Origin of the sequence: Carboxydothermus ferrireducens DSM 11255, assembly GCF_000427565.1 — a bacterium.
GTDB lineage: Bacteria > Bacillota > Z-2901 > Carboxydothermales > Carboxydothermaceae > Carboxydothermus > Carboxydothermus hydrogenoformans.
Window position 1 is genome coordinate 15,210 of sequence record NZ_KE386562.1, and the last position, 56,895, is coordinate 72,104.

59 protein-coding genes, 1 tRNA gene, 3 pseudogenes and 3 riboswitches are annotated in these 56,895 nt (G+C 41.8%); of the genes and pseudogenes, 53 read left to right on the forward strand and 10 right to left on the reverse strand.

Annotation, left to right across the window (positions count from 1 at the left end; genetic code table 11):
• Positions 1 to 215 (reverse strand): hypothetical protein (locus CARFE_RS16350; protein ID WP_034542168.1); only part of this gene is annotated, 215 nt, incomplete at its 3' end.
• 613 nt (positions 216 to 828) lie between these two features.
• On the opposite strand from CARFE_RS16350, the gene CARFE_RS0113210 reads away from it, so the two are divergent.
• The 6 genes from CARFE_RS0113210 to CARFE_RS16240 all read left to right on the forward strand — a co-directional run bounded on the left by CARFE_RS0113210 (position 829) and on the right by CARFE_RS16240 (position 4,754).
• A complete protein-coding gene (locus tag CARFE_RS0113210; RefSeq protein WP_028053073.1) occupies positions 829 to 1,032 on the forward strand; it encodes a dehydroquinate synthase/iron-containing alcohol dehydrogenase family protein in 204 nt (67 codons plus the stop codon).
• Positions 954 to 1,124 carry an iron-containing alcohol dehydrogenase gene (locus CARFE_RS16950; protein ID WP_456064306.1) on the forward strand — a complete coding sequence of 57 codons (171 nt, stop codon included), beginning with the start codon at positions 954 to 956 and terminating at the stop codon, positions 1,122 to 1,124. The genes CARFE_RS0113210 and CARFE_RS16950 overlap by 79 nt, the downstream gene beginning before the upstream one ends.
• Positions 1,125 to 1,163: 39 nt before the next feature.
• Positions 1,164 to 1,646 carry a flavodoxin gene (locus tag CARFE_RS0113215; protein ID WP_028053074.1) on the forward strand — a complete coding sequence of 161 codons (483 nt, stop codon included), beginning with the start codon at positions 1,164 to 1,166 and terminating at the stop codon, positions 1,644 to 1,646.
• A gap of 242 nt (positions 1,647 to 1,888) precedes the next feature.
• Positions 1,889 to 2,863, forward strand: a complete 975-nt coding sequence (locus CARFE_RS15285; RefSeq protein ID WP_281170191.1) for an iron-containing alcohol dehydrogenase — start codon at positions 1,889 to 1,891, stop codon at positions 2,861 to 2,863.
• Positions 2,864 to 3,047: 184 nt separating this feature from the next.
• Positions 3,048 to 3,494 carry a MerR family transcriptional regulator gene (locus CARFE_RS15290; protein WP_051250334.1) on the forward strand — a complete coding sequence of 149 codons (447 nt, stop codon included), beginning with the start codon at positions 3,048 to 3,050 and terminating at the stop codon, positions 3,492 to 3,494.
• A 1,104-nt stretch (positions 3,495 to 4,598) separates the two neighbouring features.
• Complete coding sequence (locus CARFE_RS16240; protein WP_154652774.1) at positions 4,599 to 4,754, forward strand: hypothetical protein; 156 nt, start codon at positions 4,599 to 4,601, stop codon at positions 4,752 to 4,754.
• Positions 4,755 to 5,383: 629 nt separating this feature from the next.
• Here the strand turns inward: CARFE_RS16240 and CARFE_RS0113245 are convergent.
• Positions 5,384 to 5,644: a hypothetical protein gene (locus tag CARFE_RS0113245; protein WP_028053075.1), complete on the reverse strand. Its 261-nt coding sequence runs from the start codon at positions 5,642 to 5,644 to the stop codon at positions 5,384 to 5,386.
• A gap of 258 nt (positions 5,645 to 5,902) precedes the next feature.
• Here CARFE_RS0113245 and CARFE_RS16075 point away from each other — a divergent pair.
• The 3 pseudogenes from CARFE_RS16075 to CARFE_RS16890 all read left to right on the forward strand — a co-directional run.
• Positions 5,903 to 6,094, forward strand: a pseudogene (locus CARFE_RS16075) (IS21 family transposase); the annotation flags it as partial.
• A pseudogene (locus CARFE_RS16245) lies at positions 6,089 to 6,229 on the forward strand (ATP-binding protein); the annotation flags it as partial. The pseudogenes CARFE_RS16075 and CARFE_RS16245, both read left to right, overlap by 6 nt.
• A gap of 94 nt (positions 6,230 to 6,323) precedes the next feature.
• Positions 6,324 to 6,479: pseudogene (locus CARFE_RS16890) on the forward strand (tyrosine-type recombinase/integrase); the annotation flags it as partial.
• 189 nt (positions 6,480 to 6,668) lie between these two features.
• On the opposite strand, the gene CARFE_RS0113250 reads toward CARFE_RS16890, so the two are convergent.
• Positions 6,669 to 6,743 (reverse strand) — tRNA-Thr (locus CARFE_RS0113250).
• A gap of 230 nt (positions 6,744 to 6,973) precedes the next feature.
• On the opposite strand from CARFE_RS0113250, the gene CARFE_RS0113255 reads away from it, so the two are divergent.
• The 7 genes from CARFE_RS0113255 to CARFE_RS0113285 all read left to right on the forward strand — a co-directional run bounded on the left by CARFE_RS0113255 (position 6,974) and on the right by CARFE_RS0113285 (position 15,427).
• On the forward strand, positions 6,974 to 8,089 hold the full coding sequence (locus CARFE_RS0113255) for a methyl-accepting chemotaxis protein (RefSeq protein WP_028053076.1): 1,116 nt from the start codon (positions 6,974 to 6,976) through the stop codon (positions 8,087 to 8,089).
• Between the two features lie 147 nt (positions 8,090 to 8,236).
• A complete protein-coding gene (locus CARFE_RS0113260) occupies positions 8,237 to 9,886 on the forward strand; it encodes a long-chain-fatty-acid--CoA ligase (RefSeq protein WP_034542169.1) in 1,650 nt (549 codons plus the stop codon).
• A complete protein-coding gene (locus tag CARFE_RS0113265; protein ID WP_028053078.1) occupies positions 9,883 to 10,893 on the forward strand; it encodes a 2-hydroxyacyl-CoA dehydratase family protein in 1,011 nt (336 codons plus the stop codon). Before CARFE_RS0113260 ends, CARFE_RS0113265 begins: the two co-directional genes overlap by 4 nt.
• Positions 10,893 to 12,107, forward strand: coding sequence for a 2-hydroxyacyl-CoA dehydratase subunit D (locus tag CARFE_RS0113270; RefSeq protein WP_028053079.1), 1,215 nt, complete (start codon positions 10,893 to 10,895; stop codon positions 12,105 to 12,107). Before CARFE_RS0113265 ends, CARFE_RS0113270 begins: the two co-directional genes overlap by 1 nt.
• Positions 12,108 to 12,127: 20 nt before the next feature.
• The gene (locus CARFE_RS0113275) at positions 12,128 to 12,892 is read left to right on the forward strand and encodes an acyl-CoA dehydratase activase (RefSeq protein WP_084138967.1); all 765 of its coding nucleotides are present in this window, start codon (positions 12,128 to 12,130) and stop codon (positions 12,890 to 12,892) included.
• Between the two features lie 12 nt (positions 12,893 to 12,904).
• Positions 12,905 to 14,143: an acyl-CoA dehydrogenase family protein gene (locus tag CARFE_RS0113280; protein ID WP_210432968.1), complete on the forward strand. Its 1,239-nt coding sequence runs from the start codon at positions 12,905 to 12,907 to the stop codon at positions 14,141 to 14,143.
• A gap of 93 nt (positions 14,144 to 14,236) precedes the next feature.
• Entirely contained in the window at positions 14,237 to 15,427 is a 1,191-nt protein-coding gene (locus CARFE_RS0113285; protein ID WP_028053082.1) for an anaerobic nitric oxide reductase flavorubredoxin, read from the forward strand.
• 88 nt (positions 15,428 to 15,515) lie between these two features.
• On the opposite strand, the gene CARFE_RS16780 is transcribed toward CARFE_RS0113285, so the two are convergent.
• Positions 15,516 to 15,644 carry a hypothetical protein gene (locus tag CARFE_RS16780; RefSeq protein WP_257020433.1) on the reverse strand — a complete coding sequence of 43 codons (129 nt, stop codon included), beginning with the start codon at positions 15,642 to 15,644 and terminating at the stop codon, positions 15,516 to 15,518.
• A 189-nt stretch (positions 15,645 to 15,833) separates the two neighbouring features.
• Here CARFE_RS16780 and CARFE_RS15300 point away from each other — a divergent pair, with 189 nt between their 5' ends.
• From CARFE_RS15300 to CARFE_RS0113340, 10 genes are all read left to right on the forward strand, one after another.
• Entirely contained in the window at positions 15,834 to 16,277 is a 444-nt protein-coding gene (locus tag CARFE_RS15300) for a C-GCAxxG-C-C family protein (RefSeq protein ID WP_051250336.1), read from the forward strand.
• Between the two features lies 1 nt (position 16,278).
• Positions 16,279 to 16,725: a ribonuclease HI family protein gene (locus CARFE_RS0113300; RefSeq protein ID WP_028053083.1), complete on the forward strand. Its 447-nt coding sequence runs from the start codon at positions 16,279 to 16,281 to the stop codon at positions 16,723 to 16,725.
• 44 nt (positions 16,726 to 16,769) lie between these two features.
• Entirely contained in the window at positions 16,770 to 16,985 is a 216-nt protein-coding gene (locus tag CARFE_RS0113305) for a hypothetical protein (RefSeq protein ID WP_034542170.1), read from the forward strand.
• Between the two features lie 99 nt (positions 16,986 to 17,084).
• Positions 17,085 to 17,459, forward strand: coding sequence for a carboxymuconolactone decarboxylase family protein (locus tag CARFE_RS0113310; protein WP_011343781.1), 375 nt, complete (start codon positions 17,085 to 17,087; stop codon positions 17,457 to 17,459).
• Positions 17,460 to 17,609: 150 nt separating this feature from the next.
• Positions 17,610 to 18,596 carry an arsenic resistance protein gene (locus CARFE_RS0113315; protein WP_028053085.1) on the forward strand — a complete coding sequence of 329 codons (987 nt, stop codon included), beginning with the start codon at positions 17,610 to 17,612 and terminating at the stop codon, positions 18,594 to 18,596.
• Between the two features lie 87 nt (positions 18,597 to 18,683).
• Complete coding sequence (locus CARFE_RS0113320; protein ID WP_051250337.1) at positions 18,684 to 19,976, forward strand: NfeD family protein; 1,293 nt, start codon at positions 18,684 to 18,686, stop codon at positions 19,974 to 19,976.
• 24 nt (positions 19,977 to 20,000) lie between these two features.
• On the forward strand, positions 20,001 to 20,780 hold the full coding sequence (locus CARFE_RS0113325; protein WP_028053087.1) for a slipin family protein: 780 nt from the start codon (positions 20,001 to 20,003) through the stop codon (positions 20,778 to 20,780).
• Positions 20,781 to 20,996: 216 nt separating this feature from the next.
• The gene (locus CARFE_RS0113330; protein WP_281170192.1) at positions 20,997 to 22,700 is read left to right on the forward strand and encodes a thiamine pyrophosphate-dependent enzyme; all 1,704 of its coding nucleotides are present in this window, start codon (positions 20,997 to 20,999) and stop codon (positions 22,698 to 22,700) included.
• A complete protein-coding gene (locus CARFE_RS0113335) occupies positions 22,697 to 23,248 on the forward strand; it encodes a 2-oxoacid:acceptor oxidoreductase family protein (RefSeq protein ID WP_028053089.1) in 552 nt (183 codons plus the stop codon). Before CARFE_RS0113330 ends, CARFE_RS0113335 begins: the two co-directional genes overlap by 4 nt.
• Before the next feature lie 30 nt (positions 23,249 to 23,278).
• The gene (locus CARFE_RS0113340) at positions 23,279 to 24,499 is read left to right on the forward strand and encodes a phenylacetate--CoA ligase family protein (RefSeq protein ID WP_028053090.1); all 1,221 of its coding nucleotides are present in this window, start codon (positions 23,279 to 23,281) and stop codon (positions 24,497 to 24,499) included.
• 51 nt (positions 24,500 to 24,550) lie between these two features.
• Here the strand turns inward: CARFE_RS0113340 and CARFE_RS0113345 are convergent, their stop codons facing one another.
• Positions 24,551 to 24,967, reverse strand: coding sequence for a hypothetical protein (locus tag CARFE_RS0113345; RefSeq protein WP_028053091.1), 417 nt, complete (start codon positions 24,965 to 24,967; stop codon positions 24,551 to 24,553).
• A 123-nt stretch (positions 24,968 to 25,090) separates the two neighbouring features.
• Here CARFE_RS0113345 and CARFE_RS0113350 point away from each other — a divergent pair, with 123 nt between their 5' ends.
• Both CARFE_RS0113350 and CARFE_RS0113355 read left to right on the forward strand, forming a co-directional pair.
• Positions 25,091 to 25,450 carry an ArsR/SmtB family transcription factor gene (locus tag CARFE_RS0113350; RefSeq protein ID WP_028053092.1) on the forward strand — a complete coding sequence of 120 codons (360 nt, stop codon included), beginning with the start codon at positions 25,091 to 25,093 and terminating at the stop codon, positions 25,448 to 25,450.
• 12 nt (positions 25,451 to 25,462) lie between these two features.
• Positions 25,463 to 27,523 carry a heavy metal translocating P-type ATPase gene (locus CARFE_RS0113355; RefSeq protein ID WP_257020434.1) on the forward strand — a complete coding sequence of 687 codons (2,061 nt, stop codon included), beginning with the start codon at positions 25,463 to 25,465 and terminating at the stop codon, positions 27,521 to 27,523.
• Here CARFE_RS0113355 and CARFE_RS15305 read toward each other — a convergent pair.
• Positions 27,501 to 28,100 carry a M23 family metallopeptidase gene (locus tag CARFE_RS15305; protein WP_051250338.1) on the reverse strand — a complete coding sequence of 200 codons (600 nt, stop codon included), beginning with the start codon at positions 28,098 to 28,100 and terminating at the stop codon, positions 27,501 to 27,503. The genes CARFE_RS0113355 and CARFE_RS15305 overlap by 23 nt on opposite strands.
• 113 nt (positions 28,101 to 28,213) lie before the next feature.
• Here CARFE_RS15305 and CARFE_RS0113365 point away from each other — a divergent pair, with 113 nt between their 5' ends.
• On the forward strand, positions 28,214 to 28,645 hold the full coding sequence (locus tag CARFE_RS0113365) for an OsmC family protein (protein WP_011343789.1): 432 nt from the start codon (positions 28,214 to 28,216) through the stop codon (positions 28,643 to 28,645).
• Between the two features lie 24 nt (positions 28,646 to 28,669).
• On the opposite strand, the gene tatC is transcribed toward CARFE_RS0113365, so the two are convergent.
• Entirely contained in the window at positions 28,670 to 29,401 is a 732-nt protein-coding gene (gene tatC, locus CARFE_RS0113370; protein ID WP_028053094.1) for a twin-arginine translocase subunit TatC, read from the reverse strand.
• A gap of 171 nt (positions 29,402 to 29,572) precedes the next feature.
• Between tatC and CARFE_RS15815 the strand changes: the two genes are divergently transcribed.
• From CARFE_RS15815 to tatA, 13 genes are all read left to right on the forward strand, one after another.
• Positions 29,573 to 30,640 carry an amidohydrolase family protein gene (locus tag CARFE_RS15815; protein WP_051250339.1) on the forward strand — a complete coding sequence of 356 codons (1,068 nt, stop codon included), beginning with the start codon at positions 29,573 to 29,575 and terminating at the stop codon, positions 30,638 to 30,640.
• Between the two features lie 40 nt (positions 30,641 to 30,680).
• Positions 30,681 to 30,881 (forward strand): twin-arginine translocase TatA/TatE family subunit, encoded by a 201-nt coding sequence (locus CARFE_RS0113380; protein WP_011343792.1) that lies wholly within the window; start codon positions 30,681 to 30,683, stop codon positions 30,879 to 30,881.
• Positions 30,882 to 31,475 carry a molybdenum cofactor guanylyltransferase gene (mobA, locus tag CARFE_RS0113385; protein WP_028053095.1) on the forward strand — a complete coding sequence of 198 codons (594 nt, stop codon included), beginning with the start codon at positions 30,882 to 30,884 and terminating at the stop codon, positions 31,473 to 31,475.
• Positions 31,476 to 31,479: 4 nt separating this feature from the next.
• Positions 31,480 to 32,739: a molybdopterin molybdotransferase MoeA gene (locus tag CARFE_RS15315; protein ID WP_011343794.1), complete on the forward strand. Its 1,260-nt coding sequence runs from the start codon at positions 31,480 to 31,482 to the stop codon at positions 32,737 to 32,739.
• Positions 32,705 to 33,196 carry a molybdopterin-guanine dinucleotide biosynthesis protein B gene (mobB, locus tag CARFE_RS0113395; RefSeq protein WP_028053096.1) on the forward strand — a complete coding sequence of 164 codons (492 nt, stop codon included), beginning with the start codon at positions 32,705 to 32,707 and terminating at the stop codon, positions 33,194 to 33,196. The genes CARFE_RS15315 and mobB overlap by 35 nt, the downstream gene beginning before the upstream one ends.
• Positions 33,189 to 34,124 carry a substrate-binding domain-containing protein gene (locus CARFE_RS15320; RefSeq protein WP_051250340.1) on the forward strand — a complete coding sequence of 312 codons (936 nt, stop codon included), beginning with the start codon at positions 33,189 to 33,191 and terminating at the stop codon, positions 34,122 to 34,124. Before mobB ends, CARFE_RS15320 begins: the two co-directional genes overlap by 8 nt.
• A gap of 73 nt (positions 34,125 to 34,197) precedes the next feature.
• Positions 34,198 to 35,535 carry a HAMP domain-containing sensor histidine kinase gene (locus tag CARFE_RS0113405; protein ID WP_161625146.1) on the forward strand — a complete coding sequence of 446 codons (1,338 nt, stop codon included), beginning with the start codon at positions 34,198 to 34,200 and terminating at the stop codon, positions 35,533 to 35,535.
• Positions 35,532 to 36,152, forward strand: a complete 621-nt coding sequence (locus CARFE_RS0113410; RefSeq protein WP_028053098.1) for a response regulator transcription factor — start codon at positions 35,532 to 35,534, stop codon at positions 36,150 to 36,152. Before CARFE_RS0113405 ends, CARFE_RS0113410 begins: the two co-directional genes overlap by 4 nt.
• A 115-nt stretch (positions 36,153 to 36,267) precedes the next feature.
• Positions 36,268 to 36,987 (forward strand): 4Fe-4S dicluster domain-containing protein, encoded by a 720-nt coding sequence (locus CARFE_RS0113415; RefSeq protein WP_245570807.1) that lies wholly within the window; start codon positions 36,268 to 36,270, stop codon positions 36,985 to 36,987.
• Positions 36,988 to 37,001: 14 nt separating this feature from the next.
• The gene (locus CARFE_RS0113420) at positions 37,002 to 40,211 is read left to right on the forward strand and encodes a molybdopterin-dependent oxidoreductase (RefSeq protein WP_028053100.1); all 3,210 of its coding nucleotides are present in this window, start codon (positions 37,002 to 37,004) and stop codon (positions 40,209 to 40,211) included.
• A gap of 12 nt (positions 40,212 to 40,223) precedes the next feature.
• The gene (locus CARFE_RS0113425) at positions 40,224 to 40,670 is read left to right on the forward strand and encodes a hypothetical protein (protein WP_028053101.1); all 447 of its coding nucleotides are present in this window, start codon (positions 40,224 to 40,226) and stop codon (positions 40,668 to 40,670) included.
• Positions 40,671 to 40,839: 169 nt separating this feature from the next.
• Entirely contained in the window at positions 40,840 to 41,886 is a 1,047-nt protein-coding gene (locus CARFE_RS0113430) for a 4Fe-4S binding protein (RefSeq protein ID WP_028053102.1), read from the forward strand.
• 5 nt (positions 41,887 to 41,891) lie between these two features.
• Positions 41,892 to 42,080, forward strand: a complete 189-nt coding sequence (gene tatA, locus CARFE_RS0113435; RefSeq protein ID WP_028053103.1) for a twin-arginine translocase TatA/TatE family subunit — start codon at positions 41,892 to 41,894, stop codon at positions 42,078 to 42,080.
• 93 nt (positions 42,081 to 42,173) lie between these two features.
• On the opposite strand, the gene CARFE_RS0113440 is transcribed toward tatA, so the two are convergent.
• The 3 genes from CARFE_RS0113440 to CARFE_RS0113450 are packed head-to-tail and all read right to left on the reverse strand — an operon-like array spanning position 42,174 to position 44,840.
• Positions 42,174 to 43,295, reverse strand: a complete 1,122-nt coding sequence (locus CARFE_RS0113440; protein ID WP_028053104.1) for an ABC transporter permease — start codon at positions 43,293 to 43,295, stop codon at positions 42,174 to 42,176.
• Positions 43,292 to 44,077, reverse strand: coding sequence for an ABC transporter ATP-binding protein (locus CARFE_RS0113445; RefSeq protein WP_028053105.1), 786 nt, complete (start codon positions 44,075 to 44,077; stop codon positions 43,292 to 43,294). Before CARFE_RS0113445 ends, CARFE_RS0113440 begins: the two co-directional genes overlap by 4 nt.
• Positions 44,078 to 44,090: 13 nt before the next feature.
• On the reverse strand, positions 44,091 to 44,840 hold the full coding sequence (locus tag CARFE_RS0113450; protein ID WP_028053106.1) for an efflux RND transporter periplasmic adaptor subunit: 750 nt from the start codon (positions 44,838 to 44,840) through the stop codon (positions 44,091 to 44,093).
• A 260-nt stretch (positions 44,841 to 45,100) separates the two neighbouring features.
• On the opposite strand from CARFE_RS0113450, the gene CARFE_RS15325 reads away from it, so the two are divergent.
• The 11 genes from CARFE_RS15325 to dmpI all read left to right on the forward strand — a co-directional run bounded on the left by CARFE_RS15325 (position 45,101) and on the right by dmpI (position 56,711).
• Positions 45,101 to 45,460 carry a DUF1847 domain-containing protein gene (locus tag CARFE_RS15325; protein WP_051250342.1) on the forward strand — a complete coding sequence of 120 codons (360 nt, stop codon included), beginning with the start codon at positions 45,101 to 45,103 and terminating at the stop codon, positions 45,458 to 45,460.
• Between the two features lie 127 nt (positions 45,461 to 45,587).
• Positions 45,588 to 46,361: an Mrp/NBP35 family ATP-binding protein gene (locus CARFE_RS15330; protein ID WP_051250343.1), complete on the forward strand. Its 774-nt coding sequence runs from the start codon at positions 45,588 to 45,590 to the stop codon at positions 46,359 to 46,361.
• Positions 46,362 to 46,422: 61 nt separating this feature from the next.
• Positions 46,423 to 47,112 carry an HD domain-containing protein gene (locus CARFE_RS0113465; RefSeq protein ID WP_028053107.1) on the forward strand — a complete coding sequence of 230 codons (690 nt, stop codon included), beginning with the start codon at positions 46,423 to 46,425 and terminating at the stop codon, positions 47,110 to 47,112.
• Positions 47,113 to 47,146: 34 nt separating this feature from the next.
• Positions 47,147 to 48,682, forward strand: coding sequence for a YjjI family glycine radical enzyme (locus CARFE_RS0113470; RefSeq protein WP_210432969.1), 1,536 nt, complete (start codon positions 47,147 to 47,149; stop codon positions 48,680 to 48,682).
• On the forward strand, positions 48,663 to 49,508 hold the full coding sequence (locus CARFE_RS15335) for a YjjW family glycine radical enzyme activase (protein ID WP_034542171.1): 846 nt from the start codon (positions 48,663 to 48,665) through the stop codon (positions 49,506 to 49,508). The genes CARFE_RS0113470 and CARFE_RS15335 overlap by 20 nt, the downstream gene beginning before the upstream one ends.
• An 80-nt stretch (positions 49,509 to 49,588) precedes the next feature.
• Positions 49,589 to 49,673, forward strand: a riboswitch (cyclic di-GMP riboswitch).
• Positions 49,674 to 49,742: 69 nt separating this feature from the next.
• Positions 49,743 to 50,603, forward strand: a complete 861-nt coding sequence (locus CARFE_RS16490; protein WP_034542172.1) for a DUF5666 domain-containing protein — start codon at positions 49,743 to 49,745, stop codon at positions 50,601 to 50,603.
• A 287-nt stretch (positions 50,604 to 50,890) separates the two neighbouring features.
• Positions 50,891 to 52,897 (forward strand): diguanylate cyclase, encoded by a 2,007-nt coding sequence (locus CARFE_RS15820; RefSeq protein ID WP_051250344.1) that lies wholly within the window; start codon positions 50,891 to 50,893, stop codon positions 52,895 to 52,897.
• Between the two features lie 363 nt (positions 52,898 to 53,260).
• Positions 53,261 to 53,345, forward strand: a riboswitch (cyclic di-GMP riboswitch).
• Positions 53,346 to 53,442: 97 nt separating this feature from the next.
• Positions 53,443 to 54,999, forward strand: coding sequence for a methyl-accepting chemotaxis protein (locus CARFE_RS16785; protein WP_051250345.1), 1,557 nt, complete (start codon positions 53,443 to 53,445; stop codon positions 54,997 to 54,999).
• Between the two features lie 63 nt (positions 55,000 to 55,062).
• Complete coding sequence (locus tag CARFE_RS0113500; RefSeq protein WP_028053109.1) at positions 55,063 to 55,350, forward strand: methyl-accepting chemotaxis protein; 288 nt, start codon at positions 55,063 to 55,065, stop codon at positions 55,348 to 55,350.
• Between the two features lie 150 nt (positions 55,351 to 55,500).
• Positions 55,501 to 55,585: riboswitch (cyclic di-GMP riboswitch) on the forward strand.
• A 75-nt stretch (positions 55,586 to 55,660) separates the two neighbouring features.
• Positions 55,661 to 56,476: a methyl-accepting chemotaxis protein gene (locus CARFE_RS16790; protein WP_084138977.1), complete on the forward strand. Its 816-nt coding sequence runs from the start codon at positions 55,661 to 55,663 to the stop codon at positions 56,474 to 56,476.
• A gap of 46 nt (positions 56,477 to 56,522) precedes the next feature.
• On the forward strand, positions 56,523 to 56,711 hold the full coding sequence (dmpI, locus tag CARFE_RS0113515) for a 4-oxalocrotonate tautomerase DmpI (protein ID WP_011343813.1): 189 nt from the start codon (positions 56,523 to 56,525) through the stop codon (positions 56,709 to 56,711).
• Positions 56,712 to 56,895: the final 184 nt, after the last annotated feature.

Consider the following 56,895-nt stretch of genomic DNA (forward strand, 5'->3'; position numbering starts at 1 on the left):
GCGTAATCAAGCTTTTCTCCATGTTCCTTTAGCGTCATTTTAATTTCCGCAATTTCCTCTTTGATTTGCTGGTTGGAAATTTTAAGTTCGTTAACGTCACTTCGTAATTCTTCGACAGCTGCATTAGTATTTCCTACAATCCGGATTAATTCGGTAATCATTCTTGCCATATGGTCTAATTGCGTTTCAAGCCTATTAAATCTTTCTTCGGACATAAAATCACCCGTTCTAAATTAGAATTCTTTTAAAAAAATAATACCATATTTTAAAAAAATTAAAAACAAAAAATTTTTACAGCGAAGTTATGGTTCGTTAAAAAATTAAGCCTCCGGGCGAACCCTGGAGGCGCATTTCCCAAATCTCTTCCGAATATGGCATCAACCCCTCCATCCTAAACCGGTGGAGAAATGTAGCCCTATAAAACTGCCTCCCCTCTTCATCGATAAGCCTAAACCGCTCAAGCTTATACCATCACCCGGTGCCCCCTTCTCCAGAAGAAATCGCCATGAAACACCTAAGCGATTAGGCCCTAATGTAGCGTCAAGATTTCAAATGTCAAAAGGTGTATTGACTTGAAGTTAACTCCAGCATGTACACTCTGATTATGGAGGTAAAATAAACTATGACAATTGCAGAAGGAATTAAAAACTTGATAAGCTGGACATCAAAATTGCAGGATACGAAAATACCGTTTTGGATGTTGAGAAAGAATTATCACAAACGGAGGGATGAATATGAGTTTTAATATGTTTGTACCCACAAGAATATTGTTTGGAATGGGGCAATTGAATAACCTGCATATTCAAAAAATGCCAGGCAAAAAAAGCCATGATTGTGATTTCGGACGGTAAATCCGCCAAAGAAAACGACTACCTGAGCCGTACCGAGGAACAGCTTCGTATTGCCGGGGTGGAGACTGTCGTATTTGACAAGGTAGAGGCAAATCCTGTGAAATCCACTTTAAGGCGGGCGGATCTTTTGCTCGGGAAAATGGTTGCGATTTCATCGTGGCGCTGGGCGGCGGTAGCGTGATTGACGCCGCAACCTATTCCAGATCTAATAGAAGAGAATGTAAAACTCATAAGGGAAGCTCTGGGAGAATAATAGCTAAAAATCATCTCTAAATAATTTTGTTGCAGAAAGCTTAGGAAAGGAGAATAAATATGGTTAAACAAATTCTTATTGCATATTTTACTTGGTCCGGAAACACGCGTAAAATTGCAAATCTAATTCACGGGGAGGTTGGTGGAACTATCTTTGAGATACAACCTGAAGTACCGTATCACAGTTCATACAATGCGGTTGTGGAGCAAGCAAGAAAAGAAATACAGAGAGGTTATAAACCTGCATTAAAATCGAAAATTGATCATATTGAATCTTATGACATAATTTTTATTGGTTCACCCAATTGGTGGAATATGATAGCTCCGCCAGTTGCAACATTTTTATCTGAATATGATTTGTCAGGAAAAATTATCGTGCCTTTTTGTACCCACGGCGGAGGGGGTAAAGGGCGAATGATTAGTGATATTGTGAAACTATGTCCTAAATCAACTATCCTGGAGGAATTTGTAGTATATGGGAGTGGCGCAGGAGACGCTCAAGCTAAGCTGTCCGCATGGCTACGCAAAATAGGCATTATATAAGTTGTTAACGACCTGTAGGAAGGAGGGGTACTATGAAACGAGTTGAAAGAAGTGAAAAGAAATTCAAACAGTTGTTTGGTGACATGGAATTCTTCCGGCGCGAATTTCAAAAAGGTAATTGACTTGGAGTTAACTCTATGCCTTATGATGTCAATATAAAAATATTGAGGAGGTGCTATTATGCTAAACTTTGATTTTTACAACCCAACACGTATTTTATTTGGTAAGGACAGGCTTGAGGTATAGAGCTAAATCCTCGTTGTGAAACATTGGTAAAAGCAGTAGAAATTGTGCGCAATGAGAAAATTGATTTTTTGCTCGCGGTTGGCGGGGGTTCTGTTATCGATGGAACTAAATTTATAGCACTTGCTTCTTGTTACGATGGAGACCCTCGTGACCTGTTGAAATACGGTTTGGCACCTATTCCTTTGGATGTAGTAGGAAAAGCAATTCCTTTAGGTACGGTGCTTACTTTGCCTGCTACCGGCTCTGAAATGAATAACGGAGCTGTAATCAGCTATGGGCACGGAAAATACCCCGTTTTAAGTGAGTTAATTTTCCCTAAGTTTTCGATATTAGATCCGACCATTACTTTTACACTTCCCAAGATTCAGGTGGCCAATGGAGTGATTGACGCATTTGTACATGTAACTGAGCAATATCTCACATATCCTGTGGGTGCCAGGGTCCAGGACCGAATCGCTGAGGGTATCTTGCAAACATTGATTGAAATAGGTCCAACGTCAGTTGCTGAACCCGAAAATTATGAGGCCCGTGCAAATCATGTTTGGTGTGCTACTCTTGCATTGTGTGGGATAGTCGGTGCTGGAGTTCCGCAGGATTGGGCGACTCATATGATCGCACATGAACTTACCGCATTATTTGGTATTGATCATGGACAGACTTTAGCGAACGTATTGCCAGCATTACTAGAGGTACGTCGCGAACAAAAACGCGCTAAACTTCTGCAATATGCAGAACGTGTATGGCATATAGAGAGAGGCAACGAAGAGGAAAAGATAGACCTAGCAATTCAGAAAACCAGAGAGTTTTTTGAAAGCCTTGGTGTAAAAACTCGTTTGTCCCAATATGGCATTGGAGCCGATAAAATACCGGTTATTATTGAACAGCTGAAGACTCATGGGTGGACAGCGCTCTCGGAAACTCAGGATCTTACATTGGACATAAGCCAAAAGATTCTTGAAAGAGCACTGTGATTTTCTTCCATAACTTATGCCCTTTTATGCTGACCAAACAGCTTGCAGTCGAACTCTTAAAAGACAGACGTAAATTACACTCTGTCTCTTTAAATAGTAGTACGGATAGTGCTACTATTTAAAAGCTCTTGACTTGGAGTTAGCTCCAAGCGTTATATAATATCGAACATCGAGGTGAAACCGCATGACGATTGCAGAAGTAAGCAAAAAATTTGGCCTTTCACCAGATACACTCCGTTATTACGAGCGTATTGGGTTGATCCCCAGGGTACATCGCAACGAAAGCGGCATCCGGGATTATACGGAAGAAGACTGCAGATGGATAGAATTCATCAAATGTATGCGTAATGCAGGTGTTCAAGTTGAAGCGCTGATCGAGTATGTCGCGCTGTTTCAGCAAGGCGACGCAACTATCGAGGCCAGAAAACAGATCCTAATCGAGCAGCGCGAGCAGCTCCTTGCCCGCATTGAAGAGATGCAGAAGGCCCTGGAAAGGCTTAATACTAAAATTGAAGAATTTGAAACTAAGATTCTCCCTGCGGAAAACAAACTAAAGAGGTCGGAGAATTTACATAATGTTGTGAACTTGCAAATTAATTTGGCATCCATTTTTCAAAATAAAATAACATAGAAAGAAAACATGTATAAAACTTTAGGATTTACTGCTGAACAAATTGAAATATTAACGGAAGACCCCAATTCATAAGATGGGCGGTTATAAATATTCCCGAATAAATATCACCAATGCCCGGAGAAGATGAAAAATGGCTAAAAGAAAACGGGTATGTTTTAAAAATTTAACAGGAGTCTAAATCCTACTTTAAGCTTTGAGGGTTAAAACGATGTTTAATCTAAGTAATTAAGGTTGAACAATTTTAAGATTGTGAAGTTTTACATCGTGATTTANTAATTTTAAAAGGGCGTAATCAAGCTTTTCTCCATGTTCCTTTAGCGTCATTTTAATTTCCGCAATTTCCTCTTTGATTTGCTGGTTGGAAATTTTAAGTTCGTTAACATCACTTTTAAGTTCGTTAACATCACTTTTAAGTTCGTTAACGTCACTTTTAAGTTCGTTAACATCACTTTTAAGTTCGTTAACGTCACTTTTAAGTTCGTTAACATCACTTTTAAGTCCGTTAACATCACTTTTAAGTCCGTTAACATCACTTCGTAATTCTTCGACAGCTGCATTAGTATTTCCTACAATCCGGATTAATTCGGTAATCATTCTTGCCATATGGTCTAATTGTGTTTCAAGCCTATTAAATCTTTCTTCGGACATAAAATCACCCGTTCTAAATTAGAATTCTTATAAAAAAATAATACCATATTTTAAAAAAATTAAAAACAAAAAATTTTTACTGCGAAGTTATGGTTCGTTAAAAAATTAAGCCTCCAGGCGGGACCTGGAGGCGTTGATTTTTTGGAGCCGATGGTGGGATTCGAACCCACGACCTAAGCATTACAAGAACTATTTTAGCACTCCTAAAAATATTTAACATAATTTAACAAACCGTGAAAGCCTGTACTTTTATTTTGCCAAAAATACTCCACGGTTAAACTTTTTGATATTTCACTATATATTTTCTTAACACTCATAAAATAGGTTGCCATTCATATAAAATTTCCTTCCTTAAATCTTCCGAAATAGTTTTAAAGCAAAAAGCGCATAAATTAAGAAATGTTGCAAAAAAGACTTTACGTTTATAAAAATTAACTAAAGGGAGGTTTTACTATGGAGCGCATAGCTAAAATAAATAAAAAAAGAACCACTTTTAAAAGGGTTCGGCATTATAGTATAGAAGAAACCTCAGCTATTAGCCCAAGAGAAAGGGCAAAAAGAATAATTGAAAGATATCGTCCAGTTTTTGATGAGTTAGCTAAAAGGTAAAGGTAAAAGGGGATAAAATATATAACAGTTGAAGATATTTTAGAGTATCACGAAATCTTTTCTCGAAATTAATGGATATAGACTTAATTCATCGTATGAGGAAATAATAGAATATACTGTTGCAATTGCTGAACATAAGGTATCATTTGAAGATGTTAAGGCTTGGCTAAAACAACACTGCGTGAAAATAGAAAAATGATTAGCTTTAATTTTATCAAATTAACACGCCCTAGCATTTATTTCCCTCCGATCCTTTGATGTGGTATCAGGAGGGATATTTCGCCAGTAGGTGAGTCATTTCCTTTTCGTTGTTCCTGGGTCAATTATACACCGGCGGTGACACTTCAATAAACCAAGACTTACCTGTTATGGCAGTTAATGTGGGGCAACCCGTCCAGGACGGAAACTGATTTCCGCTTTTCCTGTATGAAGTTGCCACATATGCCAGAATGTATAAGGTACCATCAAAGCAAAGTTGACTATTCCCCAGTACTTCATAAACTCTGGATTTTACCACGGGGTTGCATCTCAAAAATCTAAAGCTTTTTCGTCGAGGACAATTTCCAGATAAAAAGTTAGGTCAGACTTAAAAAGTTGCGAAATAACTCAACTGTTTAAGCCTGACCCTCTTATCCTCCCACTCTTAAAAACTTCTTTCTGTAATTTTTAATTAGCTCTTCACAGATTTCCTTATCGCCGCTAAAAATAATTCGTGTGCGTGGTCGAGATATCTTTCCTAAAGTCCTCGGTTCTTCAGGAACGAGCTCCACTACCCATCCCTTACCAAGATATTTATGTTTGCCTTCTTTTTTCTCACAGATATTCTCAAAATACTCTTCGATTTCTGATAAACTTATCCCGCTATCAATTTCGTAGGAAAACTGCTCCACACTTTGTCACTCCTTGAAAGTAGTAATTTCCGTATGCAGAATAGGAACGGTTCATTTGCTTGCGCTAGAGTTTATTGTTAGTATAAAATATTTCTTCTTTATCCTCAATTATCCGAAGGTGTGATTACCATTAAACACCAGAAATAATCAAGTAAAAATGGAGGAAAAAAGTAGAAAATGACGAATAAAATTCAATATATCTGATAATGAGGTGGTAAAAATGCCGGGCGAAATCAATGCCGAAAAGAAAAGCCAGAGAACACCAAGAATACGGTAAGAAAATACCTCAGAGCAGAGGACATTCCTGAAAGGAAACTCCATCTCAAAAGAGGTTCAAAGCTTGACCCATATAAAGATACCATTCAAGAGCTCATGAATCAGGGGATATTCAATTGCGCAGTCATTTACGAAAAAATCAAGGAAGAAGGCTACACCGGAGGTTGCACTATTGATCCGGTGATTGCCACTGCGGTGTTGGATAGGCTATTACACCATGCCCATATAATCAACATAAAGGGCAACAGCTACCGCTTAAAGGAGAGGTTAAAAACCGGTCTCTATGGTAACCCACATGTCAAAGCTTAATTTTAAAAAAAGCCAGGATGGGTCAATTTAAAACCGTTGAAAATGGGTCAATTTAAATCCGCTATTGACACTTTGATATGAGTTTCGCTTTCTTGATTCAAGACATGCAAGTGCTACCTTTTTGTACAAGCAGGGTATTGATTTAAAAGTAGTCTCCGAACGTCTTTGGCATAGTTCAATAAAGACTACTACCGATTTTTATACGCATGTTATTAATGAGAAACATCGTAAAAACTGCACAACAATTTGAAAATGAATTGAGTAGGCTTTTATGTAAGTTTAAGGAAGTAAAATAAAGGCTGCCTTATATTAGTAGGTAGTCTTTAAATTTTTAGTATTAAAACTTAGAATTAAAACCATGATTGTTTTTAAATTGTATAAAAAAATAGTTGGAATAAAAAATTAAGCTTCCGGGTAAATCCCAGAAGCCTTGATTTTCTGGAGCCGATGGTGGGATTCGAACCCACGACCTACGCATTACGAGTGCGTTGCTCTGCCCCTGAGCTACATCGGCAACAACATTGCATTAATATTTTAGCGGGAAATAAGGTGGTAGTCAACTAACAAAGAGATTTTTTTTGAATTTTAAAAAATGGTAAGAAAAATTCTAATAAAATATTTAAACAAAAACTTGTACTACTTACTGCAAACGAAAAAATATGAAATAATGAATCAGATTCAGAAGGAAAAATAAAAAATAAATCGAATTTATTAGAAAATTAAAAATTGATCAGGGGGATGGGGATGGAAATAAAAAATTTAACTTTAAAGAAATACCTTTTGCGCACCGTTCTTTTTGCCGTTCCGGGGGCCGGTTTGGTAGGGTATTTATCTGGTTTGTTAGCTTTTAAAATTTATATACCTGTGGTTATCGGGATGGCTGGTGGGGCAATCATTGGGCTTGTGATAAGCTACAGCAATTTTAAAAGAATTATCCAGCCTTTAAAAGAAATGCTTCTGGAGATAGAAACTTTAGCAGAAAAAAATAAAGATTTGGGAATCACCGATTTAAATACCGTAGATGATTTAAAACAATCCTTTAGCAAAATTTTAAAGGGGCTTACGCTGGAACTTCAGGAAATTACCAAAACAATTAATAATACCGTCTTAAGTCTGGTAGATACCACTTCCGAAACTTCTGCGGGGATTGAAGAGGTAGCGGCTTCAACCCAGGAAATAAATTCAAGCCTGGAAGAAATAAATGAAACCATCCGCAATATTGCGCGGCTGGCCGAGGAGCTGGGAGATAAACTTACTAAAGGTCGAGAAAGTTTAGACCTTTTTAGCTCCGAAAACGCGAAAATCCAAAATAGTCTTACGGTTGCTACAAAATCCATTAATGAACTTTTTGCCCACACTCAGGAAATTAATGTGGCCTTAGAACTTATTACCGAAATTGCGGCTCAAACCAACCTTTTAGCTTTAAATGCAGCTATTGAAGCAGCACGGGCCGGAGAAGCAGGGAAAAGCTTTGCGGTGGTAGCCGAGGAAGTTCGCAAACTTGCTGGAAAATCAAAAGATGCTGCCGAAGAAATCAAAGGGATTATTGATCTTATTTTTAAAAATATGAACGAAGCTCAGGAAAAGATGAATGAAACCTTTACCATAGCTACCGAAAGTACTGCTAAAACTTCCTTTTTACAAACTGAACTGCAAGGGGTTATGAGCCTCTTACCCGACTTGTTACGCCAAAACCAATCCTTACCCGCTCATATGCAAAATATTACTGAAGCTGTAAATAATGTAGTAGCAGCGACCAATGAACAGTCAGCGGCGATGAATAATGTCCAGAAAATGGCTGAGGAGACCCGGGGATTAATTACCAGGCTTGAACAGTTACAAAATAAATTTACCTTATAAGCTGCCGTAGGGCAGCTTTTATAATACCATTCACCGGGTAAAAACTACCGTTTAGAAGCCTATATGGCAATTGGGTTAATAAAGATTGTACTGAGTTTTATTCAGGGATAAATTTATTAAAAATATTCCTAAATTGGGAGGGTGTTTATGGATTATAAATACCCCTGGGTTAAACATTATCCACCTCATGTTCCTTTAAGTCTGACCTATCCGGAAACTCCCCTTTATGAGCTTTTAAAGCAAACGGCCCAAAAGGTAAATAACACTGCTTTAATCTTTTTTAATAAAAAATTATCTTACAGCGAATTAACAGAATATATTGAAAATTTAGCGGTAAATTTATCCCGTTTGGGCTTGGAACCGGGGGACCGGGTGGGGATTATGCTACCCAATTCGCCTCAGTATGTAATTGTCTATTTTGCCTTAATGGCGGCTGGGATGATTGCGGTCCCCTTAAATCCGCTCCTGTCGGCAAGAGAACTAACTTATATTATTGAAGATGCCGGAGTCAAGGCTATTTTTGCCTTAAATCTTTTTGCGGAAAAGTTAAAAAACCTTGATAGTGTAAAAATAATTTATACAGCAATTGCCGATTTTTTAGCGTTTCCTTTAAATTTTCTTTTAAAACTTAAAGAAAAAGCTCCTTCAGTAAAAATCGATAATGAAAAAGTCTTTGCCTTAATGCCCCTTTTAAAAAATACCGGAAGCAAAAATTTTAGACCAAAACAGCGGGACCTTAAAAAGGAACCGGCGGTGATAATTTACACCTCCGGCACTACCGGTAAACCCAAAGGGGTTATGCTCTCGGAGTATGCCCTGATAGTCAATGCCTTTCATGTCAAGGTCTGGGGAGATTTGGTGCGGGAAGATGTGATGTTAACAGTCTTACCGATTTTTCACGGTTTTGGCATGAGCGTTTGCATGAATGCTCCTCTTTTAACCGGCTCTTCGGTGGTGTTACTTCCGCGGTTTTCGGTGGAAGAGTTTTTTAAGGCGGTAGCAAAACACCGGCCAACGTTGTTTGCCGGGGTACCCACCATGTTTGTAGCAATGTTAAATCATAAAGATTTAACCAAATACGATCTTTCCTCTTTTAGAGGTTGTTTTGTTGGGGCGGCGGCCATGCCTCCGGAGGTCAAGGAGCAGTTTGAAAAAATGACCGGCGCTCAGGTTTTGGAAGGTTATGGTCTTACCGAGGCGGTAACCGCTAAATGCTGCAATCCCTACCGCGGTGTAAATAAAACCGGCAGCATTGGGATACCTTTCCCCGATACGGTGATGGAAATTGTTGATGCGTTTACCGGAGAGCCTTTGCCGCCTGAAGAAATAGGGGAAATACGGTTAAAAAGTCCCGATTTGATGCTGGGCTATTACAAGCAGGAAGCTGCGACCCGGGAAGTGATTAAAGATGGCTGGCTTTATACTGGAGATATTGGCCGGATGGACGAAGATGGTTATTTTTATATCGTCGACCGCAAAAAAGATTTAATCATTACCGGAGGTTTTAATGTTTATCCCCGGGAAGTGGAAGATGTTCTTTACTCCCATCCCGATGTTAAAGAAGCCTGCGTGGTGGGGATTCCAGACAATTATTACGGGGAAGTGGTCAAAGCTTATGTGGTGTTAAAAGAAGGGGCTAAGACTTCGCCGGAGGAGCTAAAAGCCTTTTGCCGGGAAAACTTAACCCATTATAAAGTGCCTAAAATCATTGAAATAAAAGATGATTTACCAAAAAGCGCGATAGGTAAAATTTTGCGGAGGGCTTTAAAGGAAATGGAGAGTGAGGCCAGGCAATGAAATTAAACTATTTTTGCAGTTACTGGCCGGTGGAAATATCAGAAGGAGCGGGGATTTCTACGGTCCGTTATTTCCCGGCCGATGAAAGCAAAGCTCCGGTTAGGCTTCCGGCTTACTGTTGTTCCTATGCCAGGGGAAGCCTTGCCGAAATTGAAGAGGAAGGAGACGGTAACTTTTGGGGATTTGCCCACAGTTGCGACACGATGCAGTGTTTATATGGTATTACTAAAAGTTTACTGGGAAACAACCGGGTTTTTCTTTTCGTTCCGCCGGTTGATTTAACCACCGCTTTTGCCCGGGAATACTACCGGGAAGCTTTAATTTATCTCTGGCGGGAACTTTCCCGGAAAAGCGGAGTCAGGGGTGAGGAAAAGTTAAAGCTTACCTGGAAAAAGTTGAAGGAGTTAAGAAATAAGGTTAAATCTTTGGAAAACTTGACGTCAATTATTCCTTCCTCCGAAATCTTTGAGATTTTAAAAAAGCTTCAGACTCTGCCGCTGGATGAGGCTTTGGAGTATTTTGAATTCAAAGAGGCGGAATTTACCAGTTTATATGTAACTCAAAAGGCTATAGGGATTATTTTAACCGGAGCGGTAGTCACTAACAGTAAACTTTACCTTGCTTTAGAGCAACAGGGATTCAGGGTATTTTATGATGATACCTGCACCGGCTTTCGCCATTTTGCGGGAGATATGGAGGATAAAGACGATATTTTGGAGGCCATAGTTTATTACTATCTTTCAAAACCCCCCTGTCCCTGCAGGCATAAGGGAGTATGGGCGAGGGCGGAGTATTTAAAAAATCTTTATCATAACAAAAACGCCCGGGCCATTGTACTTTTACAAAATAAATTTTGTGACCCCTTTGCCTGGGATGTTCCCTATTTAGTGGACTACTTTAAAAAACAGGGAGTTCCGGTTTTAGTTTTAGAGGTGGAAGGCGGAGAAATCGGCGAGCAAAATAAAACTCGCCTCCAGGCCTTCCGGGAAAGGGTGGGTGGAGGGTAATGGCTAAAAAAATCTTTAAGCCCCTTAAGGCTTCAGAGAAAATGAATAAAATTTTAAAAAATCATTATTTGAAAGCAAAGTATTTGCCGACGCTGGGAAAATTTTTTGGTTATAAAACCGCCTGGATTACCAGCGGAGCTCCTGTGGAACTACTGCGGGCCTTTGGCATAGAGCCGGTTTATCCGGAAAATTACGGTGCCATTTGCGGTGCCCGCAAGGTTTCGCCGAGTCTTTGCCAGGTAGCGGAAAACAGGGGTTATTCTCTCGATTTGTGTTCTTATGCCAAGAGTAATCTCGGAAGTATCTGGAATGCAAAAGAAAGCCCTTTTAAAGGTTTACCCCGGCCGGATTTACTGGTGGTTTGCAACAACATTTGCGGGACGGTTTTAAAATGGTACGAAACTTTAAGCCGGGAATTTAATATTCCCCTTTTTATCATTAATACTCCTTTTATTACCGGGGAACCTCAACCCTGGCAAATCCAGTACGTGGCCAAACAAATAGAAAAACTGGCGATTGAACTGGAAAAATTTTTCCGAAAAAAGTTGGATTTAAACCGTTTGGAAAAAGTAATTCTCCTTGCCAATGAGACGGTGGATTTATGGAAAGGGATAAGAAATTTTGCCAAAAATAAACCTTCGCCGGTAAACGTTACCGATTTATTTATTAATCTGGGACCAATGGTGGTTTTAAGGGGTACCGAAGTTGCCCGGGATTTTTACGAAGAAGTTTACCGGGAAGTAGAAGAAAGGTACAAAGCCGGGATTCCGGCGGTAGAGGGGGAAAAATACCGTTTAGTCTGGGACAACATTCCCATCTGGTACGGACTGTACCGTTTTTACGGTTATTTTGCCGAAAGGGGAGCGGTTTTTGTTACCGATTCCTATACCGGTGGCTGGGCGGTCAATATAAAAAAAGGTCCTCCCTTTTATGCATTGGCCGAGACCTATACCGGTGTCTTTTTAAACCGGGATTTAGAATTTCGCAAAAATCAGTTGCAATCTTTCATCGAAGAATTTTCCGCCGATGGCTTTGTCATGCACTCCAACCGTTCGTGCAAAGCCTATTCCTTTGTGCAGGAAGAAATTCGGCGGCAAATTATGAAAACGTTAGGCGTGCCGGGGTTAATTGTGGATGCCGATATGACCGACAGCCGGCTTTATTCCGAAGAAACGGTTTTAAACCGGGTTCAGGCTTTTCTGGAGAGTCTATAGAGAAAAAAGGGGGGGAGATTTTGTATCTTGGAGTTGATATTGGTTCGCTTACGACCAAGGTTGTCTTAATTGACCGGGGAAAAAATCTTATAGCTTATAGTTACAGTAAAACCGGACCTGCCGGGAAGGAAACGGCCGAGCGGTTAATTCAAGAGGTCCTGATGAAAGTGAATATTTCCCGGGACAATATTCAGGGGATAGTTGCTACCGGCTACGGCAGGGTCCTGTTTTCCGGAAAGGAGTTTTCGGAGATTACCTGTCAGGCCCGGGGGATTGGGCATTTATACCCGGAGGCAAAAACGATTATTGATATTGGAGGCCAGGATAGCAAAGTAATTTCTCTGGGGAAAAACGGAAAGGTGCTGGATTTTGCCATGAACGATAAATGTGCCGCTGGCACCGGGCGCTTTTTGGAGGTGATGGGTCAGGCCCTTGAAGTTAGTCTGGAAGAGATAGGGCAACTTGCTGAAAAAAGCCAGGAGGTGGCTAAAATATCTTCGGTTTGCACCGTTTTTGCCGAATCGGAAGTGATATCCAATTTATCCCGGGGGCAGAGCCGGGAAGCGGTAGCCCGGGGAATTTGCGAGGCGGTGGCGGCCCGAACGGCTATCCTGGCGCAAAAAGTAGGGGTAGTAGAACCGGTGGTGTTTACCGGTGGGGTGGCTAAAAATACTGGAGTTGTGGCGGCTTTAGAGCGAAAGCTTGGGGTTAAGTTATTAATTCCGGAAGATTCTACGATTACCGCAGCTCTGGGGGCGGCTTTATTAGCCGCTGAAAATTCTTAAAGAGGGGTGAGGATGATGCATGAACATCTTTGGACTGAAACGCAAAAGAAGTTAAGGGATGAGGTGCGCGACTTTGTTAAGTGGGTACCAAAGGAGTTACTGGTAGCCATGGATGAAGACCGGGTGCAGTATCCCCGGGAGTTTTTGGTGGAAGCGGGAAAAAGAAATCTTTTGGGTCTGCGTTTTCCCAAAAAGTATGGCGGTCGGGGACTGGGCTGGCAGGAAGAATATATTGCTCTGGAGGAAATAGGGGTACTGGGAACTTCCCTTGCCTGCCTGTATTCATTGGTCAGTATTGTGGGGGAAGCAATTAACACCTTTGGTACCGAAGAGCAGAAGGAAAAATATTTAAAGCCTACCCTTGCCGGAAAAATGTTTACTGCTGAAGCTTTGACCGAGCCCCGGGGTGGTTCGGACTTTTTTGGAGCAACTACTTACGCTAAAAAAGAAGGGGACTACTATATTTTAAACGGGCAAAAGCGTTTTGTGGTAGGAGCGGAAGGTGCCGATTACTTTTTTGTTTATGCCAAAACCGACCCGGATGCACCGCCTCATAAATCATTAAGTGCTTTTATCGTGGAGAGGGGCCCCGGGGTAGAAGTGGGTTATGTTTACGGACTCCTTGGCACCCGTGGAGGAGGAGCTGGACGCATTGTTTTTAATAATGTACGGGTGCCCAGGGAAAATTTAGTGGGAAAAGAAAACGGTGCGGCGGAAATCTTTTACCAAATGATGGTGCCCGAAAGGATGACCAGCGCTATTGGAGCGATTGGGCTTGCCGCTGGAGCTCTGGATATTGCTGCTCGCTATTCTACCCGGAGGAAGGCTTTTGGCCGGAAAATTCGGGAATTTCAAGGGGTTAGCTTTAAAATTGCCGAAAGCTTGACCGAGCTTGATGCAGCACGGGCTTTAACCTATATGACCGCCCGCTTAATAGACCAAGGAGTTGAACCTTCGGAACAGCGGCGGCTGGTGTCCGAAGCCAAGAAGTTTGCCACCGAAATGGCCTGGCGGGTGACCAATAACGCCATGCAGGTTATGGGTGGCATTGGTTATACCAATATTTATCCCATTGAAAAAATGGTTAGAGATAGCCGGATTTTGATGATCTGGACCGGTACCAGTGAAATCATGAACTTAATTATTCAACACGAGTATTATAAAAAGCTGCAGGAAAAAAGCATGGCCGGCAGAAACCTTGAAAAAGACGCCAAAGAAGCGGACCGGGTAGAGGAGAAGATATACGAATAAAAATTATAGCTCCTTTTGGGGCTTTTTTTCTTTTTGTGTTTTAAATTAAAATTTATGGTATATTAAAATTATAAAACAAAGGGAGGTGTCTGAATGGGAGTTAAAATTAGCGATTCCGTTACATATGTTGGCAAGATTGATTGGGAGCTTAGACGGTTTCACGGAGAAGAACTTTCTACCCACCGGGGGTCAAGTTACAACTCGTACTTAATTAGGGATGAAAAGGTGGCATTAATTGATACTGCCTGGATCAAATTTGACAAAGAGTATGTAAAAAAGCTTTCGGAGGAAATTGACTTAAATAAAATCGACTACGTTATAGCCCTTCACGGGGAAATAGACCACAGCGGAGCCTTACCGGAATTAATGCGCCATATTCCCGATAAACCCATTGTTTGTTCGGCTAATGCCGTTAAGTCGTTAAAAGGCCACTACCACCAGGACTGGAATTTCCAGGTGGTTAAAACCGGAGATACTCTGGAGCTTGGCAGCAAAAAGCTTATCTTTATTGAAGCCCCGATGCTTCACTGGCCTGACAGCATGATGGCATACTTGACCGGGGAAGAGATTTTGTTTTCCAATGATGCCTTTGGCCAGCATTATGCCTCGGAAAGTCTGTTTAACGACTTAGTGGACCAGCACGAGCTTTTTGAGGAAGCCTTAAAATATTACGCTAACATCCTGGCGCCCTTTAGCGCCCGGGTGGTAAAGAAGATAGAAGAAGTGCTGGCGTTAAATTTGCCGGTAAAAATGATTGCCCCCAGTCACGGGATAATCTGGCGGGATAACCCCCTGCAAATAGTTAATAAATACCTGGAGTGGGCTAAAGATTATAAGGAAAACCAGATCACCATTATTTACGATACCATGTGGGATGGCACCCGCCGGATGGCCGAAGAAATAGCCCGGGGAATTAAAGCGGCGGATCCGGAGGTTACGGTGAAGCTTTACAATTGTGCCCGATCGGATAATAACGATATTGTGGTGGAGGTATTTCGCTCCAAGGCAATATTGGCGGGCTCACCTACGGTCAACCGAAATATTTTGTATAACTTAGCCGGACAGCTGGATTTAATTAAGAGCTTGCAGTTTAAAGGGAAAAAAGCTTCTGCTTTTGGCGCTTACGGCTGGAGCGGTGAAGGAGTTAAAATCATTACCGAGATTTTAAAGGAAGCGGGTTTTGAAATTGTAATGGAGGGTATAAGAGAGCTCTGGAACCCCGATGAAGAAGCTTTAAAACGTTGTTTTGAATTTGGGAAAAATTTTGCCCAGGCAGTAAAATAATTTCAGAAAAAAGAATGTAGATAAGGGCGCACTCCTGTGCGTTCTTTTTTTTTTGCAGGAGTTGGCCCTAATTTTGAGAAGAGGTGTTTTAATGTTTTTCGTTTTCTTGACTTTTTGCAGCTAAGATTTGGGTTACCGGGTCGTCGACGGTTACTGCCATTTCTGGCATATCGGGCTTTTTCTTTTTATTATTGTTTTTTTCCTGCTTTTTTGCCATATAAATAGCCTCCTTTTCAATTTATTTTCTCAAGTTTTCTTCTACCTCCTGACACTTCCCGTATTAGTTTTTGTATGGAAGAGAGTTTTATGCATTTTAAAAATGTACGGTTGCACACACTGCAATAATTTACTATAATACTTTATGTAGCGAAGTAAAAGTGACGAAATACACAAGGAGGCGCTGACGATGGCTGTGGAAAAACTTCAGTATAACGTGGAAAAAGTAGCACAAAAAGCGGTTTACAATTTTGTGGAAGATAGTTACAATTGTGCTGAAGGGATAGTTGCTGCTTTTTCGGAGGAAATGGGTTTGGCTGCGAAAACCTATACAGCATTAGCCATGCCCTTTGGCGGAGGTATCGGTAGCCTTGGTCATATGTGCGGAGCTATTTCCGGAGGTTTAATGATGCTTGGCTTAAAAGGTGCGCAAAAGGGCTTAAAAAAGCCGGAAATTCGGGAATTAGCTCAGAAGCTTTACAAGGGCTTTGAGGAAAAATTTGGTACCGTTAGCTGCCACACCTTAACCCGGCATGATTGTAACGATGCCAGTTCTGCTCCTTATGATATAAAAAACTGCGCACCTTATATTGAATATGTGGTTTATAAAGTAAATGAACTCCTGGGGGATTAAGATGAAGTATAAAGTTCATATCGATGGGGGTTCCCGGGGAAACCCGGGGCCTGCCGCTTCTGCTATGGTTATTTATGACGAAAACGGGGAAGTCCTGTATGAAAAAAGCAAATATTTAGGTATAACAACAAACAACGTGGCGGAGTGGGAAGCCCTGAAAGGGGCTTTTTTGGCTTTGACCTTTCTTGCTCAAAAGCATGGTAAGGTTGAAGCCGAGATTTTTGCTGACAGTGAACTCATGGTTAAGCAGTTTAACGGGCAGTATAAAGTAAAAGATGAAAAGTTAAAGGAAATATACGCTGAAGTAAAAAAATTGGCAGCAAATCCTGCTCTAAAAGTAACTTTGTCCCATGTCTACCGGGAGAACAATAAAGCTGCGGACCGACTTGTTAATCTTGAATTGGACCGGCAGGAAAATGCAAACATTGACAGCGAAATTATAGAATAGTATAATAGAACAAAAAATTGCGAAAAATGGAGGGGAGCGGCATTATGGATTACGCCGAAATGAGTTTGGAGCAGCTCCAGGAAGAGCTAAAAAAGCTTAAAGAAACCCTTGAAGAGGTAGAGGAAGAAAAGTTTTTTGTTTTAGGGCAGAGCGGTTTTCATGTATCGGGGGGCAAAGTAAAACAGTACGAACAGGAAATTTCTGAGCTGCAGGCGAAAATTAAAGAAGTGGAGAGGTTAATAAAGGAAAAAAGCAATTAAGAGTTGAGCCCTGCTTTTTTTCAGGCAGGGTTTTACTTTTCTGGACAACGGGGTAAAAATAATAATAACCATATCATGATCATAAAAGGGGGTATTTTAATGGAAGATCGGGTAATGCCGATTGCAGAAGAAAATTTACCGGAAGAATTAAAACCCATTTATGAAAATTTTAAGCAAAATTTTGGCGAGGTTCCGTTACCGATTAAAGTAATGGCCAATAATCCGGCTTATTTAAAATTGTTTGTGCAAAAGCATAAAGTACTCTGGGAAGAAAACTCGCTTGATCCCAAAACCAAAGTTCTTATTGCTCTGGTTATTTCCACTTTAAATAACTGTGAATTTTGCATTAGAAATTATACGATGCAGGCAAAGAAATTGGGGATATCCGATAAAGAGATAATTGAGGCAATTAGTTTAATTGATTTAGTTGGCAGCATGAATCACTTTAACAATGGAATGCGGATTAAACCGTGAAAGATGGGGGCTAACCTTAAAGGGAAGAGGTTAGCCCCTTTAAATTTCCCAATAACTTCGAAAATAGTATTGACAGCGAAAACAATGGCGTTTTAATATAAATAAGTAAAGATTACGCTATTATTAAATACAGAGAAAAGGGGGTATAAGATGTTTAAAAAGATTTTTCTTTTTCCTTCCCAAAATTTAGTTATAGTAATACCGCTGGTGATGATTCTGGGAATCATCGTGGGTTATTTTGTGGATACGAGCTTCCTTAAGAACTACATTCTGGTATTTACTTTTTTAATGCTTTATCCAACCATGATTGGGATGAAAATTAAAGAAGCTTTTGATTTGTCCCATAAGAATGTGGTGGGTCTTGCTTTTCTTTTAAACTTTATTGCCATTCCTTTGATTGCCTGGGGTCTTGGAACTTTACTTTTAAAAGGCGAACCGGAACTTTTTGCCGGCCTTGCCATTAGTTCTCTTTTGCCTACTTCCGGGATGACCATTTCCTGGACAATGCTTTACAAAGGGAATGTGCCGGCAGCGGTAAAAAATACTACATTAAGTCTTATTATTGGTTCCCTTTTGGCGCCCTGGTATTTATTACTGATGGTTGGCAAGTACGTGCCGGTGGATGTGGTTGCTACTTTTAAGCTTATTGTTACAGTAGTCTTTATTCCCCTGATTCTTGGACATTTTACATATAAATGGCTTTTAAAAAAATATACACCGGAGCAGTTTAATAAAGAGATAAAACCGTTTTTACCGGCTTTTTCGACCTGGGCGATGCTTTTAATCGTGTTTACCAGTATCAGCATGAAAGCAAAGATGCTGGTGCAAAATCCGAAGCTTTTAGGTTATGGTTTAATGATTTTGGCGGTGTTTTACGGTATAAACTTTTTCCTTGGAACCATTGCCGCTAAGGCATTTTTGAACCGACCGGATGGTTTGGCTCTGGTTTTTAGCACCGTCTTAAGAAATTTATCCCTTTCTTTGGGAATTGCGGCAACGGCTTTTGGCCCAAAAGCTGCCTTTATCGTTACCCTGGCGTTTATTTTACAGGTTCAGGGAGCTGCCTGGTACGGAAAACTGATTAATAAATACGGAGTTTTTAAAGATGAAACGGCAATTCAAACTGCAAATGCCTGAAATCTTGCCCCAAAATTTTGGGGCATTTTTTATTTAGTGGCAGGAAAAATTTATTGTGGTATAATAAACCAAAAGGGGAGGATGTTGGTGGGGAAATTCAGGGGAAAAATTATCTTTTGGCTTATGGTTTTTCTCTGGTTGACGACTCCCGTATATGCCGGTGTTTTGGCAACCAGGGTTGATGGGGTCATTGACCCGGTAATAGCGGGGCACCTTAAGGAAATAATCCGAAAGGCTGAAAGGGAAGAAGCAAGCTTTGTTTTAATTGAACTTAATACTCCCGGTGGTCTTGATACTTCGATGCGGGAGATAACTTCTGCGATTTTAGCTGCAAAAGTGCCGGTGGGAGTCTGGGTTGGTCCTTCCGGAGCGAGAGCTGCTTCTGCCGGAACGTTTATTTTATACAGTGCTCAGGTAGCGGCAATGGCTCCGCAAACCACTATCGGGTCTGCTCATCCGGTAAATCTCGGGGGACAGTCCCTGGATAAGGATTTGCGGGCCAAGGTGGAAAACGATGCGGTTTCTTATATTACTTCCCTGGCGAAAAGGAATGGAAGAAACCCTGTTTGGGCGGAAGAAGCGGTTAGAAAAAGTGTTTCGGTGGATGCGGAGGAAGCTTATAAAAAGGGAATAATAAATTTTATTGCTAAAAACCCGGAAGAATTTTTAGAAAAAGCCCATGGGCTCCGGGTAAGAGTTTCCGGCAACGAATTAATCTTAAATTTAAAGGGGCAAAGGATAAAATATCTTGATTTAAGCTTGTGGGAAAAATTTTTACATGCTTTGGCCAATCCTGAGCTTGCCTATTTTCTTATTATGGTTGGAATTTACGGTCTAATTTACGAGTTTGCCCATCCCGGAGGGATGGTTGGCGGGATAACGGGGGTTCTTGCTTTACTCCTGGCTTTTTATAGCCTTTCCGTTTTGCCGACTACTCTAACGGGCCTTTTATTGCTTCTTTTTGGTTTGGCCTTAATCATTGCCGAACTTTATTTGCCGACTTTTGGAGCGCTGGGAGTGGGAGGGGTGATTAGCATTACTCTTGGTTCGCTGTTTCTTTTTGGCACCGATTTACCGGGGTTAACCATTAGCTGGGTTAATATTCTCCCGCTGGTTTTGCTTTTAGCTGCAGGAGTATACCTGATAATTAAACTTGCGGTTCGGGCGCAGAAAAGTAAAAGTTTAACAGGAATGGAGGGGATGATCGGCCTTACTGGTAAAGTTACCGCGGATCTTCAACCCGAAGGATTTGTAATGGTAAGGGGGGAAATCTGGAAAGCAAAAGCGGTGGAAGGTAAAACCATACCACGGGGTACACCGGTAAAGGTGATAGGGGTTAACGGGTTGACCCTGGTGGTGGATGGAATTAACGAAAGTTAAAATAACTTTTCTGGAGGGATATAAATGGAGATTATTAGCGCGCTTTTAGGGGCGATGGGCCCGCTTCTGGTTTTAATCCTGTTTTTTCTTTTCTCGGCAGTTAAAGTTATTCGCGAGTACGAACGGGCGGTAATCTTCCGCCTGGGCCGGGTTATTGGTGCTAAAGGGCCGGGACTTATCATTGTAATACCCATTATTGATAAGGTCTGGAAAGTTGACCTGCGGACGGTGGCCATGGATGTACCGCCGCAGGAAGTAATTACCCGGGATAACGTGCCGATAAAAGTAGATGCGGTGGTGTATTTTCGGGTAATGGACCCGGTAAAAGCGGTGGTGGAAGTAGAAAATTATATTTATGCCACCTCCCAGTTTTCCCAAACAACTTTAAGGTCGGTGCTGGGTCAGGCGGAACTGGATGACGTTTTAACCAAACGGGAAGCGATAAACCACGAGCTTCAGAAAATCATCGATGAAGCTACGGACCCCTGGGGGATCAAGGTTACTTCCGTTGAATTAAAAGCTGTGGAGCTGCCCGAAGGGATGAAGCGGGCCATGGCCAAACAGGCGGAGGCGGAACGGGAAAGAAGGGCCAAAATTATCTCTGCCGAAGGGGAGTTTCAGGCAGCCGAAAAACTTACCGCTGCTGCAAGCTTGATCGGTCAGGTTCCAACCGCCTTACAACTGCGCTTTTTACAGACTCTGGTGGAAATTTCCGCCGAGAAAAATTCTACCGTTTTATTCCCCTTCCCCATAGAGTTAGTAGAACCCTTTCTGAAAAAAATGACGCAAAATCAGGATAAGTAAGCAGGAATTTTTTAAAAAAGAGAGAATATAAATTTCTTAAAACATTCTTTTTGCAGGTAAAAAGCTTAGTTGAGGTGAGATAGAGAATAGATGAGGAAAGAGAGCCGAGCACCCACCGGGCTTCGGCCCGGTTTTTTGTTTCTCTGGCTCTTTAAAGGGGAGAGGTGATTTTATATTAAGTTCCTTTTAGGTAATGAAGCAATTGCCCTTGGAGCGATTGCTTCCGGAGTGCAACTGGTGGCATCCTATCCTGGAACGCCTTCTACCGAAGCGACTGCTTATTTAATTCGGGAAAAGGAAAAGTACGGTATTGATGTCCGTTGGGCGGTAAATGAAAAAGTAGCCTTTGAGATAGTTTACGGGGCTTCTTTAACCGGGATAAGAGGGTTTACCTCAATGAAACAGGTGGGGCTTAATGTGGCCAGCGATGCGGTGATGACCGCTGCTTATCTGGGAACGAAAGGTGGTCTTGTCCTTTACGTAGCTGATGACCCGGGCCCCATCAGTTCGCAAAATGAACAGGACACGCGCCTTTTTGCCCGGCATGCCCACTTGCCCCTTTTGGATCCAGCTACTCCCAAGGAAGCTTATGAGTTAACCCAAAAAGCTTTTTTCATTTCCGAGCGATGGGGTCTTCCGGTTATTTTACGAACCACAACCCGGGTGGCTCATGCGTATCAGTCTATTGAAATACCGGAAACATTTATTTTTCCCGAAAAACCTGCTCCCGAGTTTTCTTTTAATCCAGAATATGTAATCCTCCCGGCGCTGGCGTATAAAAAGAAGTTGGAGCTTATCGAAAAACTAAAAAAAATTCAGAAAGAGTTTACTACTTTTCCGTACAACCGTTTAGAAGGAGACGGAAAAATAGGAATTATTACCTGTGGCGTAAGTTATACTTACGTTTCCGAAGCGGTCAAGAATTTAGATGAAAGCAAGTTTACTGTTTTTAAAGTTGCTACTCCCTATCCTTTTCCCGAAGAGTTAGCGCAAAAGTTTTTGGCAAAAGTAGAGCTGGTTATCTGCATTGAAGAATTAGAGCCGTATTTAGAAGAAGAGATTTTAAAGGTAGTAGCTAAAACAGGCTTTACCGGCAAAATTTTTGGCAAATTCACCGGGCATGTACCTGTCCGGGGAGAATTAAATAGCCGCTTGGTGTTGGAAATTATTGCTGAAATTAGTGGCAGAGAGCTGCCTTTCCCAAATAGAGAAAAGTACTCTTATGAGCTTTTTTCTCGACCCCCGCAACTTTGTGCTGGTTGTCCCCACCGGGCTTCTTTTTATGCCTTAAAAAGGGCTTTTGCCGGAAAGAAACCAATTATTACTGGGGATATTGGTTGCTATACTTTGGGAGTGATGCCGCCTTTACGGGCAACCCATACCTGTCTTGCCATGGGCTCCGGTCTGGGGATGGCCATTGGTATAAAGCGAGCAGGGGTATCAAATCCGGTAATTGCGGTGATAGGAGACTCTACTTTACTTCATGCCGGGCTTCCGGCCATTGTAGAGGCGGTCAACAATAAAGACGAAATCTTAATTGCTGTCCTCGATAACGAAACGGTAGCTATGACCGGGATGCAGGAGCGGCCACAGATAAATCTGGAAAATATGCTGCAGGGTATGGGTTTACCCACGATTATGGTTGAGGCAATGAAAATAAATAATAATATCAGGCTTATAAAGGAATTTAGAAAAAATCCAGGGCCGAAAGCGGTTATTTTTACGGGAGCCTGCAGGCACCTAAAGAGTACCCAGCCGCCTCCTACTATTGATAATGAGAAATGTGCAAATTGTGGCCAGTGTGTACAAAATTTTGGCTGTCCAGCAATTGTGCAGAAGGAACGGCTCCAGATTGATGAGGAGCTGTGTAATGGCTGTGGTGCCTGTCGGGATATTTGTCCTTTGGGGGCGATACAATGAATGTAATGATTGCCGGGGTGGGTGGACAGGGAGCGGTGCTGGTTACCCGCTTATTAGGCGAGGCTTTAGCCCGTTCCGGGAAAAAGGTTTTGGCTACCGAATCTTTGGGAATGGCTCAGCGGGGAGGAAGTGTGGTAAGTTTTTTGCGGATAGAAGAGGAAGGAGGTCCTTTGCCGGGGGAAGAAAGTATTGATTTTTTGTTGGCACTGGAACTGGTGGAAGGGCTAAGAAATATATCATATCTTAAATCGGAAGGAAAAGCAGTAGCTTTTGGCAAGGTAATCTATCCTCCGGGTATTGGAGAAAAAGATTTTTCTGTCCTAAAACTTCGTCTTCCACCTCAAATGAAGGTGTTTTTAGAAGAAGAGGTATTAAAGTTTATTTCGGATTTAAAAACAATCAATATTTTCTTTTTAGGAATTCTGGTAAAAAATACTTATCCTGATTTAGCTTCTGAAGTTTTAAAAGTTATGGAACAGGTTATCAACCCTCGAAAATTAGAGGCAAATGTTAAAAGTTTTTGGCAAGGGTATAACTTTAACGGTTAAAAATTAAAGCTTAGAAGAGGTGAGCATGAGATGAGTGAAGTTTTAGCAAAGCTTAAGAAAGTAGTTCAATATGTGGAAAAAAATTCTCCTTATTATCGGGAAAAATTTTTGGCTAATGGTATCCGGGCTGATGATATTAAGGATATTAAGGACTTTGAAAAGTTACCATTTACAACCAAGGAAGAGCTTAGAAACGGTGAACCTTTTAAGTTCTTGGCGGTTCCCGAAGAAAGAGTGGTGCGGATTCATTCATCTTCGGGGACTACAGGAAAAGCAGTTATCATTCCTTATACCCGTCAGGATATTTTAGATTGGACGGAAATGATGAAAAGGTCTTTGGAAATGGCCGGAGTTACACCAAATGACCGCGTTCAGATAACTCCAGGTTATGGACTTTGGACTGCGGGAATTGGTTTTCAAACGGGGGTAGAAGCTTTAGGGGCAATGGCGGTACCATTGGGCCCCGGTAATACGGAAAAGCAACTGGAATTCATGGTAGAGTTAAAGACTACCGTTTTAATCGGAACATCTTCCTACGGACTTTTACTGGCGGAAGAAATAGCCCGCCGAGGACTTCAAAGTAAAATAAACCTGAAAAAAGGGATATTTGGTTCTGAACGGTGGGGAGAAAAACTCCGCGGGAAAATAGAGGAGTATTTAGGAATTGAAACTTATGATATTTACGGGCTTACGGAAATTTATGGTCCGGGGATAGCAATCGACTGTCATTACCATCAGGGTATGCATTACTGGGACGATTATCTGTATTTTGAAATTATTGATCCCGATACAGGAGAAGTTTTACCGGAAGGAGAAACAGGAGAGCTGGTGATTACCACCCTCACCAAAGAGGGGATGCCGTTAATTCGCTACCGCACAAGGGATATCACCCACATTATTCCGGGAAAATGCACCTGCGGTAGTCCTTTTCCGCGGATTGACCGGATTATCGGTCGAAGTGATGACATGCTCAAGGTAAAGGGGGTTAACTTCTACCCGGCCCAGATTGATCAAGTATTAGCGCAGGTTCCTGAGGCATTGCCCGAGTACCGTTTAACTATAACCCACGAAGAAGGACGGGATCGGGCGGTTTTAGAGGTGGAAGGTTACGGGGAAGAGACTGCTCAGGAAATAAAGAGGATCTTAAAATCTAAAATCGGGATTTCCTTTGAGGTTAAAATGGTATCTCCTGGCTCACTTCCACGGAGTGAAAAGAAGAGCAAAAGAGCTTTTGACCTGCGCCCTTTTTAAAATTTTTTTAAGTTTACAAGGCTGGCTGAAGTAGGCCAGTCTTATTTTTTATTAAATATTAATTTTTTTACCTGAAGGGGTTTTTTGCACCGGTAAGTTTAAACGAATGTCCCGGGTGATTAAATCGGGGTTTTCGGCGTAACGGATTGATACTTCGTAAAACTTTTTTAAAGTTGGTTCATACCAGATCAGGGACGAAAATTCCATGTAGGTTTCCCGGCCTTTGGGGGTTAAATTTAGCGAATCTTTTTCCACCAGCTCCCACTGGCGGAGTTCACCCAATAACTGCCGGACGTAAGGGCTAAAAACTCCCTTCCCTTGCTTAATAAAATTAAACCGGTAAAACGGTTCGAGCGGCCGACCGTAAAAATACAAAAGGTAGATTAAATTGTGAAGATCCTTTTCTTTTTTAGGTCTGACGGTAAAAAGTAAAAGTAAAATAAAAAGGTGTTTTAACGAGAGATTCAAGGTTGTTTCCCCCTCTTTTTAAAAATTATATCTTTTTTTGGCCGGTTACAACACTGCTACTTGGCAAAAAGGGAGGAAAAATATATAATAATATATGAACAAATGAACATATGAGGTGATAAAGTGAAAGAAAAGGCTCCGGTATGTAAGGTTACTTTATTTGATGAAGAAACGGTCCAGACAATTCGTGCCAACTTACCCGGTGAAGAGACGATTATCGAGCTTTCCGAGGTGTACAAATCCCTGGGAGATGGAACCAGGCTCAAGATTTTGCTGGCCTTAAAAGAAAAAGAATGTTGTGTCTGCGATTTAGCCGCTGCCCTTTCCATGAGCCAGTCGGCTATTTCCCATCAATTACGGGTGTTGCGGAATGTGCGCTTGGTGAAATACCGAAGAGAAGGGAAAATGGTTTACTACAGTTTGGATGATGAACATATTTTAAAAATTTTACAGGAAGGTTTAAACCATATTACCCATAAATAGGCTGGTGAAATTATGGCAAAAAATAGTATTTTTTACCTTACCGGATGCAGCTGACAGAGCTGTGCAGCCGTTCTGGAAGAACGGGTGAAAAAGCTTCCCGGTGTCATAGATGCTGAACTTGATTTTGCGGCAGGGAAACTGAAAGTTTTAGGGGATGTGGACCCTGAAGTTATTATCAAGGAAGCGGAAAAAGAAAAATTTAAAGCTTATTTATCCCGGAGTGATATTCCAAAAGCTCAAAATTTTTTCAAAGAAAATTATCTTTTACTTTTGGGAATATTGTTTTTACTTGTTGGTACCGGTATTAACTTTATCGGCCAGGATAAAGTAGCATCATTATTTTATTTAGCGGCAATTCTGGCCGGTGGCCGGGAAACCATTGAAAAAGGTTTAAAAAACCTGTGGCAACGAAAAATAACCAGCGATTTATTAATGTTAACCGGCCTAATTGGGGCGATGGCGTTAGGAGAATTAACAGAAGCAGCTTTAGCAGCGGTATTATTTGGGATAAGTGAGTTTGTCGAGAACTATAATCTTGAAAAAGCCCGTACTGCTTTAAAAGAGTTGTTTGCAGCAGTACCCGAAGAAGCATTGGTGTTAAAAAATGGTGAAGAACAGCTCTGTAAAGTAGAGAAAATACGTCCGGGAGATTTGGTAGTTATAAAGCCCGGTGAGAAAATACCTGTGGACGGTGTCCTGAAAAAAGGAAGAATTGAGGTTAGCCAGGCCGCTATTACCGGGGAGAGCCGGGGAATTTTAAAACTTCCCGGCGAGGAAGTATATGCGGGAAGTATAAATCTTGATGGTTTTGGTATAATTGAAACCCAAAAGCCGAGCGGTGAAACGGTTATAGCCAGGATGGCCGAATTAATCGAGGAAGCGCAAAAGGAAAAACTTCCGGCGCAAACGTTGTTAGATAGATTTGCCGCGGTTTATACCCCGCTGGTTTTAGCTCTGGCCTTTTTAGTTGCCTTCATTCCACCGCTTCTCCTTGGCGGTGAATTTCGACTCTGGATTTACCGGGCTCTTACCTTTTTGGTGGTATCCTGCCCCTGCGCCCTTTTAATTGCCGTACCGATTTCGGTGATTTCAAGCCTTGGAGCGGCAGCGAGACGGGGAATTGTAGTAAAGGGTAGTCGGAATTTGGAACAACTTGCCCTGTGTGATACGATAGTATTCGATAAAACCGGGACTTTAACCCGGGGTGAAATGGAAGTTACCGGGGTAATTGCTGTAAGTCCTGATTTTTGGCCGGCGGTATATTCTTTAGAAAAAAGGGCAACCCATCCTTTAGCTAAAGCAATTATAAAGGCGGTGCCGGCCGAATATCAAAAAGAAATAGAGGTTTTAAACTTTCGGCAAATTCCGGGACTGGGAGTGCTCGGCCAGGTTGAGGGTTCCACTTACTTTATCGGTTCACCAAAAGGAATTAAAGAAATTCCCGAAAGCTTTGTAGAAACTCTTCAGGAAATTGAAGAAAAGGGGCAAACAGCCATTTTGGTGGCAAAAGAAAATATTCCCGTTGCCCTTTTAGCTGTGGCGGATGTTATCCGGGATGATGCCGGCGATGCGATTCAAAATATAAAAGCCCTTGGGCTTACCCCGGTGCTGCTTTCTGGTGATAGTAAAAAGGTAGCCCTGAGGGTTTCCGAGGAGTTAGAAATAGAAAAATGGTACGGTGAAGTTTTACCCCAGGAAAAGCTTACCGTCATAAAAGAGCTGCAGGAGAGCGGACGAAAAGTTATAATGGTGGGAGATGGGATTAACGATGCTCCGGCCTTGGCTGCGGCCGATGCGGGTATTGCAATGGGAGAGGGGAGCGGACTTGCCACCACTACAGCGAAAATAGTTCTTTTGTCGGGAAAATTAAACAATATTCCCTTTTTAATAAAACTTGCGCGCCAAAGCCGGGCTATTGTTAAACAAAATATAATTTTAGCTATCGGGCTAAAATTGTTGGCCCTGATGGCGATTCTTCCTGGCTGGTTAAACCTCTGGCTGGCAATCGGAGCCGATATAGGGGTTGCTTTGCTGGTTAGTTTAAATGGCCTCAGGGTTTTGTGGTTAAAGTAACGGTATTTTTTTCCCAGTATTTCAACAGATTATAGGGATTTACCGCTCGCATTCCCGGAGCATAAAGGCCGTAATGGAGATGGTCCGGTGTAAAATCGGCATTGCCGGTATGTCCAACATAACCGATAACCTCACCTTTTTTAACCCTCCGCCCGGGTTTAATTTCCGGGCGGATTCCTTTTAAATGGGCATAGTAATGGTAGAGGCCGTTTTGGTCTTTAATTAATACCCGGTTTCCTCCCAGAGAAAGCCAGCCGCTCTTTACTACTTTTCCGGACATTACCGCCCGAACTTCCGTTCCTTCGGGAGCAAAAATATCTATGCCGAGATGAATCCTTCCGCCTTCCCGGGGAGCATGCCAGTTGGCGGAAATAAAATACTGGTTACCTGCTACGGGAAATACGCCATTGGCGAGATTTTGCAGAGTTGTCTTGTCAAGCTTTTCCCAGGAAATGTCGGTGATTTGTTTAAGTTCAATGTATTGATTATATTTTTGGTAAGAGGAAAGGATTTTAAGAAAAAAGCAAAGGAAGATAAAAACGAACAGAATAACAAAGATTCTTTTAACCTTTGCCACCTTAATCCCACCTTTTCTTAGGAAATTTATAGTTGTTCAGGGGCAAAAATATTCCTTACTCGACAAATCCGTTAAAAAAACATAAAATAAAAGAAAAAACAGGGGGTGGAACGATGATTAAGGTTACCTGGGAAGGAAAAATGAAATTTCGGGGAATTGGCCCATCCAACCATGAGGTATTCATGGATACCGATGCAGCGGGGGGCGAAGATACCGCAGCCCGTCCGGCAGAAGTCATGATGATGTCCCTGGGCGGTTGTACCGGCATGGATGTAGTGGCAATTTTAAACAAAATGCAAATTGCGGGTTATGAGTTTTGGCTGGAAATTGAACCAACCTGGGCAGAAGATCATCCCAAGATTTTAAAACATGTAAAAATGACCTACTGCTTTAAAGGAGAAAACTTACCAAAAGATAAAATTGAGAGGGCGGTATTTTTATCCCAGACCAAATACTGCCGGGTAAGTAACACCTTAATTAAAGCCGCTCCGATGGAGGTATATATTAATTTAAACGGCGAAACCTGGCAGTTAAAAACTCAATAAAAAAGGGGGCGAAAATTCGCCCTCTTACTTGCGTTCTCCGGAAAATTCTTTTGGTTTTATAAATTTAGCGATAAATATGCTTACTTCATAGAGGATTAAAAGAGGAGCAGCCATTAAGAGCTGGCTAATGACATCGGGACCGGGAGTCAGGGCGGCGGCCAGGATAAATACCACCAATAAGGCGTATTTCCGGTTTTTTACCAAGAATTCATGGGAGATAATATTTAGCTTGGCCAGGATATAAACAACTACCGGCAGCTCAAAAACCAGACCAAAAGGTATCAAAAAATTTAAAGCAAAAGAGATATACTTGCCGATGGTTATCATCGGACTCATAATATCGCCGCCAAATTGTAAAAGAAATCGGGTGGCAATTTGAAAGACGGTAAAGAAGGCAAAAACGATACCGGCGACGAATAAAATAATTATTATTGGAATCATCCTTAGGATAAACTTTCTTTCCACCGGTTTCAACCCGGGAGCGACGAAACTCCAGATTTGCCATAAAATTATCGGGGAGGCAAGTATAATTCCCAGTATTATGGCAATTTTCAGTTTTGTCATAAATGCTTCGGTGACATTGATAAAAACTAACTTCATTTTAAGAGCAGTAACCGGCTGGAGTAAGATATTTAGAAAATAATCGACATAATTATAAGCAATTATTGAGCCAATAACTATGGCAATGACGCTAATAATAATTACTTTCCGTAAAGCTTCTAAGTGTTCAAACAACGTCATCGGTTTATCTTCCATCGGGATACCTCCACCTGCTGTAAAAACTTTAGGAACTCTTTGATATGACTTTCAACCTACCGGGGAAAGCTTTTAAGCTATCCGGAGACACGTGATAAACGCCTCCATTTTTTGAGTAAGTCATTATCAATTATATAAAAAATTTATTTTCTTAAAAAGGGGAGATGGGGGTTGTATTTAAAAGTTTTTGATTTTAGCGGTAAAAAGCTTAAAGTTTTGCCCTGGGGTTATTTTGCTGATGGACAGATTAAGCAGGGGGTAATTACCGTTAATAACGGAATTATCTCTTCAATTGAAAAAACGGGGGAGGCGGATTTAAAAGTACCGTATTATTTATATCCGGTGTTAGCCGATGCTCACCTCCACTTGAACTTGATGGATAACAGTGAGCTTACACTCCCGGAAATTATGGCAAAGCTAACCGGTCACGGCATTATGGGTTTTAGGGAGTGCGGGGATAGGAGTGAATTCTGGAAAACCGCCAGAGAACACTGCTCGTACGTAAAAGGTGTATTTTGCGGAAATGGTCTTTACAAAGAAGGTTATTACGGCCGAATTGCCGGAATTGCCGTAAAGGATACCAGGGAGGCTCTTCACGAAATTTCGCGTCTTTACGAAGAAGGGGCGAAGTTTGTAAAAGTATTTGTTACCGGATTGGTGAGTTTAAAGGAAAAGGGTAAGGTAGGGGCTACGGGATTTAGTCTTGAAGAATTAAAAGAAATTGTCGATACAGCCCATAAGCTGGGGCTTATGGTAGCTGCCCATGCCAATGGCCCCGAAGGAATAGAAATAAGTATTGAAGCCGGGGTCGATACCCTGGAGCATGGCTATTACATAACTGATGAGCTTCTTATAAAAATGCGGGATGCCGGTACCTGGTGGGTTCCAACGGTGGCAGCAATTCGAAACCAGATGTACCGGGAAGAATTGAGTCCGACTGAACGAGAAAATGCTTATTATGTATATAAAGAGCAGCTTTTTAAAGTAAAGAGAGCCTTTGAACTGGGGGTAAAGCTCGGACTTGGTACCGATAGCGGTACGTCGTTTTTAGCCTTTGGTGAAGCTCTCTGGGAAGAGATGGAGCTTTATCTTAAAGCAGGTATTCCTCCCGGAGAAGTAATAAAAATTGCAGTAGAAAATAACTTTCAAATGATGGGGATATCAGGTTTTTCTGGTATAAGGCCTGGAAATTTTGCTAAATTTCTGGGGCTTAAAATTCCCTTTGGCGATGAGGTATAATAAAAGTTGAAAATTTAAACATTAGGAAGGAGAGTATATTATGTTCGGTAATTTTGGGTTTCAGGAATTGGTGGTTGTTTTAATTATTGCCCTTATTATTTTTGGACCTTCCAAACTTCCGGAGCTTGGACGGGCTTTGGGACGCGGTATTCGGGAGTTTAAAAAGGCTACTACCGAAATTGAAGAAAGCATAACAAAAGAGGTAAATGCGGTTAAAGATAATAATTTCAAGGAGGGTTAAATGCAAATTTTAACTGTTGCCATTTTGGCCGGGGGTAAAAGTTCGCGCATGGGGCAAAACAAAGCCCTCTTACCTTTGGGTACAATGAAAATAATTGAGCATCTGGTAACCAATTTAAGACCTATCGCTTCCGAGCTTTTGCTTGTTGCGAACACCGATGAATATGCTTTTTTAAACCTTCCGGTTTACCGCGACCGTTTTCCCGGCCAGGGACCGCTGGCGGGAATTGAAACGGCTTTAAGGGTTGCGGTTAATGAAAAAGTATATATTACCGCCTGTGATTTACCGCTGTTACCCGCTGAAATCCCCCGGTTTTTGGCTGAAAATACCGAAGATTATGATGTAACGGTTTTAGCTTATAAGGGGAAAATTGAACCGTTAATAGGCATTTACCGAAAAAGTATTTATCCGGTGGTGGAAAAACATTTAATACTTCGGAAAAATAAAATAATAGATTTTTACCCCCAGGTGAAGGTAAAGATAATTCATTTTGAACAACTTCCCGAGAATTTGCAGCGGGAAGAATTTCTTTTAAACGTTAATACCCCGGCGGATTATGAAAAACTGTTAAAAATATTCAGTTTAAAGGAGTAGTTCCATGGAGACCAATGTAGCTTTAGAAAAAGCTTTAAATATGCTTTTGGCCTACGTTCCTAAACCCGGAACGGAGATTGTCGAAATTTTAAAAAGTCAGAACCGGGTGCTGGCAGAAGACGTTTTAGCCGACATTATGGTGCCACCTTTTTCCCGTTCGCCCTTGGATGGATTTGCTTTTAGAAGCAGTGATTCCCCGCGGGAAAAAGGGCAAAAGGTTCGGCTTAAAATTGTTGACTATCTTCCCGCGGGAGTGCCGGCTACAAGGCCGGTAAACTCCGGTGAAGCGGTAAAACTTATGACCGGGGCCATGATTCCCGAAGGAGCCGATGCGGTAGTCAAATTTGAAGATGTGGTTGAAGAAGACGGCTATGTAATTATCGATTTTCCGGTAAAGCCAGAGACGAATATCGTTAAAAAAGGGGAAGACTTTTTACCCGGCGACGTTATCATTGAAAAAGACCGGGTAATTAATGCCAATGCCATTTCTCTATTAGCGTTAGCCGGAAAAAAGAAAGTGTTGGTTTACAAAATACCTAAAGTTTATATTATTTGTACGGGCAGTGAACTGGTGGATATTGAACAAATTCCCGGTCCGGGGAAAATTCGCAATACCAATTTATACAGCATCGGGGCATTGGTGGCAAGGTCCGGAGGAGAGCCTGTTTTAGGCCGAATTGTGAACGATGATTTAAATTTAATTGCCCAAGAAATAAAACGAGGACTGGAAGTGGCCGATTTAGTGCTGACCACCGGGGGAGCATCGGTGGGGGAATATGACTTAATAATTAAGGCTTTAGAAAGTATCGGTGCCGAAATTTTATTCTGGAAAACCGATTTTAAACCCGGTACACCAGTGATTGGGGCAGTAGCTAATGGGAAAATAGTTATTGGTTTATCGGGAAATCCCCAGGCAGCTATGACTTCTTTCGAGCTAATTGCTTACCCCGTGATCAGAAAATTAACCGGTCGGCAAAATATTTACCATGCCCGGGTTAAGGCATTTTTGGACCACCCCTTTGATAAAACCCGGGGGCAACGGCGTTTTGCCCGGGGCTATTGTTATTTAAAAGAAGGGGAGTTTAGGGTAAAAATCTTACCCTGGCTTTCCCCGGGCTCGTTAAAAGGGGTTTTAAACTCCAACGCTCTGGTGGAAATCCCCAAAAATTGTCCGCCCTTAAAAACCAATGATCCCGTTAATATTGTTTTAATTGAAGGAGGAAGCTTAAGTGCCTTTGATACTCCAGATAGTGGGCTATTCTAATTCCGGCAAGACTACCGTAGCAGAAAAATTAGTGCAGCTCTTTACCGGGCATGGGTTTAAAGTAGGGGTTGTAAAACACGATGTTCACGGCTTTGAAGTGGACCAACCGGGAAAAGATACTTATCGTTACCGGCAGGCGGGCGGAGTGAAGGTTGGAATTCTTGGCCCTGGCAAGGCAGCGTTTATGGTGGAAAGGGAAGTGCTACTCGAAGAAGTTTTTGAATTTTACCGGGATATGGACCTTATCCTGGTGGAAGGCTTTAAAAACCGGCCTTTTCCCCGGATAGAGGTAATTAGAAGTGAAATTTACCAGGAGCCTTTTTCTCCACCGGAACTTCTGGTGGCGGTGGTATCTGACCTTTCACTAAACACAAGTTGCCCTGTTTTTGATTTTAGCGAAATTGAGGAGCTGTTTACTTACTTATTAAAATACTTCAAGGTGGGAGATAATGCCTAAAACGGCAAAAGTTCTCCTTTTTGCCTTGTTTATTTTTTCAGCATTCCTTTCGGGATGCGGGCAAAAAGATTTGCCTTTTGTGGATTTAAATAAGCCGGGTAGATACTCGGCCAGTTCGTCAGCGAAAAACGATGAATTGGTTTTAAAAGTGGCGATTTCTTCAATGACATCCCCGTCGGAGTCGATAGTTTATTATGATGAACTCTTAAAAAACCTCGGCCGGGAACTGGGCAGGAAAATTAAAGTTATCCAGAAAAATTCTTACTTTGAAGTTAACGACTTACTGCGAACCGGTCAGGTGGATTTAGCATTCATCTGCACTTATTCCTATTTGGTGGGAGCAAAGCAATTCGGTTTAGAATTACTGGTAGTACCTCAAGTTAACGGAAAGCCATACTATCAGTCTTTTGTCATTGTTCGCAATAATAGCGGAATTGAGAAATTTTCTGATTTAAAAGGAAAGATTTTTGCTTTTACCGATCCCATGTCCACTACTGGCTACTTTTATCCCCAGTATTTGCTTTTGCAGAACGGTACAACTGATCGGGAGTTTTTCAAGAAATTTTTCTTTACTTACAGTCACGATAATGCCATTAAAGCTGTTGCCAAGGGTATAGCCGATGGTGCTGCAGTGGATAGTCATGTTTTTTTAATGATGGAGAAAGAAAATCCCGGACTTACCCGAAACTTAAAAATAATTGCCAGGTCTCCGGATTATTATGCACCGCCGGTGGTGGTGCGGCCGGGTTTACCGCAGGATTTAAAAGAAAAAATAAAAAATTATTTTCTAAGTTTGGATAAAAAACCGGAAGGGCAAATAATTTTACGCAAAATCGGGGTTGACCGCTTTGTGCCGGGCGAAAGGGAAAAATACCGGAGCATTGAGCTTATGACGCAAAAGGTGATTACCAATAATGGTCGGAAATAAGTTCAGGCGTTTTTTTTACTTTTTTTATAACCTTGTACCGATGGTGTTTAAAATTTGGGGTATAGCCTTTTTTATGCTAATCCTTTTGGTTGGAGTAGTAAGCCTGCAGGTTAATACTGCTGTGAAGAAAGAGTTGCGGGAGCAACTAAAAATTCAAGGTTTATCGTATGCCGAAAGCTTGGCCAAGCTTGCTCCGGACTACATTTTTACCGAAAACTACTACGGATTATACGAGCTTTTAAGCAGTACCCGTTTGCAAAATCAAGCTATCGCCTACATTATGATTTTAGATACCGAAGGAAATGTAATTATTTCTACTTTTTCCGAAGGAATTCCGGAAGGCCTTCTGGATTTAAACCGCATAAAACCGGGCCAAAGATACAGCATTCGCACCTTTAATTCTTCAGAGGGATTAATTGAGGATATAGCGGTACCCATTTTAAATTTGCGGGCGGGCTATGTTCGAGTTGGTTTGACCGAGCAAACCATAAATGTTTTTATTTCTGGTATCAATCGTACGATTATCTGGCTTACCCTGGCCGTTTCCTTTCTGGGCCTTTTCATATCTTACATTTTGGCGTATTTAATTACCAGCCCGCTAAACAGGCTCAGACATAGCATTAAAGCGGTGGAACAGGGTAATTTTAACCAGGAGGTTAGACTGTTTGGATTAAAGGACGAGGTGGGCGAGCTGGCTTATGCTTTTAATCAGATGCTGGCAAGATTAAAGCAGGCCAACGATGAGTTAATGCAAAAGGAGAAACAACGCCAGATGCTTTTAAAAAAAGTTATCTTTGCCCAGGAAGAGGAACGAAAGAGGATTTCCCGGGAATTACACGATGAGATCGGACAGGCATTAACCTCAATCTTAATAAGCTTGAAATACCTGGAAGGGCACCTGCCTGAGGAGCAAAGGCACCTTTTAACCGATATTCGCAATTTGACAGCCCAAACCATAGATGAATTAAAAGATCTGGCTTTATCCTTGAGACCGTCGGTTTTGGATAATTTAGGGTTGCTGCCGGCTATAAAAAATTTAGTGCGCCACTGGGAGAACAGGTACGGCCTTACGATAAACCTACATCTTAACTTACCTTCGAATTTTAAGCTTAGAAATGAAGCGGAAAGCTCTTTATACCGGGTGGTGCAGGAAGCTTTAACGAATATTGCCCGGCATGCCATGGCAAGCAGGGTAAGGTTGGTCTTTAGGATCAAGAATGAAAATTTGATTTTAAAGATTGCCGATAATGGCCGTGGGTTTTCTTTGAATCCTGTTTCTGAAAAAAGTTTAGGATTAATCGGGATGATTGAAAGGATTTCCCTGCTGGGGGGTAATTTGCAAATTTTATCCAAGCCCGGCAAGGGAACAATGGTAAAAATTCAGCTTCCCTTAAAGGAAGTGATATTGTGAAGATAAAGGTGCTTTTGGCCGAGGATCATCATTTAGTAAGAAGGGGGCTTGCGCTCTTAATTAACAGCCAGCCGGATATGGAAGTAGTGGGGGAAGTAGCCTGCGGTGAAGATTGCTGTCAGGCCATTACTGCTGTAAGCCCTGATGTAGTGGTTTTAGACTTGGCTCTTCCTGATATTCCTGGCTTAAAAGTTCTTGAGCGACTTAAATGTCTTAAACCCATGCCTAAGGTTATTATTCTTACCATGTACGAAGAGCTTGAATTCTTAGAGGAAGCCCTGAAGCTTGGGGCAAAGGGGTATTTAATAAAACGAGCTGCAGAAGAAGAGTTAATCCGGGCAGTTCGTGAAGTAGCCCGGGGGGAGTACTATATTCATCCGAGCCTGGCGGGCAAAATGATTTCCCGCAACGCTTTGGCAGCAAAATGCGGCCTGTCGCCGCGGGAGATGGAGGTTTTGGTTTACTGGGGAAAGGGCCTGGCCAACGAAGAGATAGCCAAAAAGTTATTTATCAGTGTAAAAACTGTAGAAACTCATAAAACCCGGATAAAAGAAAAATTAAATTTAAAAACCCGGGCTGACGTAGTCCGTTATTGTTTGGAAAATAACTTAATTTAAAATACTCTTAAAAAATCAGGGAAAACCCTGATTTTTTTTATGGGTATTGTGGATAGTGAGGTTTTCGTAAACAAGGGATAATGAAATTAATCACAAAATAAGGAGGGTGAAAGTGGTGCCTGAACTTACCACCGATTTTTTAGCGGTCATGCGGGAAGAGCTGGAAAAAGCTCTGGCCAAGCCTGCCACACAGCGGAGCTGGGCAATGGTTATTGACCGCAAAAAATGTATTGGCTGCCATGCCTGTACCGTTTCGTGTATGGCTGAAAATGTTTTGCCTCCCGGTGTCGTATACCGGCGGGTAGCAGATGAAGAAACCGGACGCTACCCTGATGTTGTGAGAGTTTTTACCCCAAAGCCCTGCATGCAGTGCGATAATCCCTACTGCGTAACTGTTTGTCCTGTAAAGGCAACCTTTAAGCGGCCCGATAAAATCGTAGAAATTGATTATAACAAATGTATAGGCTGCGGACGGTGTGTGGTTGCCTGCCCGTATGGAGCCAGAACCCTTGACCGAGGCAAATTTCATACTTCTGGGACACCGGAAGTTATGGCATATGAGAAGAGAGTCACTTATGATTACCAGAAAACATGGCAACGTACCGGAACTGGCGTAAAAGCACCGGTAGGAAGGGCAAGAAAATGTCATTTCTGTCTGCACCGGATAAACGAAGGGGATCTTCCAGCATGTGTCATAACCTGTATTGGCCGGGCTACTTATTTCGGTGATTTATCAGACCCTAATAGCACGGTATCCAAGCTTTTAAAAACGAGAAAATATGAAGTATTGCGTCCGGAAAAAGGAACTAAACCAAGGGTTTACTACTTGAAGTAAAGGAGGGGTGCAGCGTGAAAAAAATAACTCGTAGAAAGTTTCTTAAGGCATCGGCGGTGGTTGGGGGCAGTGCTGCTTTACTTGGAGGTTCAGAACTTTCCAAAAAAGTTGGATTTTTTAGTGAAGCTGAGGCAGCTACCAGCGATAAATATCCTTTAGATAATCCAGAAAATATTATTTATTCGGTGTGTTTACAGTGTAACACCGGCTGCCCAATTAAGGTAAAAATTCAAAATGGTCTGGCGGCAAAAATCGATGGTAACCCGTACTCTCCCTGGACCATGACCAAGCATATTCCCTATAATACTCCGGTGGCTGATGTTGCCAAGCTTGATGGCGCGATTTGCCCGAAAGGACAGGCAGGTATTCAAACGGTTTATGATCCCTACCGAATTAAGAATGTACTGAAAAGAGCCGGTAAACGGGGAGAAAATAAGTGGATTACCATCTCTTTTGAACAGGCTTTAGAGGAAATTATCAACGGTGGTAAAATCTTTGCTCACGTACCCGGGGAAGAAAACAGAGTTGTGCCGGGGTTAAAAGATATTTATGCCTTAACCGATCCGGCTTTATCCAAAGCTATGGCCGAAGATGTCAAAAAGATTCAGGATAAAACGATGACGGTGGAAGAATTTAAGGCAAAATACGCTGACCACTTGGATAAGCTTATAAACCCCGATATGCCGGATTTAGGCCCGAAAAACAACCAGTTTGTTTTTAGCTGGGGACGGTTAAAAGATGGTCGTGCAGACCTTATTAAGCGATTTGCTGCAGCTCTGGGAACAGTAAACGCTCTTGGTCATACCACTGTCTGTCAGGGCTCTCTTTACTTCACCGGAAAAGCCATGAGCGAGCAATATGATTATGATGCTTCCAAGAAAAAGGTGGACTGGACCGGTGGGGAAAAGTTCTACTGGCAGGCGGATGTGGCAAATTCTGAGTTTGTAATCTTTGTAGGAGCATCGCCCTTTGAAGCTAACTACGGACCTTCCCATCGGGCAGCTAAAATTGTCGATGGAGTGGCAAGCGGCCGGTTAAAGTATGTAGTTGTTGACCCCCGTTACAGTAAAGCAGCAGCCCACGCCTGGAAATGGCTTCCTATCAAACCGGGGGAGGAAGCGGCACTGGCTTTAGCTTTAATCCAGAAAGTATTTGAATTGAACGGTTATGACGCTAAATTTTTAGCAGCTGCCAATAAAGCTGCAGCGACAGCCATTGGAGAACCTACTTGGAGTAACGCTACCTGGCTGGTCAAAATTGAAAATGGGCAACCAACGGTATTTTTGCGGGGTTCCGAGGTTGGGCTTGCTAAAATAACCAAAAAAGCGGCGGATGGGACTACTTACGAATTAGACCCAATGGTAGTATTAAGTAATGGCACATTGACGGCAGTAGATCCAAACAGCACTGATACACCTGTTACCGGCGAACTTTTTGTAAACCAGGAAGTAACCTTAACTAATGGCCAAACCATTACCGTTAAATCTTCCTTGCAGCTTTTATATGAAGAAGCCAATAAAAAGAGCTTTGAAGAATGGTGTGCTATTGCCGGCTTAGACCCTGTTGATGTCGAAGAAGTAGCTGAAGAATTTGTAAAACACGGGAAAAAGGCGGCAGCTGATGTTCACCGGGGAGTTTCTCAGCACACCAATGGTTTTTACAACGTTGGTACCTGGTTTAACTTGAACCTTCTTTTAGGGAATTTTGACTGGAAGGGCGGTATGGTTAAAGCATCGACCTATAGTCCTAATAGTAATGTAGCTTTTAATACTTCAGCCCATCCCGGAAAAATTACAACCTTTGGTATTGATATCGTCCGGAGCAATACAGCCTATGAAAAAACTTTGCTTTTTGCTCGAGATGGTTATCCAGCTAAACGGCCCTGGTTTACCTTGGCATCCGATGTCTACCAGGAAATTGTGCCATCCATAGGTGACCAGTATCCTCATCCTTATAAAGTATTGTTTACGTACATGGGAACAACCGTTTATTCGGTTCCTGGTGGCCACAAAAACATTGAAATTTTAAGGGATACCGAAAAACTACCGCTGTTTGTAGCCATAGACATTATCGTGGGCGAAACTTCGATGTACGCCGACTATATTATTCCCGACCTTACTTACCTTGAACGCTGGGAATTCCATGGCAGTCACCCCTCAATTATCTGGAAGGTACAGCCGGTGCGGCAGCCTGCGGTCAAACCTTTGACGCCAGAGGTAACGGTTTATGGGAATAAATACCCCTTGGGCTTAGAAGCGTTTCTTCTGGGAATTGCGGAGCGCATGAACTTACCGGGATTTGGTCCCGATGGTTTCGGAGCGGGTATACCTTTTACCCATCCTGATCACCTGTATTTACGCCAGGTAGCCAACATAGCCTTGGGGGGCAAAGCCGATTTGTCGGAAGCGGTGCCGGAAGCTGACGATCGAGAAATTGAAATCTTTAAGCAGGCCAGAAAACATTTACCGGCCTCGGTTTATGATTATGACCGCTGGAAGAGTATCGTGGGGGATACCCACTGGCGTAGGGTTGTTTACCTCTTAAACCGCGGTGGGCGGTTTGACGATTATGATAAAGCTTTTGATGGAGAAAAGGTTAAAAACAAATACGGCAAGCAAATCAACATATACCAGGAAAAAACCGCTAAAACTATTAATTCTCAAACCGGCAAAAAGTTTTTGGGATTACCCCAGTATATATCACCTTACCGGGACAGCCGGGGCAATGAACTTAAAGATAAGTATCAGGGGTATACCTTTAACTTGATTACCTATAAAGATATTCTCCACACCAAAAGCCGAACAATTTCGAACTACTGGAGCTTGGAAGTACAAAATGAAAACTATGTTTTAATTAACCGCCGGGATGCACTGCGTTTAGGACTTAAAGATGGTGACAAAGTCAGGGTACGTTCCGCATCCAACCCAGAAGGAATATGGGACTTAGGTAACGGTCAAAAAGTACCAATGGTTGGTAAAGTAAAAGTTATCGAAGGTATCCGGGAAGGGGTTGTTGCCTTTAGCCTCGGATTTGGTCACTGGGCCTATGGGGCATCGGACATCGTGATTGATGGTAAAGTAGTAAAAGGAGATCCTCGGCGAAAAGTTGGTATCCATGCCAATGCGGCCATGCGGTTGGATCCTTACGTTAATGGTCCCTTGAGTGACCTGCCCGGTGGCAGTGTAGTCTTTTATGATACCCGGGTAAAACTCACTCGGGAATAAGGAGGGAGAAAAGTGAAGAAGAAAATCGCCCTGGGGATTTTAGCGGTTTTTGCAGCTTTAATACTGGCAGCTTATAATGCTCACCAGGCTTTTGCCCGTCCGGAATACAGCTCTGATCCCAATAAATGTACACCCTGTCATACCGATGGGCGGACTGCTTCCGGGACAAAACCGGCACCTAAGCCAGCGCCAGCACCATCGGGGACAAAGGCAACTACTACGAAAAAGTCACCACATAAGGGGTATTACTTGTACAATCACCAGCTGGAGGTCTTAAAAAATGGCAATGCATCCTGTAGTAAATGTCATTCCGTTGATTTTTGTGTAAGCTGCCATATTAATATGGCTAAGCCGGTTACCTGGGATACCAAGCATTATAAATTAAACTCTAAGACCGTCAATGTGCATCAAATTCCCTGCGTATCCTGCCACAAGGATTTTAAGAAAAAGAAACCGTAAAGGTTAGGGGGAAGGGACTTTCCTTCCTCCTTCTTTACTTAGAAAAGGGGCTTACCGGTGATGTCAGATATAAACGGTTTTCCATGCTAATGTCATAATTAACTACTGTACAATCTTTTAGAAATACCGTAAAATGATGCTAAAAGGAACAGTTAAGAGGCGGGAAAGCATGAGCGACCTTTTTGAGGCTTTTACCGGGAAGGCAGAACTCTCGCCTTCCTTTTGTTTGGAACACCGGTATTTGCCTTTTAAATGCGGCAAATGTGTAACGGTTTGTCCTGCAAATGCGATATTTAAAAACGGTGAAAAAATTGCCATAAAAAAAGAGGAATGTACAAACTGCGGCTTTTGTAAAGCAGTATGTCCAACGGGAGCCATAAGTTTTGGTGGAGTTACTCCGTTAAAAGAAATTGCAGAGGTGCGGGACGAGGGACATGTTGGTTGTACCTTGAATTCAGTCAATACCGGGAAAGTAAACCTTCCCTGTTACGGATTTTTGGATGCCGGGGAAATAGCAATTTTAGCAGCGGCAGGAAAGAAGCTTAATTTTTACCTGGAAAACTGCAGCACCTGTCAGTATCAAAAGGGGAAGGAGCTTTTTTTAACTCACCTCAAGGAAGCCAAGACCAAGCTTGGCGGTCTTTCGGGAATTACTTTACACCAAAAGGGCCGTCCCCCCAGGGATTTCTCCCGGCGGGAATTTTTTAGCTTTTTGACCGGAAAAATAAAAGCAACTGCCGCAATTTTTCTCTTAAAAGAAGATGAAGATCCCAATGATATCTTTGCCAAGCGCGTGCCGTTAAAACACCGCTATTTTTTAAAGGCGGAAGAACTCCTCCAGGGAAAGATTAACGGGGAGTTGGAAATCGGAAAAAGTCTTAAAGTCATTGGAGAATGTAATGGCTGCGGGGTTTGCGAGCGGCTTTGCCCTACCGGAGCCCTTGGTTTAAAAGAGGGAGAGTTAACCTTTAAGGCTCATCTTTGTATAAACTGTAGTCTTTGTGTGGAAAGTTGTCCGCAAAAAATTTTAAAATATGATGGTAAAATTACCGTAAATGATGTATATTTAAAGACAGAGCAGGTTTTAGCCAAAGTTTTAACCAAAACCTGTGCGAAATGTGGAAAAATCTTTACTCCGGTAAATAATGAAGAATTATGCCTTAACTGTTACATTACCGAAGGTTTTAAAACGGAGAATTTATTTGAAGGAGGCTAAAAAATATGTTTGGTGGCTTTGGCTGGCAAGAACTTTTGCTAGTTTTAGTAATAGCTTTGATTATTTTTGGTCCCTCTAAGCTCCCTGAACTCGGCAAAGCTTTTGGCCAGACGGTAAAAGAGTTTCGTAAAGGTGCCAAAGAAATTCAGGACGAAATTGCTTTAGAAGAAGCGAAAGAGGAAAAACAAGCGTAACTTTCAACCTCCAACTTTATACCTCCACTACCCCGGCAGCTCTGCCGGGGTAGTTTTTTAAAATGGTCACTGACAGAACCGTCCCCAACGGTACTATTCTAATCGTTTCTTGAACCTGAGAGACGCTACCACCAGCAAAAATACCCCTAATACCGTTAAGGCTATAGCCTGGTTTTGCAGATCTGAAAGGCCGGCCCCCCGGATAATAATGCCCCGTAAGATTTCCAGGAAATAGGTAAGGGGGATGGCATAGCCGAGATACTGGATAATTTTCGGCATAGCTTCCCGGGGAAACATAAAGCCGGAAAGCAAGATGCTGGGCAGAAGAAAAACTATGGTCATCTGCATGGCCTGCAGCTGGGTCCTGGCTACTGTCGAGATTAAAATGCCGATAGCCAGTGCTACAGCTACAAAGCAGAGGGCTAAGGCAAAAAGGGTTAAGGTATCACCCTGCATAGGGACGGAAAACCAGTTGATTCCGAAATAGAAGGCTATCGTAAATGACAAAAAACCAATTAATACATAAGGGACAAGCTTTCCTAAAATTAACTCAAATGAAGTAACCGGAGTCACAATAAGCTGCTCGATAGTTCCCCGTTCTTTTTCCCGTACTAAAGCAAAAGCAGTTAAAAGGACCGTAAGGTTTTGCATAACAAGACCAATTAAACCCGGAATAGTGAAAATTTGGCTTCTAATTTTCGGGTTGTAGCGAACTTCCGCACGGATGAGGGAGATAGAAGTACTGGCTATTTGCGGATATTTTTTGGCCAAAATTTCTCTGGTGTAATTTTGTCCCACCAAAACCCCTGATGATAAAGCGGGGCGGGCTATTGAAGGGTCCGAGCCATCCACGATATATTTTACCTCCGGTATTTGGCCCCGCGAGAGTTTTTCGGCATAATCGGGCGGGATGATTAGACCTGCTTTAATTTTGCCCTTTTTAAAAAGAGAATTTAATTCAGCGGTCGTATTTACAGGATAATCAAGATTAAAATAATTGGACGCCGTAAACTTTGCCAGAAGTTCCCGGCTTTCCGGCGTGCGTGAGAGGTCTAAATAAGCAGTGGCGATGTGGTCGACGTCGGTGGAGACCGCATAACCAAACAGTAAAAGCATCATCACCGGCATTATAAGAGCAATGGCCATACTGGGTTTATCCCGTTTTAACTGGAGAAACTCTTTTTTAACTATAGCCCAAAACCGTTTGGGATTCATGCAGTCTCCCCTCCAATAAACTTTTCCAAGTCTTTAAAATCGTACACTTTTTTCCCGGTGGCCCTTTCCACATATTCGATAAATACATCTTCTAAACTACCTTTTCCTTCCTGAGCCATTAATTCTGCGGGCGTGCCGAAAGAAACTAATTTCCCGTTAAAAATAAAACCAACGATATCGCAAATTTCCGCTTCATCCATGTAGTGGGTAGTAACCAGTACCGAAATGCCTGTTGCACATAACTTTTTAATAATTTCCCAGAAAATCCGGCGGGATACCGGGTCTACTCCGGCGGTGGGTTCATCTAAAATTAAAAGTTTGGGCCGGTGAATCATGGCAGCTCCCAAGGCTAAACGCTGCTTCCAGCCCCCGGAGAGGTGAGCGGTCAGGGTTTTGCGGTTATCCGTAAGACCGGCCATAATAAGGATTTCTTCTTTCCGGGATTTTAAAAGCTTTGCCGGTAAATTGTAGATTCGGCCAAAAAAATCAAGATTCTCTTCGACGGTTAAATCTTCATAGAGAGAAAAACGCTGGGACATGTAGCCGATAAGGTTGCGTACTTCCCGGGTCTTTTTTACCACATCCAGGCCAAAAATTTCAGCCCGCCCGGAAGTAGGCAGCAGAGCACCGCACAGCATCCGGATGGTGGTGGATTTCCCAGAACCATTGGGTCCTAATAGACCAAAAATTTTCCCCGCTGGTACTGTAAAAGAAACATTATCTACTGCAACTTTCGGTCCAAAGGTTTTGGTTAACTTTTCGGTTAAAATTGCTACCGTCAAGTTTTACTCCTCCTCAAGGCAAAGTCAGGGTTAAAAGCATCCCCGGCCGCACATCCTGAAAATCTTTTGTTAGCTCAATTTTTACTAAATAGGAAATTTCACTCTGGTCTTCCCGGGTTTCGGCGGGTTTCGGGGTAAATTCACCTTTCGGGGAAATATAAACCACTTTTCCGGTAGGAGCCATCTTGAGATTTTCATTTTTAACACATACCGTATCCCCGAGTTTAATTCTGTTTAAATACTTTTCGGGAATATAATATGTAACATAGATTTTGTCTAAGTCGATTATGGTTGCAACGGTGGTTCCGGGATTAACAAACTCACCGGGTTTTACGGGAGTTGTCAAAACTGTACCACTTACCGGAGAGTAAATTTTAGCCTTTTCTAATTGGATTTTCGCTAAATCCACCTGGGTTTGGGCAAGTTTTATCCCTGCTTTTGCCTGTTCTTCGAGGTTCTGGTTTTTGCCTGCCACTTGTTCGTATTTTAACCGGGCTAATTCCAAATTAGCCCTGGCAGCTTCTAACTGGTTTTTAAGTAAAGAATCATCAAGAGCAACTAAAAGTTGGCCCTTTTTGATTTCATCTCCTTCCTTAACGAAAACGTTATTAACTTTTCCGGCTATTTCGGCTTTTACTTCATACTGGTCGGCTTCGGCGATGCCGTCAAAGGAAGGGGGTGTGTTTTTGGTGCCGGAAAAAGCGCAGCCTCCTAAAACTATACTCATGAGGAATAGCAAAAGTAATAAGTACTTTTTGGCCATACTTTACCTCCTTTTTCTTTTTAATAAATGTAGTATTAAACAAGAGCGGTTAAAAATCCTTTTTCAATTTAAAAATATGGTAAAATATTTTGAGATTTGAAAAGAGGAGATGGGTAAAATGCAGACCGGCTGTCGCTTCTGTAAAACTACGGCTAATTTTAAGGGAAATTTTAACGCCCGCCTCCAAACATGTCCTACTAAAATTTACAGTGAAATAAAATAAAGAACCTTATCTTGAGGATGAAATTACCGCTAAAATCATGAAGGTGGCCGACCAAACCCCTTTTGATGAGAAGGGAAAACTTAGAAGCCGTGTTGGAAAACTTGTCTTTTTTGTTACTCCCGTCCTTGCCTGCTGCCGCCTTGGAGCAATTGAGCATGCGGAAATTGGACTTTCCAAGAAAAACCCCGATAAATTTGCTTCTATCTGTAATCCTATTGCCCAGGCCCGCCTGTTTAATGAAGTAAAGACCGATTTAAATGTGATTTTAGGCTTATGCCTCGGTCATGATATCCTTTTTACCCGAGAAAGCCAGGCCCCAACCACTACTTTAATTGTGAAAGACCGGGTTTATGGGCATAATCCAATAAAAACTCTGGCAAAAATAATAGAAGGATAATTATTTTGGGAAAATCGCTCCTGTAGCCAGTAAAAGGGATTGATTTAAAGAGAAAGGCTGTTTTTAAGAAAAAAGCAAAGTGTTATAATTAACATATGTTCAAAACTACCAGGAAAAGAGGGGGAACATGGGCGAAGATTTAGCTTCCATTAAACCTAAAATACCAAAAGGAGAAAACAAAGTAAAAAACGTTTTAGCCATTATGAGTGGTAAGGGAGGGGTTGGCAAGTCCTCGGTTACCTCCCTGCTGGCGGTGGCCTTTGCCCGAAAAGGCTTTAAGGTGGGAATTTTAGATGGCGATATTACGGGACCAAGCATTCCTAAAATGTTCGGCCTAAAGCCGGGTCAATTTGATTCTGATGGTGAAAAGATTATTCCGCCAGAAACCGAGCTAGGAATAAAAATCATGTCGATTAACTTACTTTTAAAATCCGAAGAGGAAGCGGTAATCTGGAGAGGACCGTTACTTTCCGGGGCAATTAAACAATTCTGGGAAGACGTTTTATGGGGTGAACTGGATTACCTTTTGGTGGATTTGCCTCCGGGTACGGGAGATGTTCCCTTAACGGTACTGCAAACTTTACCTTTAAAAGGGGTAGTTATTGTCTCATCACCTCAGGATTTAGCAGTGATGGTGGTTAAAAAGGCCATGAAACTTGCCAAAAATCTTGACGTGCCAATTCTTGGTCTCATTGAAAATATGGCCTATTTAAAATGCCCCCATTGCGGTGAACTCCTTTATCCCTTTAAAAAGCCCCAGGGAGAGGAAGTATGCCGCGAAACCGGAATAAGGTTACTTGGTACTTTGCCGATTGTTCCCGAATATGCGGAATATGCTGACCGGGGTCTAATTGAAAAGCTCGAATCCCCTGAATTTTTAGAAATAGTAAATAAGCTCTAAAATTTTTCTTGTCGACTACCTCCCGGCTTTGCTATAATCAAAAAAAGTGCCGGGGGTGCCAATGGTGATTTACCCCGCTCCAATTTATCTTTACTGCAAATTTTGGCCAAAAGAAACTGCCATGGCTGGTAAAAATACCGGTCTGGCAGTTTCTGTGTTTTTCCGGGAAAAGCAGTTTAGCCAAAATCCTGTCGAGAGTTTATTAGCATTACATCAAAAAGGGCTTCTCTTTAAAGCACTACCGGAGTTATCTCACCTGGTGGGCTTACCCCAGAATCCCGAACGCCACCGCCTTTGTGCCTGGGGGCATACTTTAAGGGTTCTGGAAGAACTTCCCGACAAGGATTTAGAATTAATCATGGCCGCTCTTTTGCACGATGTGGGAAAGGGTCTAGCAGGGGTGCGAACGTACAAAAACGGCTATCCCAACGATTTTGGCCATGCCGAACGGGGAGCTATAATGGCCCGGGGTATTTTAAAACGCTTCAATTTCCACCGGCAAACTATTGACCGAACCACCTGGCTTATTTATTACCACATGTCCGTACCCTATGAAGTAGAAAAAGTAGAACTTTGGCTTAAGCAGCTTGGGAAAACACTACCTCCGGGTGAGCTTTACCGGCGGGTACAAAAGTTAATTACTTTAAAAGAAGCGGATAAACGCTCGGATAACATCGGTGCCGAAGATAAAATCCAGGCATTGAAAAAGGTAAGGGAGGAAGTAGAGAAATTTTACCTTAAATGTAAGTAAAGATTTTGCTACAAGCGGTAAAAAGGGTGGTATAATGAAGTTAGAAACTTTAAGACAGGTGATAAGAGCGATGAACCGGGTTTATGAAATAATTACCGATACTTCTTTGGATTACAAAGATAAGCGGCACTTACTGGCGGCGGAGGCGGAAAACTCCCTTCCTTACGTAAAGATCAGTGAAAAAGCTCAGAACTATTTTGCCGAAGGAATTCTATGTGATCTGTTTGAAGGTCACGCCCCCTACCGGCCGCGTTATATTCTGCCGGATTACCAAAAATTTATGGAAAAGGGAAGCGAGTACTTAAATTTAAAACCCCCGCAGGATTTATTTGAAGCGGTTAATGCCCTTTTAATTATCTATCGCTACGTACCCTCTATAACGAGCTATCCCGTATACCTGGGACAGGTAGATGAGCTTTTAGAACCGTTTGTTTTGGCTGCCGGCGAGGAACTTTCCGAAAAACTCTTAAAAATGTTTTTGGTGCAAATAGACCGGGTGTTACCCGATGGGTTTGTCCACATGAACATTGGGCCCAAAGATACCCGTACTGGACGGTTACTTTTAAAGCTTGAGCGGGAGCTAAAACAGGCGGTACCCAACATTTCCCTAAAATATAATGAAGAAACTCCCGATAGTTTTGCCATAGAGGCGGTTAAAACGGCATTGGAAATTGGAAAACCGTATTTTGTCAACGACCGGGAATTAAAAGAAGACCTTGACCCTGCTTACGGAGTTGCCAGCTGCTATAATACTTTATTAATTGGTGGAGGCAGCTTTACTTTAGTTCGGTTAAATTTAAAAGAAGCTGCCAAAAAAGCGAGAGATTTTCAAGACTTTATCCGGAATGTTTTACCTGATGCAGTGTTGGCGCAGGCCGAGGTTATCAATGCCCGGGCTAAATTTATCGTAGAAGAAGCGAAATTTTTTGAAACTTCCTTTTTAGCTAAAGAAGGTTTAATTTCCCTTGCCCGCTTTACCTCCATGGCCGGATATTTTGGACTGTACGAATGTCTTGAACACTTAACGGGACTGAAGCTTGGTAAGGATAAAGAAGCCCTTGATTATGCCGAACAAGTGTTAAAAACCGCCAAAGATACTTTAGAAAGTGTTCCGGGAGCTTACTGCTACGGTACCGGCGGCAGGATAGGTTTTCATGCCCAGTCGGGGATTGACAGCGACATCGATGTGACGCCCGGGGTGCGGATAAAATACGGCGAGGAGCCGGACATCTTTACCCAGATTAAAACCATCGGTCCGCTCCATAAATATTTCAATACCGGAATTAGCGATATTTACATCTTTGACCGTACTGCCCGGGAAAACCCGGAAGGGGTTTTAAAAATAATCAAGGGGGCTTTAAAAGAGGGAATCAGGGTATTTTCTTTCAACACTTCCGATTCGGAATTTATCCGGATTACCGGTTACCTTGTAAAAAGAACCGATGTTTTAAAATACGAAAAAGGCGAGGTTCTTCGGGAAGATACGGTAAAGCTTGGAGCAGCAAGCATTAAAAACAACAATACCGAAGCCAGAAAGGTAAGGATAATCGGTGAGAGGAATAGTCAATAAAATTATTGAGGTAAGCTTTATCGACGGTCCCGGAAGCCGGATGGCAATCTTTCTTCAGGGATGTAATCTTGACTGCCTGTACTGTCACAACCCGGAAACCAAAAAATACTGCCAGAATTGTGGTAGATGTGTTGAACAGTGCCCGGACGGAGCCTTAACAAACCTTGACGGTAAGGTAACCTGGGATAAAGCGATTTGCCAGGGGTGTGACCGTTGTCTGGAGGTGTGTCCCCATTCGTCCACTCCCAAAACAACCCTCTGGGAAGCGGGGGATTTAGTAGCTTATATTTTGGAAAACGAAGTTTTTTTAGATGGGGTAACCTTTTCCGGCGGGGAATGCACCCTGCAGGCGGATTTTATCCTGGAAGTTAGCAAAAAGCTTAAGGAAAAAAGTAATCTTACGGTTTTTGTCGATACTAATTGCTTTCTGGAGGAAGAGAAATTTTTAACTTTATGTCAAAATATCGATGGGATTATGGCCGATTTAAAAGCTTTTGATCCGGTTTTGCACCGAAAGCTGACCGGTGTGGCCAACGAATTAATTTTTCAAAATTTAAATACGGCGTCTCAGCTTGGAGTACTGTATGAGGTTCGAACGGTATTGGTGCCCGGCTTAAACGACCATCCGCAGGAAGTGAAAAAAATTGCCCGGTTTATTCGTGAACTTAATTCGTATACATTGTTAAAACTTATACCTTTCCGTAACTATGGTGTAAAATCTTATTTAAAAGAGGCACCGAACTTGCCTGAAGAAAAATTTTTTGAGCTATTTGAGGTTGCAACGGAAATTCTTGGTTCCCGGGTTTACGGGAAGTACGGTATATAAAGTTTGTATTTAAATTCTTTTGCCAAAAGTATTGTAATTTTAACTTTATGTTTTATAATAGAGTAAAAAAGAGAAGATGTTACCGATAAAGGCAAACCCGGCGAAAGCCGGCGACGCAAAGCTACAGGGGCTAAGGCCGTAAGGCTATGCCAGCCAGCTGCCGAAGGTGTTAAGGGGATTATTAACCCTCCGCCTTCCGGCAGGAGGGTTTAAAATTTTAAAGGGGGTATTTTAATGAAGAAGATAGCAGTTTTAGTTTTAACGGTATTTTTACTTGGGATTACTTTACCTGCGTTGGCCGATACTGCTACCACCGTGCCAGCTAATACCACTCCGGGGGTAAGTGATACTGTTTATGCCAACCAGACTCCAACTGTTAGTGACACAACCTATACTACCCCATCGGTAACGGATCAAACTTATCAACCGGTACCGGCTCCAGCAGACAACCCGCTGCCTTTTGATTTAAGCCTTTTAAACAACCTGTCTTACAGTCAACTAAAGCAGTTAAAGGAAGAAATTGAAAATCTTTTGGAGCAAAAAGAGGAGGAACTTCAGGAATTTAAAGGGATTGTAACTTCCTTTGACGGACAAACTCTTACCGTTAAAGGAGAAAACGAAGAAAAAACTTTTGTAATTACCTCGGATACGGACATGGAAGTAAAAGGAGAGTTGGGTGCCGGTTATAAAGCAGAAGTAAAATACGATCCGGCAAGCAACGAAGCTGTAAAAGTTGAAGCAAAACCTGTAATACTGGAATATACCGGTACGGTAATTTCTTTTGATGGTAACAATCTCACCGTTGCCCGGGGAAATGGTGAACAAAAAACCTTTAGTATTACGGAGAACACTAAAATTGAAGGATTAGGCAAGCTTAAAGGAGAAAAAACCATCAAACCTGGTTATAAAGTAGGTGTTAAATACACCTTAACGGGAAATGCTATCGAAGTTAAGGTAATACCGGCAAAAGTTGAAAAGGATAAGGAAAAAGAAAAGGAGAAAGAAAAGGAAAGAAAAAAAGAAAGTAAAAAAGAAAAAGAACAAAAATCAGAAACGAAAAAATTCGTAAAAAAGACATACTACAAAAAAAGATAAACCTTTTTTAATATTAGCCGACTGGTTTACCGCCAGTCGGCTTTATTATTGCATGCGAAAGTTGCCAAGGGGCTGGCAACGCAAACTGTTCCATTTTCGCTGTGGAATCTGTCCGGTACATTACTTGAGAGCTGACAAAATATATACAAAAAGGAAGGATTATGGTATAATTTTGAAGAATATGTCGAAATATTGGAATTTTTTTATTTAAGAAGTAAAAAATATTACCGCCCCAAGAAACGTTTGGAAAGCTTTGGAAGCTTGAAAAAAGGGAGGCTTGACGGGGCTTGAAGGATAAAAAAATATTAATCGTGGAAGACAGTAAATTTCAAGCAAAAACCATAGCCAATATCCTGAATAAATACGGTTATACCGTTGAAATTGCTCTAACCGGTGAAGCGGCAGTCGAAAAAGTAAGTGGTGGATGGTACCCTGATCTCATCTTAATGGATATTGAGCTGGGAGAAGGGATGGATGGAGTACAAACAGCGCTGGCAATTCAGCAGATTAGTGAGCTGCCCGTTGTTTTTCTAACTGCGCATACTGAACCAGCAGTGGTAGAAAAAATTCGTTCTGTTACAGCCTACGGATATGTAATGAAAAGTGCTACTGAACAAGTGCTGATAACCATAGTTGAAATGGCCTTGCGGCTTTATGAGGCAAACATCCATGCAAACATGTACTGGCAGATATTAGAGGATTCGCTAAATGAAATTTATATTTTTAACCCTGAAACATTGAGATTTCATGTGGTCAACCGTGGTGCCAGAAAAAACCTGGGATATACCCTGGAAGAATTGAACACCATGACACCCCTTGACCTTAAACCGGAATTTGACCTTAAAAGTTTCAGAGCTCTGCTTGAACCCTTGCTGAGCGGTAAGGAGGAACAAATTGTTTTTTATACTGTACACCGGCGGAAGGATGGTTCGCTATATCCCGTAGAAGTTCACCTGCAGCTTTTTGACTACCGGGGAGAAAAATTGTGCCTGGCCCTGGTTATTGATTTGACCGAAAGGAAAGCGCTGGAAGAGGAAAACAGGCGTAAAGAAGAACAGCTCCGTTTGATGTTAGAAGCCTTACCCAATCCTACATATCTCATTAACAGAGAACGACAAATAATTGCCTTAAATCAGGTGGCAAAGGAACGGGGAGCAGTAGTTGGCGATTATTGCTGGCACAGCATTCATCATTTAAAAACTATTTCTCCTGTTGAGCGTCAATTTTTTGAAAACACCGGAAAACCGCTGCCCGGTACCAAGTGTTATTTTTGCCGGACGGATGAGGCTTTAAACCGAAAGCAAAAAGAAAATTGCGAGGTAAATTTGGATGGTTTATTCTGGAATATCTGGTGGGTACCGATCGATGAAAACACCTATCTTCACTATATTATCGATGTAACAAAATATAAAAAAATGGAAGAAGAAATAAGGGAGCAAGAGGAATTTTTACGGCTTATTCTTGACAGTATGCCGGCTGGAGTTATGGTCGTTGATGCTAAAACTTTCAGGATTGAAAACGTAAACCTGGAAGCTGCTGCGATGATTGGAGCATCTCCGGAAGAGATTATTGGCAAAAGCTGCTTTGAAATATTTCCGGAAAGTAAGGGATTATGTCCGATTACAGCGGTAGGTCAGGAAATGGATTGGGCAGAGCGGATTTTACATAGAGTGGATGGCTCTCAATTGCCTGTACTTAAAATCGTTAAACGACTTAAAACTAAAAGCGGCGAAAAGTTAATTGAGACTTTTATAGATCTTACGGAGCGCAAAAAGCTGGAGGAACAACTTTACCGCTTATCCATTACCGATTATTTAACCCAGGCTTACAACCGCCGTTATTTTACAGAAATGTTAGAACGGGAAATAGAACGTGCCAAAAGGACTAAAATGCCCTTTGCGTTAATTATGTTAGATATCGACCATTTTAAGAATGTAAATGACCGTTTTGGACATGCTGCTGGCGATTTGGTTTTAAAAACCCTGGCAAATTTGATTAAAAACAGGATTCGTCAAACCGACTGTCTGGCCCGCTGGGGTGGGGAAGAGTTTGTGATTCTCTTACCGGATACTCCAGTGGAAAAAGCAGCAGGCTTAGTGGAAGAGTTGCGGGAGCAGTTAAGCATGCTGGAGATTCCGGGCGTAGGCCGGGTGACCGCCAGTTTTGGGGTAACTGGTTACTGTCCCGGAGATACGCTTGATACGTTATTAATGCGCGCTGACCAAATGCTGTATGCAGCCAAAGCTTCAGGAAGAAATTGTGTTCGTTTTTCCGAGAAATGTCCGGAAAGTTAAACCTTTCTTGCTGGTGCATAAACAACTTCGTGTAAACTCATAAACCGCTGTATACCGGACGGTACGTCCGGTGTTGTGAGAGGACTGGGGTTAATCACTCCTTCTTTATAGAAATTAAAAATAAACTTTTCACTACGATTCTGGTTTTTCCGGAGACGAACTTAAAATCTTAAACTGGGGGACCGTACTGCACGATATCGGACGAAAGCTTTCTGGGAACAAGGATAAGAAAGAAACCCTGGTAAAATCAGGGTTTTTATTAAGTATGCCAATATTAAAAAGATACAAATGGAAAATGTTATGTTATAATATTGCAAAACATGTCGAAAATGTCACATATTATAAATCATAACAAGATTCACCCTTTGACAATAGCAAACCCGGCGAAAGCCGGGGGCGCAAAGCTACAGGGGCTAAAGCCGTAAGGCTATGCCAGCCAGCTGCCAAAGGTGTGTTAGGGCTCAAAAATCCTCCGCCTTTTGGCAGGAGGATTTTAAATTTTCTTTTTTAGGTGCTTGAAAAACTAAAAAAGGAGGGTGGGGCTTTTGAGTATCAAGAAACTTTTATTTAGCACCGGTATTGCCAATATTCTTATTTTAGTAGTAATTTTTGCCTTTTTTCTTAACTATGTAACTGCAACAGATAAAGAACTTAACAAAATAATAAATGTTGAACAGGCTTTACTCATAAATTTAAACGAGATGTATGCCCAGGGATTGCAAACGGGCCAGGCAACAAGAAATATTATTTTAAACCCTAAAGATGAAAACGCCAGGAAAAACTATGATAAAGCTCATGAAGCATTTATAAAAGCCAATGAAGAAGCAATTAAATTAGCTTCAGGTACGATGAAACAAGATCTTGAAAAAGTAAGAACTCTCTGGGAAGAAGATCACCAGCTAAAGGTCGAAGCTCAAAAGCTTGCTATCTCTGGAAAAACCGCTGAAGCCGTTACCTTGCATGCCCAGAAGGAAACGCCTAAATGGCGCGTGCTTAAAGAAATTTTATTAAAAAAGGCTGAAGAACAAAAAAGCTTATTTAAAAAACATTTAGAAAAGCATGAGGAAAAAGGGAAAAAACAGAGCACTTTGATTGGCATAATTATTTTATTCAGTATTTTCTTATCAGTGCTAACGATGATTTTAACAATAAGAAAGGTTGCAAAACCCCTCACTGATTTAACCGCCAAGGTAGATCAAATAGCTAAAGGAGACCTGAGTGTAACCATCGATTACGATAGCAAAGATGAAGTAGGAATTCTTGCTTCCAGCATGAACGTTATGGTACAGTCCTTTAGTGAAATTGCGACCCAAATAAAGGAAAAATCCACTTTACTTACTAAAGAATCGGAAAATCTTTCGGCAACTTCCGAGGAGATGGCAGCATCAGCCCAGGAGGTTGCTAAAGCAATGCAGCAGGTTTCAGCTGGAGCTTCAACGCAGGCTCAGGATTTAACAAACATAGCAGCGTTAACTGAAAATACAGCAACTAAAGCCAATGCGGGTAAAAAAGAAATGGATAATCTCGTAAAATCCATCCAGCAAATAAAATCAGCGTTTGAGTTGGTAGTTGAAAAGATAAAAACTCTTGCCGCTTCAATCATGAATATAAACAATGTCACAAACGCCATAACCGAGATTTCCGACCAGACGAATTTACTGGCCTTAAATGCGGCCATTGAAGCAGTCCGGGCGGGTGAAGCCGGTAAAGGATTTGCCGTAGTAGCCGAAGAAGTCCGAAAACTTGCCGAGAAGTCCAAAAGTTCCACCGATGAAATTACAAAAATAATATTATCAGTACAAAACGATGCTAATGAAGTAATAAAGACCTCGGACAATGTTGATGCTTTTATTAAAGAACAAATTAAGGCTGTTGAATCTTCTGTATTAGCCTTTGGCGATATTTTACAGGCGGTGGACGAGATAGCAGATAAAATTCAGCAAGTAAGTGCAGTAACAGAAGAAAGTTCAGCGGCTGCTGAAGAAGTAGCGGCTACTTCCGAAGAGCTTTCAGCATCTTCGGAAGAACTGGCGGCTATTGCCCAGAATTTAAATTTAATTGCTACTGATATGGAAAATACTGTAAATAAGTTTAAGGTTTAATAGTGAACATGATACACAAATTGTCATTTATTCTTTTGGATTTGGGTGCTAAAAGGGAAATAAATGGCAATTGATGTAATGTCTGCGAGTAGCCAGAAGGTCAAAAAAGGGAGCGGAACGGTACTTGAAGTTGGTAAGAAATTTAAAGAAATCGTTGCTTCCATTGAAGAAGTTGCCCGGCAGATTCAGGATGTTGCTACTGCTGCGGAAGAAATATCTGCAGGAGTCCAGAATGTTGTAGCGACAACGGAAGGGCAAACTGCGGCTATGGAAGAAATTTCGGCTTCTTCTGAAGAATTAGCGTCTTTAGCAGCAGAACTTGAGAAAATAGCTGCCCGCTTCCGGGTGTAATAGTTGATAATAACCAATAAGTCACCCTGCCGAAAATTAATTGGCAGGGGGCTTTTTTATTTCTTGACAGGTTTTTTAGTGATGTTCTACCATAAGTATAAAAAGGTTGCAAAATTTACAATTTTTCAAATATTAATAATAAAAATAATGTTTTGTCAAGGGCAAACCCGGCGAAAGCCGGCGACGCAAAGCTACAGGGGCTAAAGCCGTAAGGCTATGCCAGCCAGCTGCCGAAGGTGTGGATTTAGAGTTAAGCCTCCGCCTTTGGGCAGGAGGTTTTTATATTAATTTAAAGGGAGGGGATAGAGAAATGAAAATAAATAAAATCCTGGAAACTGTTTCTGATTATCAAAAATTATTTACTGAAGACGCAACGTTTATAGTTTCTGATCTGGAAAAGTATTTGTATTATCGTCCGGGGCGAATTGATTTTGGGTTTAAGCCGGGAGATAAAATAGTGGAAGGAACATTAATGGAGAGAGCGATGAAGCAAAACAAAAAAATTGTTGCCAGGGTTGAAAAAGAACAAAGCAAATTTGGATTTCCATATATTGCAACGGTAATTCCTATAACTGATGAGGAAGGCGTTGTAGGAGCAATGGCGGTAGCTTTCAGTACGGAAACCCAGGATATGGTAATTAATATGTCGGCCGATTTAGCTCGAGTCACCGGCGAAATTAGGGAGTCGGCAACGGAATTTAGTACTTCAGCTGCGGAGTTGGCAAATACAAACCAGCGAATTGCCGGTGAATCAACGGAACTTCAAGCAGAAATTGCAGGTATTCAGGAAATTGTTAACTTAATCAATATAATTTCCGATAAAACACATATTTTAGGCTTAAATGCGGCGATTGAAGCTGCCCGAGTGGGAGACAAAGGTCGGGGCTTTGCGGTGGTAGCGGAAGAAATAAGAAAACTTGCCCAGCAAACCAAGTTTTCGGCCCAGGATATTAGAAACAAGATAAATCAAAGCTTACATAGACTCAATGAATTAATACAGAGCATTCAAAACCTGGCAGCGATAAGTGAGGAACAAAGTGCGATGGCTCAACAATTAACGGCAGCGATTGAAGAAATTTCAGGGGTAGCTGAGGATTTAAAGAATATTGCATTTAAGTTAAAATAAATTAAGAAGTGATTATGATTATAAAAGTTGGGAAGGAGGGAAAGGAATGCCGGTAATCCAGATTGATGCAGGACCTATGTCCAAGGAAAAAAAAGCGGAGCTTATTAAAAATCTTACCGATGCAGCAAGTTCTACGCTGAATATTCCACCTCAAGCTTTTATTGTAATAATTCGGGAAAATTCTTTGGACAATGTAGGTAGCGGTGGCAAACCTCTTGCGGAGATAAATAAGTAAGAAAACCGGAAAAAGTAAGATTTTGTAAGTTTATAAAAGAAAAGACTTGAGAGAAACCTTGTTTTTTATAAAAATGCAAGGTTTCTCTTTTTGCTTTATTTACTAAAAAAAGGCTTTTTTCGGCATCAAGTTATTAGACCGGAAGGCCCTCAAAAAAAATTATTCTTCTGGCGAACGGAGTTTT

Coding starts and splice junctions, on each gene's coding strand:
- CARFE_RS0113210 (WP_028053073.1), top strand. CDS start 829: ATGATTGTGATTTCGGACGGTAAATCCGCCAAAGAAAACGACTACCTG.
- CARFE_RS0113215 (WP_028053074.1), top strand. CDS start 1,164: ATGGTTAAACAAATTCTTATTGCATATTTTACTTGGTCCGGAAACACG.
- CARFE_RS15290 (WP_051250334.1), top strand. CDS start 3,048: ATGACGATTGCAGAAGTAAGCAAAAAATTTGGCCTTTCACCAGATACA.
- CARFE_RS16240 (WP_154652774.1), top strand. CDS start 4,599: ATGGAGCGCATAGCTAAAATAAATAAAAAAAGAACCACTTTTAAAAGG.
- CARFE_RS0113255 (WP_028053076.1), top strand. CDS start 6,974: ATGGAAATAAAAAATTTAACTTTAAAGAAATACCTTTTGCGCACCGTT.
- CARFE_RS0113260 (WP_034542169.1), top strand. CDS start 8,237: ATGGATTATAAATACCCCTGGGTTAAACATTATCCACCTCATGTTCCT.
- CARFE_RS0113265 (WP_028053078.1), top strand. CDS start 9,883: ATGAAATTAAACTATTTTTGCAGTTACTGGCCGGTGGAAATATCAGAA.
- CARFE_RS0113270 (WP_028053079.1), top strand. CDS start 10,893: ATGGCTAAAAAAATCTTTAAGCCCCTTAAGGCTTCAGAGAAAATGAAT.
- CARFE_RS0113280 (WP_210432968.1), top strand. CDS start 12,905: ATGATGCATGAACATCTTTGGACTGAAACGCAAAAGAAGTTAAGGGAT.
- CARFE_RS0113285 (WP_028053082.1), top strand. CDS start 14,237: ATGGGAGTTAAAATTAGCGATTCCGTTACATATGTTGGCAAGATTGAT.
- CARFE_RS16780 (WP_257020433.1), bottom strand. CDS start 15,644: ATGGCAAAAAAGCAGGAAAAAAACAATAATAAAAAGAAAAAGCCCGAT.
- CARFE_RS15300 (WP_051250336.1), top strand. CDS start 15,834: ATGGCTGTGGAAAAACTTCAGTATAACGTGGAAAAAGTAGCACAAAAA.
- CARFE_RS0113300 (WP_028053083.1), top strand. CDS start 16,279: ATGAAGTATAAAGTTCATATCGATGGGGGTTCCCGGGGAAACCCGGGG.
- CARFE_RS0113305 (WP_034542170.1), top strand. CDS start 16,770: ATGGATTACGCCGAAATGAGTTTGGAGCAGCTCCAGGAAGAGCTAAAA.
- CARFE_RS0113310 (WP_011343781.1), top strand. CDS start 17,085: ATGGAAGATCGGGTAATGCCGATTGCAGAAGAAAATTTACCGGAAGAA.
- CARFE_RS0113315 (WP_028053085.1), top strand. CDS start 17,610: ATGTTTAAAAAGATTTTTCTTTTTCCTTCCCAAAATTTAGTTATAGTA.
- CARFE_RS0113325 (WP_028053087.1), top strand. CDS start 20,001: ATGGAGATTATTAGCGCGCTTTTAGGGGCGATGGGCCCGCTTCTGGTT.
- CARFE_RS0113335 (WP_028053089.1), top strand. CDS start 22,697: ATGAATGTAATGATTGCCGGGGTGGGTGGACAGGGAGCGGTGCTGGTT.
- CARFE_RS0113340 (WP_028053090.1), top strand. CDS start 23,279: ATGAGTGAAGTTTTAGCAAAGCTTAAGAAAGTAGTTCAATATGTGGAA.
- CARFE_RS0113365 (WP_011343789.1), top strand. CDS start 28,214: ATGATTAAGGTTACCTGGGAAGGAAAAATGAAATTTCGGGGAATTGGC.
- tatC (WP_028053094.1), bottom strand. CDS start 29,401: ATGGAAGATAAACCGATGACGTTGTTTGAACACTTAGAAGCTTTACGG.
- CARFE_RS0113380 (WP_011343792.1), top strand. CDS start 30,681: ATGTTCGGTAATTTTGGGTTTCAGGAATTGGTGGTTGTTTTAATTATT.
- mobA (WP_028053095.1), top strand. CDS start 30,882: ATGCAAATTTTAACTGTTGCCATTTTGGCCGGGGGTAAAAGTTCGCGC.
- CARFE_RS15315 (WP_011343794.1), top strand. CDS start 31,480: ATGGAGACCAATGTAGCTTTAGAAAAAGCTTTAAATATGCTTTTGGCC.
- CARFE_RS15320 (WP_051250340.1), top strand. CDS start 33,189: ATGCCTAAAACGGCAAAAGTTCTCCTTTTTGCCTTGTTTATTTTTTCA.
- CARFE_RS0113405 (WP_161625146.1), top strand. CDS start 34,198: ATGCTAATCCTTTTGGTTGGAGTAGTAAGCCTGCAGGTTAATACTGCT.
- CARFE_RS0113430 (WP_028053102.1), top strand. CDS start 40,840: ATGAGCGACCTTTTTGAGGCTTTTACCGGGAAGGCAGAACTCTCGCCT.
- tatA (WP_028053103.1), top strand. CDS start 41,892: ATGTTTGGTGGCTTTGGCTGGCAAGAACTTTTGCTAGTTTTAGTAATA.
- CARFE_RS0113440 (WP_028053104.1), bottom strand. CDS start 43,295: ATGAATCCCAAACGGTTTTGGGCTATAGTTAAAAAAGAGTTTCTCCAG.
- CARFE_RS0113450 (WP_028053106.1), bottom strand. CDS start 44,840: ATGGCCAAAAAGTACTTATTACTTTTGCTATTCCTCATGAGTATAGTT.
- CARFE_RS15325 (WP_051250342.1), top strand. CDS start 45,101: ATGAAGGTGGCCGACCAAACCCCTTTTGATGAGAAGGGAAAACTTAGA.
- CARFE_RS15330 (WP_051250343.1), top strand. CDS start 45,588: ATGGGCGAAGATTTAGCTTCCATTAAACCTAAAATACCAAAAGGAGAA.
- CARFE_RS0113465 (WP_028053107.1), top strand. CDS start 46,423: ATGGTGATTTACCCCGCTCCAATTTATCTTTACTGCAAATTTTGGCCA.
- CARFE_RS0113470 (WP_210432969.1), top strand. CDS start 47,147: ATGAAGTTAGAAACTTTAAGACAGGTGATAAGAGCGATGAACCGGGTT.
- CARFE_RS16490 (WP_034542172.1), top strand. CDS start 49,743: ATGAAGAAGATAGCAGTTTTAGTTTTAACGGTATTTTTACTTGGGATT.
- CARFE_RS0113500 (WP_028053109.1), top strand. CDS start 55,063: ATGGCAATTGATGTAATGTCTGCGAGTAGCCAGAAGGTCAAAAAAGGG.
- CARFE_RS16790 (WP_084138977.1), top strand. CDS start 55,661: ATGAAAATAAATAAAATCCTGGAAACTGTTTCTGATTATCAAAAATTA.
- dmpI (WP_011343813.1), top strand. CDS start 56,523: ATGCCGGTAATCCAGATTGATGCAGGACCTATGTCCAAGGAAAAAAAA.